The organism is Microbacterium protaetiae (assembly GCF_004135285.1).
GTDB classification, from domain to species: Bacteria; Actinomycetota; Actinomycetes; order Actinomycetales; family Microbacteriaceae; genus Microbacterium; species Microbacterium protaetiae.
In genome coordinates this window covers 3,312,629-3,370,299 of sequence record NZ_CP035494.1, presented here as the reverse complement: position 1 = coordinate 3,370,299, position 57,671 = coordinate 3,312,629, and the positions used below count along the sequence as shown (strand labels likewise).

The 57,671-nt window shown below is 68.0% G+C and carries 54 protein-coding genes (2 of these 54 running past the window's edge); 46 read left to right on the top strand and 8 right to left on the bottom strand.

What is annotated here, in order from left to right; translation table 11 throughout:
• Both pdxY and ET475_RS15685 read right to left on the bottom strand, forming a co-directional pair.
• A protein-coding gene (gene pdxY, locus ET475_RS15690; protein ID WP_129392412.1) for a pyridoxal kinase PdxY crosses the window boundary here: on the bottom strand, window positions 1–324 show its beginning. 528 nt of this gene lie to the left of the window's left edge; only the first 324 of its 852 coding nucleotides appear in the window; its start codon is at window positions 322–324; its stop codon lies beyond the left edge, outside the window.
• Between the two features lie 7 nt (window positions 325–331).
• Window positions 332–1,660, bottom strand: coding sequence for an aminotransferase class I/II-fold pyridoxal phosphate-dependent enzyme (locus tag ET475_RS15685; RefSeq protein ID WP_129392410.1), 1,329 nt, complete (start codon window positions 1,658–1,660; stop codon window positions 332–334).
• An 87-nt stretch (window positions 1,661–1,747) separates the two neighbouring features.
• Between ET475_RS15685 and pdxS the strand changes: the two genes are divergently transcribed.
• The 11 genes from pdxS (at window position 1,748) to ET475_RS15630 (ending at window position 12,422) form a co-directional block, all read left to right on the top strand.
• Window positions 1,748–2,638 carry a pyridoxal 5'-phosphate synthase lyase subunit PdxS gene (pdxS, locus tag ET475_RS15680; RefSeq protein ID WP_129392407.1) on the top strand — a complete coding sequence of 297 codons (891 nt, stop codon included), beginning with the start codon at window positions 1,748–1,750 and terminating at the stop codon, window positions 2,636–2,638.
• On the top strand, window positions 2,628–3,218 hold the full coding sequence (pdxT, locus tag ET475_RS15675) for a pyridoxal 5'-phosphate synthase glutaminase subunit PdxT (protein ID WP_129392404.1): 591 nt from the start codon (window positions 2,628–2,630) through the stop codon (window positions 3,216–3,218). Before pdxS ends, pdxT begins: the two co-directional genes overlap by 11 nt.
• Window positions 3,215–3,748 carry a DUF1697 domain-containing protein gene (locus ET475_RS15670; RefSeq protein WP_129392401.1) on the top strand — a complete coding sequence of 178 codons (534 nt, stop codon included), beginning with the start codon at window positions 3,215–3,217 and terminating at the stop codon, window positions 3,746–3,748. Before pdxT ends, ET475_RS15670 begins: the two co-directional genes overlap by 4 nt.
• A 20-nt stretch (window positions 3,749–3,768) precedes the next feature.
• On the top strand, window positions 3,769–4,530 hold the full coding sequence (locus tag ET475_RS15665) for a YebC/PmpR family DNA-binding transcriptional regulator (RefSeq protein WP_129392398.1): 762 nt from the start codon (window positions 3,769–3,771) through the stop codon (window positions 4,528–4,530).
• A 54-nt stretch (window positions 4,531–4,584) separates the two neighbouring features.
• A complete protein-coding gene (gene ruvC / locus ET475_RS15660; protein WP_242497668.1) occupies window positions 4,585–5,154 on the top strand; it encodes a crossover junction endodeoxyribonuclease RuvC in 570 nt (189 codons plus the stop codon).
• A gap of 49 nt (window positions 5,155–5,203) precedes the next feature.
• The gene (ruvA, locus tag ET475_RS15655; protein ID WP_129392396.1) at window positions 5,204–5,821 is read left to right on the top strand and encodes a Holliday junction branch migration protein RuvA; all 618 of its coding nucleotides are present in this window, start codon (window positions 5,204–5,206) and stop codon (window positions 5,819–5,821) included.
• The gene (gene ruvB, locus ET475_RS15650; protein WP_129392393.1) at window positions 5,814–6,842 is read left to right on the top strand and encodes a Holliday junction branch migration DNA helicase RuvB; all 1,029 of its coding nucleotides are present in this window, start codon (window positions 5,814–5,816) and stop codon (window positions 6,840–6,842) included. Before ruvA ends, ruvB begins: the two co-directional genes overlap by 8 nt.
• A gap of 76 nt (window positions 6,843–6,918) precedes the next feature.
• Entirely contained in the window at window positions 6,919–7,326 is a 408-nt protein-coding gene (locus ET475_RS15645) for a preprotein translocase subunit YajC (RefSeq protein ID WP_129392389.1), read from the top strand.
• Between the two features lie 31 nt (window positions 7,327–7,357).
• Window positions 7,358–9,112: a protein translocase subunit SecD gene (gene secD / locus ET475_RS15640; protein WP_129392386.1), complete on the top strand. Its 1,755-nt coding sequence runs from the start codon at window positions 7,358–7,360 to the stop codon at window positions 9,110–9,112.
• Complete coding sequence (gene secF / locus ET475_RS15635) at window positions 9,112–10,104, top strand: protein translocase subunit SecF (RefSeq protein WP_129392383.1); 993 nt, start codon at window positions 9,112–9,114, stop codon at window positions 10,102–10,104. Before secD ends, secF begins: the two co-directional genes overlap by 1 nt.
• A 62-nt stretch (window positions 10,105–10,166) precedes the next feature.
• Window positions 10,167–12,422: a RelA/SpoT family protein gene (locus ET475_RS15630; protein ID WP_129392380.1), complete on the top strand. Its 2,256-nt coding sequence runs from the start codon at window positions 10,167–10,169 to the stop codon at window positions 12,420–12,422.
• Here the strand turns inward: ET475_RS15630 and ET475_RS15625 are convergent.
• The 3 genes from ET475_RS15625 to ET475_RS15615 form a co-directional block, all read right to left on the bottom strand.
• On the bottom strand, window positions 12,401–12,958 hold the full coding sequence (locus ET475_RS15625) for a hypothetical protein (protein ID WP_129392377.1): 558 nt from the start codon (window positions 12,956–12,958) through the stop codon (window positions 12,401–12,403). The genes ET475_RS15630 and ET475_RS15625 overlap by 22 nt on opposite strands.
• 66 nt (window positions 12,959–13,024) lie before the next feature.
• Window positions 13,025–14,356, bottom strand: a complete 1,332-nt coding sequence (locus ET475_RS15620; protein ID WP_129392374.1) for a DUF349 domain-containing protein — start codon at window positions 14,354–14,356, stop codon at window positions 13,025–13,027.
• Between the two features lie 78 nt (window positions 14,357–14,434).
• Window positions 14,435–14,716, bottom strand: a complete 282-nt coding sequence (locus tag ET475_RS15615) for a dioxygenase (protein WP_129392371.1) — start codon at window positions 14,714–14,716, stop codon at window positions 14,435–14,437.
• A 166-nt stretch (window positions 14,717–14,882) separates the two neighbouring features.
• On the opposite strand from ET475_RS15615, the gene ET475_RS15610 reads away from it, so the two are divergent.
• Window positions 14,883–16,163 carry a replication-associated recombination protein A gene (locus ET475_RS15610; RefSeq protein WP_165311019.1) on the top strand — a complete coding sequence of 427 codons (1,281 nt, stop codon included), beginning with the start codon at window positions 14,883–14,885 and terminating at the stop codon, window positions 16,161–16,163.
• A 3-nt stretch (window positions 16,164–16,166) separates the two neighbouring features.
• On the opposite strand, the gene ET475_RS15605 is transcribed toward ET475_RS15610, so the two are convergent.
• Window positions 16,167–16,472: an NUDIX domain-containing protein gene (locus tag ET475_RS15605; RefSeq protein ID WP_129392365.1), complete on the bottom strand. Its 306-nt coding sequence runs from the start codon at window positions 16,470–16,472 to the stop codon at window positions 16,167–16,169.
• Entirely contained in the window at window positions 16,469–16,663 is a 195-nt protein-coding gene (locus tag ET475_RS15600; RefSeq protein ID WP_129392362.1) for a hypothetical protein, read from the bottom strand. The genes ET475_RS15605 and ET475_RS15600 overlap by 4 nt, the downstream gene beginning before the upstream one ends.
• A gap of 1,243 nt (window positions 16,664–17,906) precedes the next feature.
• Between ET475_RS15600 and rpsD the strand changes: the two genes are divergently transcribed.
• The 10 genes from rpsD to aroQ all read left to right on the top strand — a co-directional run bounded on the left by rpsD (window position 17,907) and on the right by aroQ (window position 29,107).
• Window positions 17,907–18,536: a 30S ribosomal protein S4 gene (rpsD, locus tag ET475_RS15595; protein ID WP_129392359.1), complete on the top strand. Its 630-nt coding sequence runs from the start codon at window positions 17,907–17,909 to the stop codon at window positions 18,534–18,536.
• A 135-nt stretch (window positions 18,537–18,671) separates the two neighbouring features.
• On the top strand, window positions 18,672–18,926 hold the full coding sequence (locus ET475_RS15590) for an ATPase (protein ID WP_129392356.1): 255 nt from the start codon (window positions 18,672–18,674) through the stop codon (window positions 18,924–18,926).
• Between the two features lie 66 nt (window positions 18,927–18,992).
• Window positions 18,993–21,653 (top strand): alanine--tRNA ligase, encoded by a 2,661-nt coding sequence (gene alaS, locus ET475_RS15585; protein ID WP_129392353.1) that lies wholly within the window; start codon window positions 18,993–18,995, stop codon window positions 21,651–21,653.
• Window positions 21,650–23,611 (top strand): endolytic transglycosylase MltG, encoded by a 1,962-nt coding sequence (mltG, locus tag ET475_RS15575; RefSeq protein ID WP_242497667.1) that lies wholly within the window; start codon window positions 21,650–21,652, stop codon window positions 23,609–23,611. The genes alaS and mltG overlap by 4 nt, the downstream gene beginning before the upstream one ends.
• The gene (locus ET475_RS15570; protein ID WP_340638585.1) at window positions 23,578–24,444 is read left to right on the top strand and encodes a shikimate dehydrogenase family protein; all 867 of its coding nucleotides are present in this window, start codon (window positions 23,578–23,580) and stop codon (window positions 24,442–24,444) included. The genes mltG and ET475_RS15570 overlap by 34 nt, the downstream gene beginning before the upstream one ends.
• Before the next feature lie 30 nt (window positions 24,445–24,474).
• Entirely contained in the window at window positions 24,475–25,707 is a 1,233-nt protein-coding gene (gene aroC, locus ET475_RS15565) for a chorismate synthase (RefSeq protein ID WP_129392350.1), read from the top strand.
• Entirely contained in the window at window positions 25,704–26,243 is a 540-nt protein-coding gene (locus ET475_RS15560; protein ID WP_129392347.1) for a shikimate kinase, read from the top strand. The genes aroC and ET475_RS15560 overlap by 4 nt, the downstream gene beginning before the upstream one ends.
• Window positions 26,240–27,322, top strand: coding sequence for a 3-dehydroquinate synthase (gene aroB, locus ET475_RS15555; protein ID WP_129392344.1), 1,083 nt, complete (start codon window positions 26,240–26,242; stop codon window positions 27,320–27,322). The genes ET475_RS15560 and aroB overlap by 4 nt, the downstream gene beginning before the upstream one ends.
• 651 nt (window positions 27,323–27,973) lie before the next feature.
• Complete coding sequence (locus ET475_RS15550; protein ID WP_129392340.1) at window positions 27,974–28,495, top strand: helix-turn-helix domain-containing protein; 522 nt, start codon at window positions 27,974–27,976, stop codon at window positions 28,493–28,495.
• Window positions 28,496–28,648: 153 nt separating this feature from the next.
• Window positions 28,649–29,107 carry a type II 3-dehydroquinate dehydratase gene (aroQ, locus tag ET475_RS15545; RefSeq protein ID WP_129392337.1) on the top strand — a complete coding sequence of 153 codons (459 nt, stop codon included), beginning with the start codon at window positions 28,649–28,651 and terminating at the stop codon, window positions 29,105–29,107.
• Window positions 29,108–29,151: 44 nt separating this feature from the next.
• On the opposite strand, the gene ET475_RS15540 is transcribed toward aroQ, so the two are convergent.
• Window positions 29,152–30,591: an MDR family MFS transporter gene (locus ET475_RS15540; RefSeq protein ID WP_129392334.1), complete on the bottom strand. Its 1,440-nt coding sequence runs from the start codon at window positions 30,589–30,591 to the stop codon at window positions 29,152–29,154.
• A 70-nt stretch (window positions 30,592–30,661) separates the two neighbouring features.
• On the opposite strand from ET475_RS15540, the gene ET475_RS15535 reads away from it, so the two are divergent.
• From ET475_RS15535 to ET475_RS15425, 24 genes are all read left to right on the top strand, one after another.
• Complete coding sequence (locus tag ET475_RS15535; protein ID WP_129392331.1) at window positions 30,662–31,258, top strand: TetR/AcrR family transcriptional regulator; 597 nt, start codon at window positions 30,662–30,664, stop codon at window positions 31,256–31,258.
• Between the two features lie 114 nt (window positions 31,259–31,372).
• On the top strand, window positions 31,373–31,933 hold the full coding sequence (gene efp / locus ET475_RS15530; protein WP_129392328.1) for an elongation factor P: 561 nt from the start codon (window positions 31,373–31,375) through the stop codon (window positions 31,931–31,933).
• A 19-nt stretch (window positions 31,934–31,952) separates the two neighbouring features.
• The gene (gene nusB / locus ET475_RS15525; protein WP_129392325.1) at window positions 31,953–32,363 is read left to right on the top strand and encodes a transcription antitermination factor NusB; all 411 of its coding nucleotides are present in this window, start codon (window positions 31,953–31,955) and stop codon (window positions 32,361–32,363) included.
• A 41-nt stretch (window positions 32,364–32,404) separates the two neighbouring features.
• Window positions 32,405–35,689, top strand: a complete 3,285-nt coding sequence (locus ET475_RS15520) for a DEAD/DEAH box helicase (protein WP_129392322.1) — start codon at window positions 32,405–32,407, stop codon at window positions 35,687–35,689.
• 75 nt (window positions 35,690–35,764) lie between these two features.
• Window positions 35,765–37,333, top strand: coding sequence for a Rieske 2Fe-2S domain-containing protein (locus tag ET475_RS15515; protein WP_129392319.1), 1,569 nt, complete (start codon window positions 35,765–35,767; stop codon window positions 37,331–37,333).
• A gap of 47 nt (window positions 37,334–37,380) precedes the next feature.
• Window positions 37,381–37,638, top strand: coding sequence for a hypothetical protein (locus tag ET475_RS17920; RefSeq protein WP_165310959.1), 258 nt, complete (start codon window positions 37,381–37,383; stop codon window positions 37,636–37,638).
• Window positions 37,635–38,015 (top strand): type II toxin-antitoxin system VapC family toxin, encoded by a 381-nt coding sequence (locus ET475_RS17915; protein WP_165310957.1) that lies wholly within the window; start codon window positions 37,635–37,637, stop codon window positions 38,013–38,015. The genes ET475_RS17920 and ET475_RS17915 overlap by 4 nt, the downstream gene beginning before the upstream one ends.
• Before the next feature lie 188 nt (window positions 38,016–38,203).
• Window positions 38,204–38,677 (top strand): peptidase inhibitor family I36 protein, encoded by a 474-nt coding sequence (locus ET475_RS15505; protein ID WP_129392313.1) that lies wholly within the window; start codon window positions 38,204–38,206, stop codon window positions 38,675–38,677.
• 36 nt (window positions 38,678–38,713) lie between these two features.
• The gene (locus ET475_RS15500; RefSeq protein WP_129392310.1) at window positions 38,714–39,589 is read left to right on the top strand and encodes a hypothetical protein; all 876 of its coding nucleotides are present in this window, start codon (window positions 38,714–38,716) and stop codon (window positions 39,587–39,589) included.
• A 52-nt stretch (window positions 39,590–39,641) separates the two neighbouring features.
• Window positions 39,642–40,631: a peptidoglycan-binding domain-containing protein gene (locus ET475_RS15495; RefSeq protein WP_129392307.1), complete on the top strand. Its 990-nt coding sequence runs from the start codon at window positions 39,642–39,644 to the stop codon at window positions 40,629–40,631.
• Between the two features lie 65 nt (window positions 40,632–40,696).
• Window positions 40,697–42,526: an ABC transporter ATP-binding protein/permease gene (locus ET475_RS15490; protein WP_165310955.1), complete on the top strand. Its 1,830-nt coding sequence runs from the start codon at window positions 40,697–40,699 to the stop codon at window positions 42,524–42,526.
• A 113-nt stretch (window positions 42,527–42,639) separates the two neighbouring features.
• Window positions 42,640–43,170 (top strand): bifunctional pyr operon transcriptional regulator/uracil phosphoribosyltransferase PyrR, encoded by a 531-nt coding sequence (gene pyrR, locus ET475_RS15485; protein ID WP_129392300.1) that lies wholly within the window; start codon window positions 42,640–42,642, stop codon window positions 43,168–43,170.
• The gene (locus tag ET475_RS15480) at window positions 43,167–44,153 is read left to right on the top strand and encodes an aspartate carbamoyltransferase catalytic subunit (protein ID WP_129392297.1); all 987 of its coding nucleotides are present in this window, start codon (window positions 43,167–43,169) and stop codon (window positions 44,151–44,153) included. Before pyrR ends, ET475_RS15480 begins: the two co-directional genes overlap by 4 nt.
• Entirely contained in the window at window positions 44,150–45,454 is a 1,305-nt protein-coding gene (locus ET475_RS15475) for a dihydroorotase (protein ID WP_129392294.1), read from the top strand. Before ET475_RS15480 ends, ET475_RS15475 begins: the two co-directional genes overlap by 4 nt.
• The gene (locus ET475_RS15470; RefSeq protein ID WP_129392291.1) at window positions 45,451–45,960 is read left to right on the top strand and encodes a PH-like domain-containing protein; all 510 of its coding nucleotides are present in this window, start codon (window positions 45,451–45,453) and stop codon (window positions 45,958–45,960) included. Before ET475_RS15475 ends, ET475_RS15470 begins: the two co-directional genes overlap by 4 nt.
• Window positions 45,957–47,111: a glutamine-hydrolyzing carbamoyl-phosphate synthase small subunit gene (gene carA / locus ET475_RS15465; protein WP_129392288.1), complete on the top strand. Its 1,155-nt coding sequence runs from the start codon at window positions 45,957–45,959 to the stop codon at window positions 47,109–47,111. The genes ET475_RS15470 and carA overlap by 4 nt, the downstream gene beginning before the upstream one ends.
• A complete protein-coding gene (gene carB / locus ET475_RS15460; protein WP_129392286.1) occupies window positions 47,111–50,404 on the top strand; it encodes a carbamoyl-phosphate synthase large subunit in 3,294 nt (1,097 codons plus the stop codon). Before carA ends, carB begins: the two co-directional genes overlap by 1 nt.
• The gene (gene pyrF, locus ET475_RS15455) at window positions 50,401–51,234 is read left to right on the top strand and encodes an orotidine-5'-phosphate decarboxylase (RefSeq protein ID WP_129392284.1); all 834 of its coding nucleotides are present in this window, start codon (window positions 50,401–50,403) and stop codon (window positions 51,232–51,234) included. The genes carB and pyrF overlap by 4 nt, the downstream gene beginning before the upstream one ends.
• Window positions 51,227–52,123: a guanylate kinase gene (gene gmk / locus ET475_RS15450; protein WP_129392282.1), complete on the top strand. Its 897-nt coding sequence runs from the start codon at window positions 51,227–51,229 to the stop codon at window positions 52,121–52,123. Before pyrF ends, gmk begins: the two co-directional genes overlap by 8 nt.
• Before the next feature lie 105 nt (window positions 52,124–52,228).
• Window positions 52,229–52,483 carry a DNA-directed RNA polymerase subunit omega gene (gene rpoZ / locus ET475_RS15445; protein WP_129392280.1) on the top strand — a complete coding sequence of 85 codons (255 nt, stop codon included), beginning with the start codon at window positions 52,229–52,231 and terminating at the stop codon, window positions 52,481–52,483.
• A 91-nt stretch (window positions 52,484–52,574) separates the two neighbouring features.
• Window positions 52,575–53,768, top strand: coding sequence for a methionine adenosyltransferase (gene metK / locus ET475_RS15440; protein ID WP_129394054.1), 1,194 nt, complete (start codon window positions 52,575–52,577; stop codon window positions 53,766–53,768).
• Window position 53,769: 1 nt separating this feature from the next.
• Window positions 53,770–55,752: a primosomal protein N' family DNA-binding protein gene (locus ET475_RS15435; protein WP_129392278.1), complete on the top strand. Its 1,983-nt coding sequence runs from the start codon at window positions 53,770–53,772 to the stop codon at window positions 55,750–55,752.
• A gap of 17 nt (window positions 55,753–55,769) precedes the next feature.
• Window positions 55,770–56,690 carry a methionyl-tRNA formyltransferase gene (gene fmt, locus ET475_RS15430; protein ID WP_129392276.1) on the top strand — a complete coding sequence of 307 codons (921 nt, stop codon included), beginning with the start codon at window positions 55,770–55,772 and terminating at the stop codon, window positions 56,688–56,690.
• On the top strand, window positions 56,687–57,671 hold the 5' portion of the coding sequence (locus tag ET475_RS15425) for an RsmB/NOP family class I SAM-dependent RNA methyltransferase (RefSeq protein WP_129392274.1). 383 nt of this gene lie beyond the right edge of the window; the window shows 985 of its 1,368 coding nt (coding positions 1–985); it begins with the start codon at window positions 56,687–56,689; its stop codon lies off the right edge, out of view. The genes fmt and ET475_RS15425 overlap by 4 nt, the downstream gene beginning before the upstream one ends.

Here is a 57,671-nt window from a genome sequence, read left to right as displayed (position 1 = left end):
CGCGTAGACGGCGTCGGGGTTGGCCGCCTTCACACGACCGACGGCGTCGAGGATCACATCGGCGATTCCCTCGCCGCCCTGGTAGCCGCTGAGAACGACGTCGATCTGGCCGAGCACTCCGCGTTCCTCGATACCGGTGATCACATCGCGCACGTCGTCGGGGCTGATCATGGGACCACGCCATGCGCCGTATCCGGTGTGGTTGGAGAAGTTCACGGTGTAGACCGGCAGCACCTCGACGCCGATCCGCTGCAGCGGGAAGACGGCGGCCGAGTTGCCGACGTGACCATAGGCGACGGCGGACTGGATGGAGAGGATCTTCACCGATCGATCATCCCACCTTCGCGCCGGCGGTCACGACCGCGGCGGCCAGGTCGTCCGCGAGCTGCGCGGCGGCGGTGTCGTCGAGATCGTGCACCGTCAACCGCAGATGGCGGGAGGCGGCATCCGAGAGCACGAAGTCATCGCCGAGCCGGGCGAGCCAGCCGCGCCGCATCAGCTGCTCACCGACTGCGCGGGCGGTCACCGGCAGCGTCACCCAGACGTTGAGTCCATCGCCGGATGCCGCATCCAGACCCGGCACGTCGTGCGCGAGCCGGCGGACGAACGCGGCGTTGCGCTCGGCGTAATGTTTCCCGGCCGCGGTGATCGCAGTACGCACGTCGGCGTCGGCGAGCAGGGCATGAGTCAGTCGCTGCAGCAGATGGCTCACCCAGGTGGTGCCCGGGCTCAGCCGCAGAGCGAGGCGTTCGGCCGTCGTAGGATCCGAGGCGACCACGGCCAGACACATGTCGGGGCCGAGGAACTTCGACACCGACCGCACGAGGGCGAATCGGCGATGATCCGGCGGCAGGATGCTGTGGAAGGGATGCTGCGACAGCATCGAGAAGTGGTCGTCCTCGATCACGAGCACATAGGGGTGACTCGACAACTCGTCACGCAGCGCGGCCGCGCGTTCGGCCGACAGGCTCGCACCGGTCGGGTTCTGCGCTCGCGGGGTGCAGACCACGGCACGGACGCCCGCCTGCAGGGCGGCCCGAAGGCCCTGCACCGTCATCCCCTGTTCATCGATCGGCACCGCAACAGTGCGATATCCGCCGAGGCGTGCGGTCTGAATGCCGGCGAGCCAGCACGGGTCCTCCAGCGCGACGGCGTCGTCGCGGGTCAGTGCCTGGGCGAGCAGTCTCTCGACGGCGTCGACGGCCCCGCTGGTGACCGTCAGCCGCAGCTCGCGATCAGGCAAGTCGGCCGCCATCCACCCGTGCGCCCAGTGCGCGAGCGCGTCGTCGATCACCGGCTCGCCATACAGCACCGGGCGGCCGACGACGGCCTGCAACGCCACGGAGGGGTCGGGGATGAGCGCCGGATCGGGATTTCCCGTACCGACATCGCGCAGCACGTTGTCGGTCGCGAATCCCTCCTGGGGTGCGGCGTAGTGGTCGACGATGCGGGTGCCGCCGCGGCCACGCGTCTGGGCGATGCCGGCCTGCACGAGCTGCCGGTAGGCGGCGACCACCGTGTTGCGATTCACGCTCAGCTGCTCGGCCAGCGCACGCACCGAGGGGAGGGTGTCGCCGGGACCCAGCATCCCGCGGTCGCGCAGATCGCGAACGCTCTCGGTGATCTCGATCGCGGTCGAGCCGCTGATGCGCTGGTCCATGGCACCTCCTTCGGACGACTGTACGCGAACGTGCTACGTTTTGGCATAGGCCAATGAGCGGCATTGGCATGAGCGAAGGGTGTCATCGTGTCGGACGCAACCACCGGAGGCGCACGAGTCAAGCGCGGCCTCGCCGAGATGCTCAAGGGCGGCGTCATCATGGACGTCGTCACCGCTGACCAGGCCAAGATCGCCGAAGACGCCGGTGCGGTCGCCGTCATGGCGCTCGAACGGGTGCCCGCCGACATCCGCGCACAAGGTGGAGTGGCACGGATGAGCGATCCCGACCTCATCGACCAGATCATCGAGGCTGTCTCGATTCCGGTGATGGCCAAAGCCCGCATCGGCCACTTCGTCGAGGCGCAGGTGCTCCAGGAACTCGGCGTCGACTACATCGACGAGTCCGAGGTGCTCTCGCCCGCCGACTACGTCAACCACATCGACAAGTGGAACTTCACCGTGCCGTTCGTGTGCGGCGCGACCAATCTGGGCGAGGCGCTGCGGCGCATCACCGAAGGGGCGGCCATGATCCGTTCCAAGGGCGAGGCGGGCACCGGCGACGTGTCGGAGGCCACGAAGCACATCCGCAAGATCAGCGGTGAGATCAACGAGCTGCGCTCGAAGACGAAGGACGAGCTGTACGTCGCGGCGAAGGAGCTGCAAGCCCCGTACGAGCTCGTGGCCGAGGTCGCGGCGACCGGCACGTTGCCCGTCGTGCTGTTCGTCGCCGGCGGCGTGGCCACCCCGGCAGATGCCGCGATGATGATGCAGCTGGGCGCCGACGGCGTGTTCGTCGGCTCGGGGATCTTCAAGTCGGGCGACCCAGCGGCGCGCGCGGCCGCGATCGTGAAGGCGACCACGTTCTTCGACGACCCGAAGGTGGTGGCCGAGGTCTCGCGGGGGCTGGGGGAGGCGATGGTCGGGATAAACGTGACCGACCTGGCAGCCCCGCACCGCCTCGCCGACCGTGGCTGGTAACCCCCGCGTCGGTGTGCTCGCCCTGCAGGGCGATGTGCGCGAGCACGTCCGCATCCTGACGGCGTTGGGGGCAGAGGCGGTGCTTGTGCGTCGCCCTGCCGAGCTCGCCACCGTCGCGGGGTTGGTGTTGCCCGGCGGTGAGTCGAGTGTCATCGACAAGCTCGCGCGCGCATTCGGCCTGCGCGTTCCCATCCGCGAGGCGATAGCGGGGGGCCTGCCGGTCTATGGCACATGCGCGGGCATGATCCTGCTCGCCGACCGGATCGTCGACGGGATCGACGGCCAACAGACCTTCGGCGGACTGGATGTCACGGTGCGGCGCAACGCGTTCGGCAGTCAGGTCGACTCGTTCGAGGCGGACCTGGACGTGCCGGCGCTCGGTGATCCGCCGGTGCGTGCCGTGTTCATTCGGGCGCCGGTGGTCGAGAAGCTCGGCCCGGGCGCCGAGGCCCTGGCGACGCTCGCCGACGGCCGCGTGGTCGCCGTCGCACAAGGCCGGCTGATGGCGACATCATTCCACCCTGAGATGAGCGGCGAGGATCGATTTCATCGCCGGCTTCTCGATATCGTGACGGCATGACGACGTGGGCGGCGCTGCTGCGCGGGGTGAACGTGAACGGCATCACCATCCACAGCGCCGATCTGGCTGAGCTGTTCCACACGCTGGGGTTCTCAGCGGTCAAGACGGTATTGGCCAGCGGAAACGTGAGATTCGACGCGGATGCCGCAGCCGAAGACCGCGCGACGCTGAAGACGCGCATCGAGCAGGCATTGCGGGAGCGCTTCGGCTATGACGCGTGGATCGTCCTGGTGACGGCAACGGAGCTGGCCGCGGCGGCCGACGGATTCCCCTTCGACGCCGCCGATGCCCAGCGTCAGCCGTATCTGGTGTTCTGCGCGAGCGATGATGTGCGCGACGAACTGGCACGGGCAGCGGCATCCCTTTACGCAGCCGACGACCCGGTCGCGATCGGCCCCGGCGTCGTGTACTGGAACCCCGAAAAGGGGCGCTCGGTGGACACGGCATTCGCGCGCGTGCTGGCACGTTCGGCATACAAGGCGAGCACCACGACGCGGAATCTGCGGACGGTGCGAAAGATGCTGGGCTGAGATTCCGTACACTGGAAGACATGTCCGGCCACTCCAAGTGGGCGACGACCAAGCACAAGAAAGCCGTCATCGACGCGCGTCGTGCCAAGTCGTTCGCCAAGCTCATCAAGAACATCGAAGTCGCCGCCAAGATGGGCGGCGCCGACCTGAACGGCAACCCGACGTTGTACGACGCCGTTCAGAAGGCGAAGAAGACCTCGGTGCCCAACGACAACATCGACCGCGCCATCAAGCGCGGTGCGGGTGTCTCGGGCGAGTCTGTCGACTACCAGACGATCATGTACGAGGGCTACGGCCCCAACGGCGTGGCCCTGCTGATCGAGTGCCTCACCGACAACAAGAACCGCGCGGCGGCCGAGGTGCGCACAGCCCTCACCCGCAACGGCGCGACCCTGGCCGACCCCGGCAGCGTCGCGTACAACTTCGCCCGCAAGGGCGTGATCGTCGTGTCGGGCGAGGGCACCACCGAAGACGACGTGATGATGGCCGCGCTGGAGGCCGGGGCTGAGGAGATCGAGCCGCACTCGGCGGGCTTCGAGGTGATCACCGAGGCGTCTGACCTTGTCTCGGTGCGCGCGGCGATCCAAGAGGCAGGGCTCGACTACGAGTCGGCCGATGTCGAATTCGTGCCGTCGCTGAAGGTCGAGGTCGACGCTGAGACGGCTCGCAAGATCTTCCGCATCATCGATGCGCTCGAAGACAGCGACGACGTGCAGAACGTCTTCAGCAACTTCGACCTGACGGCCGAGGTGCAGGCCGAACTCGAGAAAGACGACGACTGACGCCGCGGGCGCGCCGCCCGGTTCGCGGCGCTGTCTCGCCTTAGGGTGGACGGCGTGAGCGGTCGAAGCGTGCGCGTGCTCGGGATCGATCCCGGGCTCACCCGGTGTGGTGTGGGAGTCGTGGATGTCGCCCCCGACCGCTCGGCGCGGCTCGTGTACGTCGGCGTCGTGCGATCGGCTGCCGACGCCCGCATCGAGAGCAGACTGGCCACGATCGCCGCCGGCATCCGAGAGGTGCTGGCCGCGCACCGGCCCGATGTGCTGGCGGTGGAGCGCGTTTTTGCACAGCAGAACCGCAACACGGTGATGGGCACGGCCCAGGCCAGTGGAATCGCGTTGTTGCTGGCGGCCGAGCACGGCATCCCGGCCGCGTTGCACACCCCGACCGAGGTGAAAGCGGCGATCACCGGTTACGGCGGGGCCGACAAGCGTCAGGTGCAGGCAATGGTCGCCAGGATTCTGCAGATGGATGAGCTGCCGAAGCCCGCTGATGCCGCCGACGCACTGGCGCTCGCGCTGTGTCACGCATGGCGGGGGAGTGCGGGCACTCCGACGACATCGACCGGCCCGCTGACGCCCGCGCAGCGCGCGTGGGCCGACGCCGAGCGGGTCGCCCGGCGGTGAGATGCGTGTCGCTCGAACAAATGTCCGATGCCTGGCCTAGACTGGCGCCATGATCTCTTCACTCCACGGGACCGTGCTGCACGCAGCCGCAGACAGCGTCCAGGTGGTCGTCGGCGGGGTGGGCTTCACGGTAGCGGTCACGCCCGATGTCGCGCGGGCGGCGCGGGTGGGTGAGCAGCTGCAGTTGCACACGACCCTCATCGTCCGCGAGGACGCGTTGTCGCTGTACGGATTCGCCGAGCGGGCGGAGTGTGCTCTCTTCCAGATTCTGCTGGGTGTGACAGGTGTCGGCCCGAAATCGGCGCTGGGCGTACTGGCTGCGATGTCGGTCGACCAGATAGCGCAGGCCGTCGCCGACGACGACGACGCGCCGTTCCGGCGCGTGTCGGGGATCGGTCCGAAGACCGCGAAGCTGATCGTCGTTCAGCTGGCCGGCAAACTGGCGCCGCCGGCATCAGCGCCGGCGAGTACGGCATCGGCACCGACGGCGATCGCAGGTCAGGTCGTGACAGCCCTGGTCGGTCTGGGCTGGAGCGAGCGGGTCGCCGTTGACGCGGTGCAGACGATCGCGGCTGAAGCGAGCGAGTCAGACCGCGCACAGGTGCCGGCTCTGCTCCGGCTCGCCTTGGCATACCTGGGCCCGGCACGGGAGGCCGCCCGTGGATGAGCTCGACCCCGAGATCCAGGACGACTCGGAACTGGCCATCGAGGGTGCGCTGCGTCCCGGGTCACTTGCCGAGTTCATCGGCCAGCAGAAGGTGCGCGGGCAGCTGCAGTTGCTGCTGGATGCGGCGCGCATCCAGCAGCGTCCCCCCGACCACATCCTTCTGGCCGGCCCGCCCGGGCTGGGAAAGACGACGCTGGCGATGATCGTCGCGCATGAGAGCGGGCGCGCGCTGCGCATGTCCAGTGGCCCGGCGATCCAGCATGCGGGAGACCTGGCCGCGCTGCTGTCGAGTCTCACTCCCGGCGAGGTGCTGTTCATCGACGAGGTACATCGCATGGCGCGATCTGCCGAAGAGATGCTGTACCTGGCCATGGAAGACTTCCGAATCGACATCATGGTCGGCAAGGGGGCCGGTGCCACCAGCATCCCGCTCGATCTGGCTCCCTTCACCCTGGTCGGGGCGACCACCCGGTCGGGGCTCCTACCCAATCCGCTGCGCGACCGGTTCGGGTTCACCGCACACCTGGAGTACTACGAGTCCGAAGAGCTCGAACAAGTGGTCAAGCGGTCGGCTGCCATGCTCGACATCGCACTGCCGCAGCCGGCACGTGCCGAGATCGCCCTCCGCTCCCGCGGCACGCCGCGCATCGCCAACCGGCTGCTGCGGCGCGTGCGCGACTACGTCGTCGTGCACGGGGCCGGCACAGCGAACGAGGTGGATCCCGCCATCGTCGACGCCGCGCTCGACCTCTACGACGTCGATGCCATCGGCCTCGACCGTCTCGACCGCGCGGTGCTGGACGGGCTCATCCGGCGCTTCCGCGGCGGACCTGTCGGGCTGAACACCCTGGCCGTCACGGTCGGCGAAGAGGCCGAGACGATCGAATCGGTCGTCGAGCCGTACCTCGTGCGGATCGGATTCATGTCGCGCACCCCGAGGGGGCGAGTGGCGACGCCCGAGGCCTATCGGCACCTCGGCATCCCGCACTCCGACGGGGCTCTGAATCTCCATGACCTATAATCACTGAAGACTTCTCCCCGTCTTCTCTCTGGCAGCGCCGCCGCGCGCGCCGCAATCGAAAGGTGCCGATCTCTTCATGGCTGAGTTCTTCTCCCAGTACGGCTTGATCATCCTGCTGGTGCTGCTCCTGATCTTCATGTTCTGGAGCTCGCGTCGCCGCATGGCCAAGCAGAAGGCCGAGCAAGAGGCGAAGGCACGCCAGACCGTTCCCGGTGCCGAGGTTCTTCTGCAGGGTGGCCTCTACGGCACGATCGTCTCCTACGACCCCGACAACCTCGACCAGCCCGCCATCGTCGAGCTCGCTCCCGGTGTGAACATCAAGGTGCACAGCCAGGCCATCATGCGCGTGGTCACCGCGACCGATGAGCCGTCCACCGTCGACTCGATCGGCGAGACCCCTGCCACGCCTCAGGTCGAGACGGCCGAAGAGACCGCCCGGCGGCTGCAGGCAGAGGCAGACAAGAAGGACACGCCCGAGGCCTGATCGGGCCGCTCCGCGAGAAAGCTGACCCTCCGTGGCCGCATCCACCCCCGTCAAGCACGCTTGGCGCGCCCTTTTGGGCCTCGTCATCGTCGTCGCCGTTCTGGCCGGCATCAACGCCCTGGGCGTCTTCCTCAAAGAGGCCTCCTGGGTGCCAGAACTCGCCCTCGACCTTCAAGGCGGCACGCAGATAGTGCTGCAGGCGAAGTCGGCCGACGGTTCCGCGCCGACCAAAGACCAGATGGCCCAGGCTGCCACGATCATCCGCCAGCGGGTGGATGCCTCGGGGGTGGGGGAGTCCGACATCCAGACGCAGTCTGGCAACCAGATCGTCGTGCAGATCCCCGGTCCGGCCGACGACGAGACCCGCGCGCGCATCGAGGCGTCGGCGCAGCTGCAGCTGCGCGCGGTGCTGTATGCGGGCGATCCGGCGACGAGTTTCGTCGGCGAAGACGGCAACCAGACGCCCTACCCGACACCGGCAGCCACGCTGCAGGCCACTCCCACGGCCTCGCCGTCGAATGCCAGCGATATCAGCTGGATCACCCCGAAGCTGCAGGCCCAGTTCCTGGCATACGACTGCGACGCCAAGAACAACGATCCGGCCGACGCACCCAAGGACCAGCCGCTCATCACCTGCGAAGCAGATGGATCGGCCAAGTACATCCTGGGGCCCGTCGAGCAGAAGACCATCGACGGCAAAGACGTCTTTCTCGACGGTTCGCTGATCAATACCGCGAGCTATGGCATGAACTCGCAGAACGGTCAGTGGGAGGTCAACCTCAAGTTCGACAGCAAGGGCACCTCGATCTTCACCGCGGTCAGCACGCGCCTGTACGGCCTTGAGTCGCCGCTGAACCAGTTCGCGTTCGTGCTCGACGGTCAGGTCATCTCCGCCCCGCAGATGAACGCGGTCATCACCGACGGCAACCCGTCGATCTCGGGCTCGTTCACCGAGACGACCGCGAAGACCCTGGCCGACCAGCTCAAGTACGGCGCGCTGCCGCTGAGCTTCACCGTGGTTAGCTCCGACACGATCTCGGCCACTCTGGGTTCGCAGCAGCTGCAGATCGGTCTTATCGCGGGCCTCATCGGGTTGGCGTTGGTGGCGCTGTATTCACTTATCAGCTACCGCGCACTCGGCTTCGTGATCATCGCTTCGCTGGGCGTCATGGGGGTGATCACGTACTTCATGCTGTGCATCCTGGCCTGGCGCATGGGCTTCCGCCTCTCGCTGGCCGGCGTTGCCGGTCTGATCGTGACGATTGCCTTCACCGCCGACTCGTTCATCGTGTATTTCGAGCGAATACGCGACGAACTCCGCGACGGCAAATCAATCACCGGGGCCGTCGAAGACGGCTGGGCCAGTGCTAAACGCACCATCTACATTGCGAAGGCCGTCAACATCCTGGCCGCGGTGGTGCTCTACATCCTCGCGGATGCCACGGTGAAGGGCTTTGCCTTCACGCTGGGGCTGACCACAGCGATCGACATCCTGATCTTCATCCTGTTCACCCACCCGGTCATGCAGTTGGTGGCCAGGACGCGGTTCTTCGGCGAAGGGCACAAGCTCTCGGGAATGGATCCGGATGCGTTGGGCGCCGTCTACCGGGGTCGCGCGCAGTTCCGAGCGCCCGCCCTGGAAGGCAAGGGAGCAGCAGTGCGCCGCACCGCGCGCTCGCGTGGCGAGGCCGAGCGGCGTCAGACGATCGCCGAGCGCAAACTGGCAGAAGAGCGCGCGGCCAAGAGCGGTTCATCCGCCTCGACGAAGAAGGGGGCTGATCGCTGATGGGCGTCATGAGCCGTTTCGGCAACAACCTCTACTCGGGCAAGGTCTCCTTCCCGTTCGTACCCATGCGGCGACTGTGGTTCATCATCGCTGGCGCGCTGGTCGTACTCTCGGCACTGGTGCCGTTCATCCGTCCGGTCGAGTTCTCCATCGAGTTCACCGGCGGGTCGCAGTTCACCGTGTCGGATGTCGCGCATCCCGACCAGACTGTTGCCACCGACGCCGTTGTTTCCGTGGTGCCGCACGCCTCGACGAAGGTGACCACGGTGGGCAGCGACGGCGTGCGCGTGCAGACCGACCAGATGACACCAGACGAGACGCAGGCGGTGTCCAAGGCCCTTGCGCAGGCGTTCAATGTCGATGTCGACAAGCACGTCACCGCATCGTTCATCGGGCCCAGCTGGGGTGCCGATGTCACGCGGCAGTCTCTGTGGGGTCTGGCGATCTTCCTCGCCCTGACGTTCCTCATTCTGGCCCTGTACTTCCGCACCTGGAAGATGTCGGTTGCCGCCATCATCGGCCTGGTCGACGTTCTCGTGATCACCATCGGGATCTACGCGGCGGCGGGATTCGAGATCTCGCCCGCCGCGGTGATCGGATTCCTCACGATCCTGGCGTACTCGCTTTACGACGTGACAGTGGTGTTCGACAAGATCCGCGAGAACACGCATGAAGACGGCGAGCATGCCAACCGCACGTTCGGCGAGTCGGTGAACCTCGCCGTGAACCAGACGCTGGTGCGCTCGATCAACACCACCGTCGTCGCGGTTCTGCCGGTGGGTGCGATCCTGTTCATCGGGGCGTTCTGGCTCGGCGCCGAGACGCTCAGCGACATCTCGCTGTCGATCTTCGTGGGCATCATCGTCGCCGCATACTCGACGCTGTTCGTGGCAGCCCCTCTCTACTCCCTGTTCCGGGAGGGCGAGCCGGCACTGAAAGCGCACGACGCGAAGGTGCGCAAGGCGCGCGCACAGGCCGCCGTCACCGCCTGAGCCGAGGGTCGGCGCGCGCGCCGGGCGTAGGATTGTCGGGATCGACGCAGAGGGGGTGGACCATGGCCGAGACCGTCTCCTCCGCGCAGAGTTCTTCCCTGCGACGGCTGGTTCCCCGGATCTTCTCGCGGGCCGCCCGGCGTGACGACGTCGAGCAGCTCATCCGCACGGTGCGCACGCACCACCCCAAGGGTGATCTGTCTATTCTCGAGCGGGCATATGCCACCGCCGAGGCGGCGCATGCGGGCCAGACGCGGCAGAGCGGCGAGCCGTACATCACGCACCCTCTCGCGGTCGCCCAGATTCTCGCCGATCTCGGACTCGGGCCACGCGCGGTCGCTGCGGCGTTGTTGCACGACACCGTCGAAGACACCGACTACAGCCTCGCCGAACTGACGCGTGATTTCGGCGACGAGGTCGCGATGCTCGTCGATGGGGTCACGAAGCTCGACAAGGTGAAGTACGGCGAGAGCGCCCAAGCCGAGACGGTGCGCAAGATGATCGTCGCGATGTCACGCGACATCCGCGTTCTCATCATCAAGCTCGCCGACCGGCTGCACAACGCGCGCACCTGGGGGTTCGTGCCGCCCGAGAAGGCGAAGCGCAAGGCGACCGAGACGCTCGAGATCTATGCGCCGCTCGCGCATCGCCTGGGCATCCAGACGATCAAGGCCGAACTCGAAGACCTGTCGTTCGCCGTGCTGCAGCCCAAGCTCTATGCCGAGATCGACAGCCTGGTCAAGCAGCGCACGCCCCAACGTGAGCAGTACGTGCACAGTGTCATCAGCGATGTCGAGGCGGATCTGCGCGAGTTGCGTATTCGCGGTCAGGTCGTGGGCAGGCCCAAACAGCTGTATTCGGTCTATCAGAAGATGATCGTGCGCGGCCGCGAGTTCGACGACATCTACGACCTCATCGGTATTCGCGTTCTGGTGAACACGGTGCGCGACTGCTACGCCGTGCTGGGGGCCATCCATGCGCGCTGGACGCCGCTGCCCGGGCGTTTCAAGGACTACATCGCCACGCCGAAGTTCAACCTCTACCAGTCGCTGCACACCACCGTGATCGGCCCGGGCGGGCGCACCGTGGAGATTCAGATCCGCACCCATGAGATGCACCAGCAGGCTGAGTACGGCGTGGCGGCGCACTGGAAGTACAAAGAGCGGATGAACGGCGGCAAGGCCGATACCCGCGCGGTCGACGCCGACATGGCGTGGCTGGCGCGCATCTCGGACTGGCAGGCAGAGACCGCCGATCCGGGGGAGTTCCTCGACTCGCTGCGCTTTGAGATCGGCGCCAAAGAGGTCTACGTCTTCACCCCGAAGGGGCGGGTGATCGGCCTGCCGGCGGGGGCGACACCGGTCGATTTCGCCTACGCGGTGCACACCGAAGTGGGCCATCGCACGATGGGCGCCAAGGTCAACGGACGCCTGGTGCCTCTCGAGTCCGAACTGCACTCGGGTGATGTCGTCGAGGTCTTCACGTCGAAGAATCCGGATGCCGGACCCAGCCAGGATTGGCTGAGCTTTGTCAAGAGCACCCGAGCACGCAGCAAGATTCGCGGCTGGTTCACGAAGGAGCGACGCGAAGAAGCCATCGAGCAGGGCAAAGAGGCCATCGCCCGCGCCATGCGGCGGCAGAACCTGCCTCTGCAGCGTCTGATGAGTCAGGACTCGTTCGCCGAGGTGGCTCAGCAGCTGCGGTACGAAGACGTCTCGGCCCTGTACGCCGCCGTCGGCGAGGGACACGTGTCGACGCAGTCGGTGCTGGAGAAGGTGACGGCGCTGGTCACCGCGAACGAGACGGCGACGGGGCCGATCGAGTTGCCGCCGCACGGCGGCAAGCCCCGCTCCCAACGCGGCGGCAGCGATTCGGGCATTCTGGTGCGCGGTGCCGACGACATTCTCGTCAAGCTCGCGAAGTGCTGCACCCCGGTGCCCGGTGACAAGATCGTGGGTTTTGTCACCCGGGGCAGCGGCGTCTCTGTGCACCGTGCCGACTGCACGAACGTCAAGGCGCTCATGGCCAGCCCCGAGCGTCTCATCGACGTCGAGTGGGCCCCGACCTCCAAGAGCGTGTTCCTTGTGCAGATCCAGGTCGAGGCGCTGGATCGCTCGGGGCTCCTCAGTGATGTGACGCGCGTGCTCAGCGAACACCACGTGAACATCCTGTCGGCCACGGTGAGCACTGGCGACGACAGGCTGGCGATCAGCCGCTTCGTCTTCGAGATGGGCGATACCGTGCACCTCGATCGGGTGCTGAACGCGGTGCGGCGCATCGATGCCGTGTACGACGTCTATCGGGTGACGTCGAGCTGATCGCGAGCCCAGGCGGCCAGTCGTGCCCGCGCTTGGCGTTTGCCACGGACGGGACCTGCCTGCTCGAGCCAGCGCATGCTCTCGCCCACTGTCACCTCCCCGCCGCGCAGCAGCGTCTGCGCCGCGGCACAGTCGGCCTCCGACCCGGCGCGGGCCAGGTCGATGAGAGTGCGCACCGCGGTGGTGACCCAGACGCCGCCGATGCGTACGAGATCGCGCATGGGTACGGGGGTGTCGTGATAATCGAGGCGGCGATCGATGACGTGGTGCAGCCGATAATCCGTCGCACGCTGCACTCGGTAGCGCGCCGGTGGTGATGGGGCTGCGCCGTGGATCCAGGCAGCGGTCAGCGTCGTGGCCGCGAGGGTGTCGCCGAGGAGCGGGCGCAGTGAACCTCCGCGCAGCGCGGGCGTCTCCACGGCGTCGGCGGGAATGTATGCATCGCCCAGTGCGACGAGGTGTCCATCGAGACAGGCCGCTGCCAACTCGGCGACCGAGAGCCGCTCATCGGGAAAGTACAAGTACGGCGAAGGCATACCCGCAGTGTGCCTGAACCGTCCGCTTGCCGGAACGGAGGATGCCGCAGCTGTGGATAACTCGGATCAGCCACCGAGCGCCTTCAGCCAGGTCTTGCGCGCGTCGAGGGCCTCAGTGGCCGCGGCGACAGCGCGGGCATCTCCCGATGCCTGTGCGTCGGCGAGTTCCTGCTCGAGCTTGGCGATGGCGTCGGTGAGCTGGCGCGTCATGTCGTTCGCGCGCGCCTTGGTCTCGGGATTGTTCCGCTTCCAGTCGACGTCTTCGCGGCCGCGCACGTTCTGCTCGATCTTGCGGAGTTCGTCATCCAGCGCGCGTTCCTTGTCGCGGGGAAAGATGCGGCCGATCTCGTCCCACCGGCGTTGGACGGCCGTCAGCGCAGCCCGGGCCTTGGCCAGGTCGGGCTCGTCGACGATCGGCTTCGCCTCTTCCAGCAACGTGCGACGGGCTTCGATCTTCTCCCGGGATGCCTCGACCTCGGCCGACTCGCGCTCTGAACGAGCCCCGTACAGCACGTCACCGGCGGCCTTGAATCGTGCCCACAGCGCGTCGTCGGCTTTCTTTCCGGCACGCCCGGCCGACTTCCATGCGTCAAGCAGGTCACGGTAGGCGCCGATGCCGTCCTCCCCGCGGGAAGCGAGGGCCTCGGCGCGCTCGATGAGCGCCGTCTTGCGCGCACGGGCCGCCTTGTGCACCTCGTCGAGCTCCGAATAGAACTCGCGACGCGCACGATCCAGCACTGCACGCGCATCGCGGAAGCGCTTCCAGAGCTTCTGGGCCACCGACTTGGGCAGCCGCGGGCCGTTCTGCTGCTGCTCCTGCCATTGGGCGAAAAGCTCGTTCAACTCAGCGGTGGTCTGCTTCCACTGCACCGACTTCGGGTCGCGAGCGGCGAGTTCCTCGACGCGCTCGACCAGTGAGGTGCGCTGGGCGATCGCGGCGTCGACGGCTTCGCGTGCGGCGGCGGACTCGGCAGCAGCGGCCTGCTCGAGGGCTCCGGTCAGTGCATCGAGGCGTGCGACCAGGCCCTGCAGATCTCCCACCGCCGCAGCGCCGACGGTCTTCTCCCGAACCGTGGACGCGGTCGCGCGCAGGTCACTGGCCGAGGCTCCACCGCCGCGGTGACGCGCTTCGAGCAGTGCGACCTCACCGGCGAGATCGGCGTACTTGCGCTCGAAATACGCAAGCGCTTCGGCTGGGGTCCCGTCGGGATATTCGCCGACCACGCGCCAGTCGTCACCCTCGCGAACGGACACGACGCCCGCGTCATCCACACGACCCCAATCGCCGTTCGAAGGGCTTGCGGGCTCAACCGGAGCGGTCTGAACCTTGCGCAACGCCACGGTGGGGGGCGAGGGAACGGGCGGCGTCGGGGGAGTGTTCTCTGCGTCGGCAGTCACGGGAAGCACCTCATCACGGCTGTCGCCGTCGGCGGGGATTGGAACGGGTCTCCCAGCCTAGTACGTCACGGGCTCCACTCACGGAGTCGTCGTCGGTGTGGGCGTGAGCGTCGGGGCCGGCAGCACGGTGGAGGTCGTCGTCGGGCTGGGTGCGGGCGCAGGCTTGCCCGGGCCGGCCGTGTAGTAGGCGATCTGAGCGCCGAGCAGACCGAGCAGCAGCACCGCTCCGACGATGCCGCCCACGACGTTGTCACGCGTGCGGCGGCGCCCTCGAGCCTGGTTCAGCTCAAGACGGGCCTGGTAGACACGTGCGCGCTCGCGCTGCACGCGCGCGTCCTTATCGTTGGCACGGGGCGCCACGGGGCCTCCTCACACAGCAGTTCCCCGGACGGACCGGGCCGGGTCGATCCTACGCAACCCGGCCATGCGAGGACAAAGACAGCCCGGTGTCGGCGGCCACGGTTAGCCTGAAGGGGTGACCTCTCCCGCTGCACTGTTCACCGGCCATACGCCGCTGGCCGTGCGGATGCGCCCCACCTCACTCGACGAGGTCGCCGGGCAACGACACCTGTTGCGTCCCGGTTCGCCGCTGGTGGCTCTGGCCGATCGCGATGCCGCAACCGCAGCATCCGTTTCCGTCATTCTGTGGGGGCCGCCCGGAACCGGCAAGACAACCCTTGCTCAGGCAATAGCGCGGTCGTCGGGTCGACGATTCGTCGAATTGTCGGCGGTGACAGCCGGCGTGCGCGACGTGCGCGAGGTCATGCAAGATGCGCTGAATCAACGCGATCTATACGGCCAGGCCACGATCCTGTTCCTCGATGAGATCCACCGGTTCACCAAGGCCCAGCAAGACGCGCTGCTGCCCGGCGTCGAGAACGGATGGGTGGTGCTCATCGCGGCGACCACCGAGAACCCCTCGTTCTCGGTGATCTCACCGCTGCTGAGCCGCTCACTGCTGCTCACGCTGCAGCCGCTCAACGATGACGACCTGGGCATGCTCATCGACCGTGCCGTGTCCGACGCCCGCGGGCTGGGTGGCACTTACTCCCTCGACGACGCGGCACGCGCCGCGCTGATCCGGCTGGCATCGGGTGATGCACGGCGGGCTCTGACCTCGCTCGAGGCAGCGGCATCCCTCGCCGGTCCCGGCGGCGACGAGGGCGAGACACCGCCGCACATCTCGGCCGAACACGTCGCCCAGGCCGTCGACAAGGCGCTGCTGCGCTATGACCGGCAGGGCGACGAACACTACGACGTGATCAGCGCGTTCATCAAGTCGATTCGTGGGTCCGATGTCGATGCCGCCATGCACTACCTCGCACGCATGATCGAGGCGGGGGAAGACCCACGGTTCATCGCCCGGCGGCTGGTGATCTCGGCTGCTGAAGACGTGGGGCTGGCCGACCCGACGGCGTTGCAGATAGCGGTGGCGGCAGCTGACGCCGTCGCCTTCATCGGGATGCCGGAGGGCCGCATCCCTCTCGCCGAGGCCACCGCCTACTTGGCGACGACGGCGAAGTCGAATGCGGCGTATCTGGCGATCGACAAGGCGATCGCCGACGTGAAGGCGGGCGGTTTCGGGCGGGTGCCCGCGCATCTTCGCGACGCGCACTATGCCGGAGCCAAGCGGCTCAGTCACGGCAAGGGATACGTGTATCCGCACGACATCGATGCGGGTGTCGCGACGCAGCAGTATCTGCCCGACGAGCTGCGCGGGCGGCGTTACTACGAGCCGAAGGCCCTCGGCGCCGAGCGCGACGTGCAGGCACGGCTGGAGAAGATCCGCCGCATTCTGGGGGAGTAGGGGCTATTGGCCAGGCGTCATGGCCGCGATCGCCCAAAGTGCTATCGCGGCGTCGAGCGGGCTGACTTCGGGGGAAAGCGGAGCCGTGAGTTCGAGCCAGGCGACGTCGGTGAGCTCGTAGGTGGATGACGCTGCCAGTCGCTCCGACAGCATGCCGAACACCGCCGCACGCTCTCGTCGATCGGGCCCGCGCAGATCGAACGTGGCCGTGCCGAGGAACGCAAGGTCTTCCTGGGCGAGCACGACGGCGGTTTCCTCCTCCAGCTCGCGGATCGCCGCCTGCCGAGCCGACTCGCCCGGGTCGATCATGCCACCGGGCAGCTCCCACCGCCCCGCCACCGGTTGCGGCCCATCAGGATCTGCTCGCCCGAGTCAAGCACGACCAGAGCCAAGGGGCACGGCGGCTCCGCTGCGAGATTGAGTGCGCTCTCGGAGTTCGCTTCGAGGGCGACGAGGACATCGCCCTGGCGGTCGGTGATCGGCAGCGCGGGGGTGGACATTGATCGAGCGTAGCGAAGGGTCGTGCCGCTGCGCGGCCAGCCGCGAGCGCTGCAGCTTTTTGCATATGCGGGTCTGAACCGGTGGCGCATCTGCAGATCGGTGCACCGCACACGGAGCGTGGTCCAGATCGGTGGCGCGCGTGCAGAAGACTGCAGCGCGAGCGCCCGGCGGTGGGGGTGTCACAGAAGTGGTGGATGTGGCGGCGTGAAGCCGCATCTTCTGTGACGCGCGAGGCCGTGGTGTCTCAGAAGGTGCGGGATGCGGCATCCCGCACCCGCATCTTGTGTGACGCGCGGGGCCGTGGTGTCTTAGAGGGTGCGGGATGCGGCATCCCGCACCCGCATCTTGTGTGACACGCGTGAGGGGCCCGTGCCGGAGCCGGCACTTGACCGCCGCGCCGTGACCTGTGCTCGGAGGGCCTCGAGCCCACTGCGGACCCCGAGGCCACCGAGCCCAACGGCAGGCGTGTCACAGAAGAGACGGGTGTGGCGGTGTGAGGTCGCATCTTCTGTGACGCGCGGGGCCGTGGTGTCTTAGAGGGTGCGGGATGCGGCATCCCGCACCCGCATCTTGTGTGACATGCGTGAGGGGCCCGTGCCGGAGCCGGCACTTGACCGCCGCGCCGGGACCTGTGCTCGGAGGGCCTCGAGCCCACCGAAGACCTCGAGGCCTCCGAGCCCAACGGCCGGCGTGTCACAGATGTGGTGGGTGTGGCGGCGTGAGGTCGCATCTTCTGTGACGCGCGGGGCCGTGGGGTCTCAGAGGGTGCGGGATGCGGCATCCCGCAGCCGCATCTTGTGTGACACGCGTGAGGGGCCCGTGCCGGAGCCGGCACTTGACCGCCGCGCCGTGACCTGTGCTCGGACGGCCTTGAGCCCACCGAAGACCCCGAGGCCCCCGAGCCCAGCGGCCGGCGTGTCACAGATGTGGTGGGTGTGGCGGCGTGAGGTCGCATCTTCTGTGACGCGCGGGGCCGTGGGGTCTCAGAAGGTGCGGGATGCGGCATCCCGAACCCGCATCTTGTGTGACACGCGTGAGGGGCCCGTGGCGCACCGCGTCGGCACCGCGGCGATGCCGGGCCGTCTGATAAGCTAGAGCGGCTCGAAACCGAGTTTTCGGGCATCCCCCTCCTCTGACCAAGACCTTCCGGCATGCCCCGGCGTGCAGTCCCGAAGGGCGAGGAGCGGGAGATACGTCCGCGAGTCGTGAACGACACGGCCGCGTCATCGGAAGGATAACTTCGTGGTTACGAAGTCCCAGGATCGCCGTAAGGTGCGTCTGTCTCGCGCCCTCGGCGTCGCGCTCACCCCGAAAGCTGCGCGCTATCTCGAGAAGCGCCCCTATGGCCCCGGCGAGCACGGGCGCACCAAGCGCAAGGCCGACAGCGACTACGCCGTCCGTCTGCGCGAGAAGCAGCGCCTGCGTGAGCAGTACGGCATTCGCGAGAAGCAGCTGCGCATCGCGTTCAACGAGGCCCGTCGCAAGGACGGCCTGACCGGTGAGAACCTCGTCGAGCTGCTCGAGATGCGTCTGGACGCCCTCGTGCTGCGCGCCGGCTTCGCCCGCACCACGGCGCAGGCCCGCCAGTTCGTCGTGCACCGTCACATCATGGTCGACGGCCAGCTCGTCGACCGCCCGTCGTTCCGTGTGAAGCCGGGCCAGGTCATCCACGTCAAGGAGCGCAGCGAGGGCACCGAGCCGTTCCAGGTGGCAGCCGCCGGCGGCAACGCCGAGGTGCTGCCCCCGGTACCCGGCTACCTCGAGGTCGACCTCGAGAAGCTGCAGGCGCGCCTGGTGCGTCGCCCGAAGCGCGCCGAGGTCCCCGTCACGTGCGAGGTCCAGCTGGTCGTCGAGTACTACGCGGCCCGCTGATCGCGCCGCGCGAGAAGTGATCGCGGAGGGCGCCGGGGATCCCCGGCGCCCTCTGTCGTATCCGGCGGCCTTTCGTGTCGCGCCCTGCCGATTACGATAGGGGGATGCCGCGCCCCGCGGCCGAGGAGTGGAGACATGAAGAGTCTGGTGTGGTTCGTGCTCGGCATCGCCGGTGGATTCGTGGTCGCGCACTTCATGAACAAGGACCCGCGCGGGCACGAGGTGCTCGCCGCCGTCGATGCGCGCATCGCCGAATTCACCGACCGGATCGGTGACGCCTACCGCGATCAAGAAGCTCGCCTGGCATCGGCCGGCCCGCTGGCATCGGCCGGCCCGGCACCCGTCGCCGCGGCGGCACCCGCGGCTGGGGCATCCGAACCGTCCGCCTGAGTTCGGCCCACCGACCCCGCCGGCCGCGCTCGTCGCCGCCGGCTCATCCTCCTGAGAAAGAAGCGCATGAAGACCGCTGAGATCGCCCAGCGCTACCTCGACTACTTCGAGAAGAACGACCACGTCATCGTCCCGTCGGCATCGTTGGTCAGCAACGATCCCTCGATCCTGTTCACGATTGCCGGAATGGTGCCGTTCATCCCCTACCTGAACGGCCTGGTCCCGGCGCCCTACGCACGCGCCGCCGACGTGCAGAAGTGCATCCGCACGCTCGACATCGAAGAGGTCGGCCACACTGCCCGCCATGGCACCTTCTTCCAGATGCTGGGCAACTGGTCGTTCGGCGACTATTTCAAAGAGGGAGCGATCGGCTACGCGTGGGAGCTGCTGACCTCCGCCGAGGCCGACGGCGGCCTGGGCTTTGCCGAGCGCGATCTGTGGGTCACCGTCTATGAGGACGACGACGAGGCCGCGGCGCTCTGGAAGAAGATCGCCGGCCTGCCCGAAGAGCGCATCCAGCGCATGGGCAAGGAAGACAACTACTGGCACACCGGCCAGCCCGGGCCCGGTGGCCCCTGCTCGGAAATCTACTTCGATCGCGGTCCCGCCTACGGCCGCGACGGGGGGCCGGCAGTCGACGACAGCCGGTTCACCGAGATCTGGAACCTCGTGTTCATGCAGGAGCAGATCACCAACGTGCGGTCCAAGACCGACTTCGATGTCGTCGCACCGCTGCCGCGGAAGAACATCGACACGGGCATGGGCCTGGAGCGCGTCGCCTTCATCAAGCAGGGCGTTGAGAACATGTACGAGATCGATCAGGTTCGCCCGGTGCTGGACCGTGCCGTCGATCTCTCAGGTCGCCGTTACGGCGCCGAGCACGGTGACGACGTGCGTTTCCGCGTGGTCGCCGACCACGTGCGCTCGTCGCTCATGCTGCTCTCCGACGGCGTCACGCCGTCCAATGAGGGCCGCGGCTACATCCTGCGCCGTCTGATGCGTCGCACGGTGCGCGCGATGCGCCTGCTGGGCGTGGACGAGCCCACCTTCCCGGAGCTTTTCACCGCCTCGCGCGACGCGATGAAGACCGCCTACCCGGTGGTCGCCGACGACTGGACGCGCATCTCGCAGTACGCCTTCGCCGAGGAGCAGACCTTCTTGCGCACGCTGGCGGCAGGCTCGACGATCCTCGATCTGGCCCTGGACGAGACGAAGAAGGCCGGCAAACCCGCACTGAGCGGCTCCGAGGCCTTCCTGCTGCACGACACCTACGGCTTTCCCATCGATCTCACCTTCGAGGTCGCCCAAGAGGCAGGGCTTGACGTCGACCGCCCCGCCTTCGACACCCTCATGCAGGAGCAGAAGGCACGGGCCAAGGCCGACGCCCGATCGCGCAAGCGCGCGATCGCCGACCAGAGCGTGTATCGCGAGTTCCGCGCGCAGGGCGAGACCGTCTTCACCGGCTATACCGACTTGGAGACGTCGTCGCGGGTGCTCGGCATTCTCGTGGACGGACTGCCGGCGCAGCAGGCCGTGCAGGGGCAGATCGCCGAAGTGATCCTGGCTGAGACGGCCCTGTACGCCGAGAGCGGCGGCCAGGTCGCCGACAAGGGCATGATCGTCGGACCGGGCTACGAGCTCGACGTGCTCGACGTGCAGCGGCCGGTGCCGGGGCTGGTCAGCCACACCGTCGAGGTGACCCAGGGCGAGGTGGGCGTGGGGCAGCCGGCGACGACGGTCGTGGATGCCGCGAACCGGCGTTCTGCGGCACAGGCGCACTCTGCGACCCACCTGGTTCACGCGGCGCTGCGCGACACGCTGGGCCGAACGGCCACGCAGGCGGGCTCGTTGAACCGCGCCGGGTATCTGCGCTTCGACTTCTCGTGGGGGCAGGCGCTGTCTGATGCCACCAAGAGCGAGATCGAAGAGATCGCCAACAACGCCGTGCGCGACAACCTCGAGGTGTCCACGCGTGTGCTGCCGCTGGCCGAAGCCAAGCAACTGGGCGCCATGGCGCTGTTCGGCGAGAAGTATGGCGACACCGTCCGCATGGTCGACATCGGTGGGCCCTGGTCTCGCGAACTCTGCGGAGGCACGCACGTGGCCACCTCCGCCGAAGTGGGCGTGATAAGCCTCATCGGCGAATCGTCGGTCGGGGCATCCAACCGTCGTGTCGAGGCGCTCGTGGGGCAGGATGCCTTCCGCGAGCTGACCGCGGAGCGCGCACTCGTATCGCAGCTGACCAGCGCGCTGAAGACTCCGCGTGATCAGCTGGCCGCCCGGGTGGCCGAGCTGTCGGCGAACCTGAAGGCCGCCGAGAAGAAGATCGCCGCGTTCGAGGCGCGCGCACTTGCCGACCGCGTTCCCACACTCGCCGACGGTGCTGCCCGCATCGGCGCCTTCCGTGTGGTCGCCGAGTCGCTCGGGGTCGCGGCGTCGGGCGACGACGCGCGCTCGCTGGCCCTGCAGGTGCGCGACCGGCTGGGCTCCGAGGCCGCCGTGGTCGCACTGGGCGCCGAGGTGAAGGGGCGCCCCGTCGTGGTCGTCGCCACGAACGAGGCGGCACGCGCCGCCGGCGCCCGAGCCGGTGCTCTCGCCAAGGTCGCCGCGGGAATCCTCGGCGGCGGTGGCGGCGGGCGCGACGACGTCGCACAGGGCGGCGGAACGGATGTCGCGGCACTGCCCGACGCGCTGCGCGGGGTGCGAACGGCTCTGGAGACCGCGTGACCGACGCCCTCCGCGGGGTGCGATTGGCCGTCGACGTCGGAAAGGTCCGCGTCGGGGTCGCCCGCAGCGACCCCGACGGGCTGCTGGCCGTTCCGCTGGAGACCGTCGCGCGCACGGGCACGCCGATCGAGCGGATCGTGGCGCTTTCGGCCGAGTACGAGGCGATCGAGATCATCGTCGGGCTGCCGCTGAATCTGCGCGGCGACGACACGCCTTCCACAGCCGATGCGCGCGCGTTCGCGGGTCGGCTGGCTGCGGCATCCGATGTGCCCGTCCGGTTGGTCGACGAACGTCTCAGCACGGTCAGCGCACACCACGCGCTGCGGGAATCGGGCAGAACTCAGCGTTCATCTCGTAGCATGGTGGATCAGGTCGCCGCGGTGGTGTTTCTGCAACACGCACTCGACATCGAGAAGCGGACAGGGCAACCCGCCGGCGAACTCGTCCCCCAGCGCAGGAGCCCGCCTGACATGCCCGAAGTCCGTCCCCCCGACGGTGAATCCACCCCGACCACGCCATTGACGCGGCGGGAAGCCCGCGAACTCGCGGCCCGCGAAGCAGCGGCGGCCCGCGAAGCTGCGGCATCCGGCGAAGCAGCGGCAGCCGGTGACGCGCCGGCGCCGGTCACACAGGCGGTGCCCGCGCCCGGCATACCCGCAGTGCCCGTAGCGCAGACCCCGGCACCCTCGGCACAGACCCCCGCCCCGGCTGCGCAGCCGGCCGTGCCGGCGCACGAGGCGCCGCGACCAGCGGCATCCGGCCATCATCGTTCGCATCATCCGCGCGGTCATGCCGTTCCGGCGCTCGAAGACCTGTTCACCGGAGAGACCACGACCGAAGCGCTCGGTGCGGTGCCACAGAAGAAGACGAAGCGGCAGAAGCGCCGCGGCCGGTTCATCGGCCTCGCGATCGTGGTGGTGGTGCTCGGCGGCATCGGCGCGGGCGGACTGTATGTCTGGCACACTTACGAGCCGCAGATCCGCAGCATCATGGGCTGGGAGGAGCCGAAGGACTACGAGGCAGGCCTCGCGCACGGCGAGGCGCTCGTGACGATCCAGTCCGGCGACAGCGGCGCGGTCATCTCCCGGTCGCTGGCTGCGGCCGGGGTCACGAAGACGCCGTCGGTGTTCTACGACATGCTCATCTCGTCGGGAGCGAACCCCACGTTCTACCCCGGCGTGTACAAGCTGCAGCAGGAGATGACCGCCTCCGCCGCGCTGAAGACACTGCTGGACCCGTCGAGCAAGCAGGAGAACTCTGCGCTGCTGCCCGAGGGGCTCACCGAAGACGACATTCTCGGCCGCCTCTCCGACGCCCTGAAGATCCCGCGGGCCGACTTCGACGCGGCGGTGAAGAAGCCCAGCGACTACGGCGTGAAAGCCGACAGCCTGGAGGGCTGGCTGTTCCCGGCGATGTACACCTTCGCGCCCGACGCGACGGCGAAAGACATCATCAAGACGATGGTGGATCGCACCGTGCAGTCGCTCGACGACGCCGGAGTGCCCGAGGCCGACCGGCAGCGCATTCTCACCATCGCGTCGATCATCCAACGCGAGGCGCGCGAGGTCGACGACTTCTACAAGGTCTCGCGCGTGATCGAGAATCGACTCGATCCGTCCAACCAAGAGACATTCGGCAAGCTGCAGATGGACTCGACGGCGCAGTACGGCTACGGCGAGATGCACGACGGCACCGCCAGCTCGTCGCAGGCGGCGCTGGACGACGACAATCCATGGAACACATATGTGCACGCCGGGCTGCCCGCCGGGCCCATCGCAAATCCCGGAGACACCGCTATCGACGCGGCGATGCACCCCGCCGACGGCCCCTGGCTCTACTTCGTCACGGTGAACATGGACACCGGCGAGACCGTGTTCAGCACGACCTATGCCCAGCAGCAGGCGGCCATCAAGAAGATGCAGGCGTGGTGCACGGATCACCCGGACTCGGGATGCTGAGCGGCGGCCGCGAGCTGGAGGTCTGGGGCGATCCCATCGATCACAGTCTGTCTCCCCGGCTGCATGCGGCGGCCTACCGAGAACTCGGCCTGGACTGGTCGTATGGGCGCCGCCGGGTCAGCGAAGCATCCTTCTCCGGTGAGTTCGCCGCACTCGGAGGCACGTTGCGCGGCCTGTCGCTCACGATGCCGCTCAAGGCCCTCGCGTTCGAGGCGGCCGTCACCCGAAACCGGCACGGTGAGCTGTCGGGTGCGGTCAACACGTTGCTGCTGACCGAGGGGGGACCGCACGGCTTCAACACCGATGTGGCCGGGATCGCCGCCGACATCGCCGATCAGGGGGTGCCCCACGCAGAGCGGGCGCGCATCGTGGGGTCAGGTGCGACGGCGACCTCGGCGCTGCTCGCACTGGAGATCCTCGGCGTGGACGAGGTCGAGGTCGCAGCCCGTCGCCCCGAGGCTGCACAGGCGCTCGTCGAGCTCGGCCGGCGCCTGGGCGTGCGGGTGCACACCGTCGGCCTTGACGGGCACGACGGCCGGCCCGTTGCGTTGACGATCGCCACGCTGCCCGGCGGGGTCGACCTTTCCCCATCGGTGGCTGACGCCCTGGCCGCCGACGGCGGCCTGCTTTATGACGTCGTCTACGGGCACTGGCCCACGGCCCTCGCGCAGGCATGGCAGTGTCGAGGTGCACGCGCGGTGCCAGGCATCGGGATGCTGGTGCAGCAGGCGCTGAGGCAGGTGCGGGTGTTCCTCACCGGTTCGGATGAAGAGCCTCTTCCCGCCGAGGCCACCGTGCTGGCCTCGATGCACGCAGCCGTCACGGAGGCCTGAGCCTCGCGCGCGACGTGGGAGACTGGAGCAATGCTCCGCGTGCTTACGGCCGGCGAATCGCACGGCCCCGAACTCGTCGCCCTCATGGAGGGACTGCCCGCCGGCGTTCCCGTCTCGCGCGCCGCGATCCAGCAAGATCTTGCCCGGCGCAAGCTCGGTTATGGCCGCGGATCGAGGATGAAGTTCGAAGAAGACGAGCTGACAATCTCGGCGGGTGTGCGGTTCGGGTTGAGCCTGGGCAGCCCGATCGCGTTGCGCATCGGCAACACCGAGTGGCCGAAGTGGACCGAGGTGATGAGCGCCGAGCCCGTCGAGCTCACCGATCGCTCACGCGGGCGCGGCGCGCCGCTGACCCGTCCGCGCCCCGGTCACGCCGATCTCGTCGGCATGCAGAAGTACGGATTCGATGAGGCTCGGCCGATCCTCGAGCGGGCCAGCGCCCGCGAGACCGCGGCTCGCGTCGCCCTGGGTGCCATCGCCCGTGCGTTTTTGTCTGAGCTCGGCATTCGACTGGTCAGCCACACCCTTGCCATCGGCCCGGTGCACACGCCCGTCGATGCCCCGGTGCCTACGCCCGATGACGTCGCGGCACTGGATGCTGATCCGCTGCGCTGCTTCGACGCGGCTACCAGCGCCCGCATGGTGACAGAGGTGGATGCCGCACGCAAGGACGGCGACACGCTGGGCGGCATCGTCGAAGTGCTCGCCTACGGACTCCCGCCTGGGCTGGGCTCGCATGTGCAGTGGGACCGCCGCTTGGACGGCCGGCTCGCCCAGGCACTGATGAGCATCCAGGCCATCAAGGGCGTCGAAGTCGGTGACGGATTCGAGACCACCCGCCGTCGCGGCTCGGCAGCGCACGACGAGTTGTTCGCGACCGACGGCGGCATCGCCCGGGCCAGCGATCGCGCCGGCGGCACCGAGGGCGGCATGTCGACGGGCACGATTCTGCGAGTGCGCGCGGGCATGAAGCCGATCGCCACGGTTCCGCACTCGCTGCGCACGGTGGACGTCGCCACCGGCGAGGCTGCGGGAGCGCATCACCAGCGTTCCGATGTCTGCGCGGTGCCGGCGGCCGGCGTCGTGGCTGAGGCCATGGTCGCGATAGTGCTGGCCGAGTCGGTCTTGGAGAAGTTCGGCGGCGACAGCGTCGCCGAGGTGCGACGCAACCTCGACGGCTACCTTGCGGGCATTCCCGAGGCGCTGCACACCGCGTCATCCAGCGACCGGTCGCTGGGCGACGTGGCGCTGCAGGAGCTATGACCCGGCCCGCCGTCGTTCTCATCGGGCCGATGGGGGCGGGCAAGACCTCGATCGGTCGCAAGGCGGCCAAGGCCCTGCACGCGCCGTTCTTCGATACCGACATCGCCATCGCGCGGGCACACGGGCCGATCCCGAAGATCTTCGCCAGCCAAGGCGAACCGCACTTTCGCGAGCTTGAACGCGAGGCGGTGCGCGAAGCGCTGGCCACCGACGGGATCGTCGCGGTCGGGGGCGGTGCCGTGCTCCACCCGGACACTCAGGCCGATCTCACCCACCATCCGGTCGTGCTGCTGACCGTCGACCCGGCGACCGTCGCCGGTCGCATCCGCGGAACCACCCGGCCGCTGCTGCAGGGCGAAGACGCCCTGCAGTCGTGGCAGCGCGTCGCCGAGGAACGTGGCCGGCTGTATGCCGAGCTGGCTGACATCACGATAGACACGTCTGTCGGTCACATCCGCGACATCGTCGATCGCGTCGCCGGCTGGGTCGAAGAGCAATGGGCTGACGCAGAGAATGCACAGAAGGGAACGGAATGAGCGAGACGACCACGATCAGCGTCGAGGGAAGCCGGCCCTACGACATCACGGTAGGCCGCGGCATCCTTCTGGACACCGTGGAAGGGGCGCTGCCGCCCGCGGCGCGCAAGATCCTCGTGGTGCATCAGCCCGCGCTGGCCACCGCCGCCTCACAGCTGCGCGACGCGTTGTCGGGCCCCGACCGGCAGGTGCTGTTGGCAGAGATCCCCGACGCCGAGGCGGGCAAGCGCGTTGAGGTCGCGGCGTTCTGCTGGCAGATCATGGGACAGGCTGACTTCACGCGCACCGATGCCGTCATCGGATTCGGCGGGGGAGCGGTCACCGACCTCGCGGGGTTCGTCGCGGCGACGTGGCTGCGCGGGGTCGACATCGTGCAGCTGCCCACGTCGGTGCTGGCGATGGTCGACGCCGGGATCGGCGGCAAGACGGGGATCAACACGAACGAGGGTAAGAACCTCGTGGGTGCGTTCTGGCCGCCGCGCGCGGTGGTGTGTGACTTCGAGCTGCTGGATTCGCTGTCGGAAAACGAACGCGTGGCCGGGTTCGCCGAAGTCGTCAAGGCCGGGTTCATCTGGTACCCCGAGATCCTCGAGCTCGTGGAGAAGGATGCCGCAGCCGCCGTGGATCCGCGGTCGGAGGCGTTCAGCCGCTGCGTGGAACTGGCGATCCGGATGAAGGCAGACGTCGTGGGCAAAGACCTGCGCGAATCGGGCTTGCGCGAGGTGCTCAACTACGGGCACACCCTCGGTCACGCGATCGAGTATGCCGAGCGCTATCAGTGGCGTCATGGAGCGGCCGTGAGTGTGGGGATGATGTACGCCGCAGAGCTCTCCCGGCTGGCCGGGCGACTCTCCGACGACGTCGTCGACCGGCACCGCGACATCCTCACCTCGCTGGGGCTGCCCACGACCTACCGTGCGAACGCGTGGAAGACGCTGTTGTCGACGATGCGCCGCGACAAGAAGGCGCGCGGCGACATGCTGCGCTTCGTCGTGCTCGACGACATCGCACGCCCTACCGTCATGCAGGCGCCCGACGAGTCGCTGCTGTTCGCGGCGTTCCAGGAGATCGGGGAGTGACCGCGGTCGCGGTGCGGCGGATACGTGCGGCCGAAGCGGGAGCGGGAGCAGGTGCGTGACTCGCGGATCCAGCCGGTGAGCGAGATCCCGCCGCACACATAGGGTTCCTGTCCACTAGCGTTCCTGTCCACTAGCGTTCCTGTCCACTAGCGTTCCTGTCCACGCCGAAGCAGGAGCGCGTCCGGGAAGACGACTTCTGGCCTGGCGCGAGCAGCCACGTCTGCGAACGGCGAAGAGGCCGTCCCCACGGTGCGGTGTCGAGTGGGCACGTGCCTGAGTCTCTTCCCCCGGTTGTCGGCCGCCTCATCCGGCCGCCGCGTCCACCTTCCTGAACGCTCACCATCTGAACCGCCCAGTGGTTCAGATGGTGAACGTTCGCGGGGGAGGCGCGGGAGACCCGACCCGAGCAGGAGACACGCGCCGCGAAGATCCCGGCGGCGCGCGGAGCCCCGCAAAGCCCGTTGGTCATGCCGCCAGCGGCTGCTGGTCACGCGCAAGCGGTTGCTGGTCAGGCGCAAGCGGCTGCTGGTCACGCGCAAGCGACTGCTGGTCACGCGCAAGCGGCTGCTGGTCAGGCCGCAAGCGACTGCTGGTCACGCCGAGTGGCCTGGCCTACGAGGCGATGTCGGTGGTCGACGGCAACATGTCGTCATGGCACCGACATCCACGACGGAAGCTCTCGACATCTCCGGGTATGTGCGCCGCGTACGACGACTTGGCGATCTCAGCCAACGAGACCTGGCGAAGGCTCTCGGCGTGAGCCAGGCGGCGATCACGCGCGTCGAGAACGGAGGCGACATTCGGGTACGCGCGTTCTCGCGCATCCTCGAAGCCGCCGGGCTTCGACTGGTCATCGTCGATGAGGCAGGCGACGAGGTCACGCCGATGCCCGTCGACGTGTTCCGTGATCGCGCCGGCCGCCGGCATCCCGCACATCTCGATGTGCACGCGCGCCCCGAGACCCCAACGATGAAGATGCTTTTTCGCAGTGTCGATCCGATCCCCTCGAGCGGGTCTTGGTATCACAAGCGGCCGGAGCGCGATCGACTGCGCGGCGATTCGCGTCGGGGAGCACACGACGAGCAGCTGACGACGAGCGCTGCACGCGCACGCGCGGCACCGCGCAGGTGCGCCAGCGGTGCGCTCGCGCACCGGTTCGCGCCCCGGCGATAGGGCGAACGGATGACCGCACAACGCAGGTACGCCAGTGGCGCGCTCGCGCAACGGTTCGCACCCCGGCGATAGGGCGAACGGATGACCGTACAACGCAGGTGCGCCAGCGGTGCGCTCGCGCAACGGTTCGCACCCCGGCGATAGGGTGAACGGATGACCGCACCGCGCCGCCTGCTGCTCGTGAACGGCCCGAACCTCAACCTGTTGGGGGTGCGCGAGCCCGAGATATACGGCACCGCGACCCTGGGGGATGTCGAGCGGATCACGGCGGATGCCGCAGCCCAGCACGGCTTCGACGTACGCGCTGTGCAGAGCAACCACGAAGGCGTGCTGATCGACGCCATTCACGCGGCGCGCACCGAGTGCGCCGGCATCGTCATCAACCCCGGGGGCCTGACGCACACCTCGGTGATCCTGCGCGATGCGCTCTCGGGCGTGGCGCTGCCCGTTGCCGAAGTGCATATTTCTGACGTGAACGCGCGCGAAGAGTTCCGTCGCTTCTCGTATGTGGCCGATGTCGCCGCGGTGCACGTGATCGGTGAGGGCGTGGCCGGCTACGCGACAGCGGTCGACCTGCTCGTCGAGATCATCGCGGGGCGTGCCGAGGGCTGAGAGCCCCCAGCACGCCCCATCGAAGACAAGCGCGGCCGCGGCGATCAGGCTGCTTTCTGCGCCGGCTGCGGAGCCGGTGCGGCAACCACCGGGCGCGAGGGGAGCGCGAAGCAGACCCCGATGGCGACCACGGTGAAGCCGACGGCCCACCAGAAGGCGACGTCGAAGCCCTGGGCCAGGTCGGCCAGCGACGTGCTCGAACCCACGGCGGTCTGCAGGATCACGGCCAGCAGCGCCGTACCGAACGCGCCACCGACTTGCTGTGCCAGGCGGGTGAGCAGACTGGCGTGCGGGATCTCGGCGTGCTCAAGACCGACATAGGCGACCGTCATGACCGGAATCATCACGGCACCGGTGCCCAGACCCCGCACCAGCAGCACTGCCATGAGCCACCAGATGCTCGTCGTTGCGTCTGCCAGTGCGAACGGGATCGTCGCGATCCCCATGACGACGAACCCCGCGATGGCGACAGTCCGGGCTCCGATCTCATCGGTCAGCTTTCCGGCGAGGAATCGACTGAGGAGCGCACCGACGCCCTGCGGAATCATCAGCAATCCTGCGGTGAGGACATCCGACCCGTGCAGAATCTGGAAGAAGAGCGGAAGCAGCAGCATGCCGCCGTACAGTGATGCGCCCGACAGGAACAGCACGAGCGACGAAGAGGCAACGGGGCGGCGCTTGAGCAGACTCACGTCGATGAGTGCCGTCGAAGGGCGCCGTGCCGCCCACCAGGCGAACAGCGCGAGAAGACCGATGCCGACGAGCGCGGGCAGCCACACGTCGAGGCGTGCGAATCCGCCGTCTTCGCTGACCCGCGACATCCCATACAGCACCCCGACGATTCCGGGCGATGCCAACAGCAGCCCCACGAGGTCCAGACGCGCGCGCCCCGAGGGGGCATCCCGTGGGATGAACTTCCACGCCAGCAGCAGGCCGACCAGGCAGAACGGCACGTTGACCCAGAACATCCAGCGCCAGTCGAGCGAGTTGAGGATGATGCCGCCGATGGTGGGCCCGAGGATGGGTCCCAGAGCGGCCGGCAGGCTCACCATCGCCATGAGGCGGCCGAGCGAGGCGCCACGGGGCACCTGCTGAATCGCCAGCGTCGCCATCAGCGGCATCATGAGACCGCCACCGATGCCCTGCAACACGCGGAAGGCGATGAGGCTGCCCGCGCTCCACGACAGCGAGCACGCGATCGATGCGACCAAGAAGATCGTCAGAGCGATCATCCAGACCCGCTTGCCGCCCAAGCGGGCCTGTGCCCAGCCCACGAGCGGAATCGTCACGCCCAGCGCAAGCAGATACGCAGTACTGACCCACTGGATGACGCTCACCGACACGTCGAGATCGGTAGCGAGGGTCTTCAGCGCGATGCTGACGATCGTGCTGTCGAAGATGACGGCGAGGCCACCGACCAGAAGACAGATCGTGGTGACGATCGCAGCGCGGGGGATCGCCGGAGCGGGCGAGGATGAGGACATCGGGACTCCTTCTAAGATACACGGCTGTATCTACGGGAGTGAGTGTACGCCGATCCGATAAGATACACAAATGACCCTTGAAGAGGATGCTCCGGCTCGGAGGAGACGTGGCGAAGAATTAGAGCGCGCGATTCTCCAGGCCGCTTGGGATCAGCTTCTCGAGGGTGGCTATCCGGGCTTCACGATCGATGCCGTGGCCGACCGCGCGCAGACCAGCCGCTCGGTGATCTATCGGCGCTGGCCCGATCGGGGTGAGCTGATGGATGCCACCCTCGCGTTCGGGCTCAATCAGGGCCGTGTCGAGACGCCCGATACCGGCAGTCTGCGTGGCGATCTGCTGGCGATGCTGCGCAGCTCCAACCTCGCACGCAGCGCCATCGCCCCGCTGCTGAGCGTCTTCATGGGGGCGTACTACGCGGAGTCCGGGCGCACCTTCGCCGATGTGCGCCGACGCGCCTTCGGCGAACGGGCCGGGACCTCGATGGAGACCATCTTGAATCGCGCCGTCGCACGCGGCGAGGTCGATCCGCAGCGACTGACTCGGCGGGTGCGGTCGGTGGCATCCGATCTGTTCCGTCACGACCTGCTGATGACGGCAGCGCCCCTGCCGGATGAGGAAATCGTGGCCATCGTCGACGAAGTCTTCTTGCCGCTGGTGCGCACCTGAACGCGTGATGGGCTGGTCTTCCCGTAGAATCGACTGTCGGCCACGCACGGCGACCCAACACGTGTGCGCGCCGACCGAACGCGCGAACCCCGAACGAAACGGAACACGAGTCCTATGGCATCCACCGCAGACATCCGCAACGGCGTCGTCCTCAACCTCGACGGCCAGCTCTGGAGCGTCGTGGAGTTCCAGCACGTCAAGCCCGGCAAGGGCGGCGCGTTCGTGCGCACCAAGCTCAAGAACGTCGTCACCGGCAAGACGAACGACAAGACCTTCAACGCCGGGTCGAAGGTCGAGATCGAGAACGTCGACCGTCGCGATTTCACCTACCTGTACAGCGACGGCGACGGGTTCGTGTTCATGGACACCGCCGACTACGACCAGATCACGGTGCCGGCCGTCGTCGTCGGCGACGCGAAGAACTTCATGCTCGAGAACCAGGCAGTCACCATCGCGCTGCACGACGGCAACCCGCTGCACGTCGAACTGCCGGCCTCGGTCGTGCTCGAGATCACCTACACCGAACCGGGCCTGCAGGGCGACCGCTCCTCGGCGGGCACGAAGGGTGCCACTGTCGAGACCGGCTACGAGATCCAGGTGCCGCTGTTCCTCGAGACCGGCACGAAGGTCAAGGTCGACACCCGCACGGGCGACTACCTCGGCCGCGTGAATTGACCTCGGGTCTTCGCACACAATGAGCGCACGCACCAAGGCGCGCCGCCGCGCGATGGACATTCTGTTCCAATCCGACATCCGCGGCGAGCAGATCCCGACGATCCTCGCCGCCGAAGCCAAGCGCGCGGCCACCGAACCCGCCCGCGAGGCGTCGTGGCTGTATGCGCGCGAGATCGTCGACGGCGTGATCGACAACCAGGGCGAGATCGACGAGCAGATCACCACCTTCGCGAAGGACTGGTCCCTGGAACGGATGCCGGCAGTCGATCGCGCACTGCTGCGCATCGGTGCCTGGGAGATCCTGTACAACGACGAGGTCCCCACCGCCGTTGCCATCGACGAGGCCGTCGAGCTGGCCAAGGAATTCTCGACCGATGAGTCGGGCTCGTTCATCCACGGCGTGCTGGCCCGGATCGGCCGCTCGAACTGACCCGAGCGGCGGTGTCCGCGGCCGCTGCGAGGATGGATGCCATGCCCGCACCGTTCCTGCACCCCGACGACATCCGTCGAAGCGCGGAGGGGTACGGCTACGAACGGGGTGTGGAGTATTTCCGCTCGGGCGCCGTGCGTCGCCTCGCGTGGGATGACGAGGTCTCGGCCCTCACCGGGGTTGTGAACGGCAGCCGCTCGATGTCATATCGTGCGACGATCTGGCTGGATCCGATGCGACGGGGCAGTCCGATCGTGGGGTCGTCGTGTTCGTGCCCCATGCAAGCGGGCTGCAAGCATGTGGTCGCCACGATGCTCGCATCCAACGAGCAGGTGCAGCCTGCCGTTCCCCCGCCACCCCCGCCGGGCGTGCCGCAACCGACGATGCCGCCGGGCCGCGCAGGCTCGAGCGCGCCCGAGGTGAGCTGGCGCAGCATCCTGATGCCGGAACCACGGGTGCACGGCACCGGCGAGCTCGCGCTCGGCGTCGAGCTGCGCCAGCGGGGGGAACGGGGCATGGCGTATTGGGCCCCGGTGCGCTGGGAGACCGCGACGCCGCGCGGCCTGCAGACCGGGGCAGGCGAGGTGTCGTTGGGCCTGCGGCCACTGGAGCGCAGTCGCAGCACAGGCCGCTGGATCAAGGGGCAGGCGTCATGGGAGGCCCTGCGCCGCATCGGCGCGGGCATCGACCACCGGCAGCACGAATGGATGCTGGAGCTGTACAGCATCATCCGCATGCACTCGCCGCTGAACGAGTACGGCACCGCCGGCGAGTGGCTCACTCTCGATGGCGCGTCATCGGGACTTCTCTGGCACCATGTGGCGGCCGCAGCCGCCAGCGGCGTGGAGATCGTGACGATGTCGAAGGCGCAGTCGGTGCGGCTCGCCGAGTCGGGAGCTGTCAGCGTCCGCGTGCAGAAGGAAGGCGAGGCGCTGCGCCTGTCTGCGCAGACCGAGATCGAGTCGACTCCCGTCGAACCGCACGGCGTGCGGCCGGTGGGTGACACAGGCTTCTACACATACGACATCCAACGGTCGATGATCCACCTCACTCTGGTACCGGCCCCGCTGAGCGCACCGATCAAGGCGCTGCTGCAGCATCCCGCCGGCGTTCTCATCCCGGCTGCCGAGAGCGCCCAGTTCCTGAGCGAGGGGTATCCCCGGCTCGCTCGGCAGGTGCCCGTCGTGGCCCAGGGGCTGCAGCTGCCCGAGCCCGAGCCGATTCGCCTGGAGCTCACGGTACGGTTCCGCCCGCGCGACACGATCGAGTACACGCTGGAGTGGCGGTATCCGGGCGGCGCACGCTACGGGTATGAGCGGGATGCCGCACCCGACCGCGACGCCGAGACAGAAGCCGAGATCTGCGAGGCCGTGGCCGGGGCATGGCCAGACGCCGCGGCATCGGGCACTCTTTTGGATGTCGAGGCGGCGGAGTTCGTCGCGAACGCGCTGCCCGCGCTGCGTGAACTCGATGCGGTGTCGATTGTGACGAAGGGAAAGCAGCGCACCTACCAGGAGCTGTCCGGCGACCCCGAGATCACCGTTTCCACCGTGGAGAGCACCGACGCCGACTGGTTCGATTTGGGTGTCATCGTCACGATCGACGGCCGGCGCATCCCATTCCAGCCGCTGTTCACCGCCCTGGCCAAGCGCCAGGGCAAGCTGCTGCTGGCCGACGGCGGCTACTTCTCGCTCAAGCATCCCGCGCTCGACCGGCTGCGCGAGCTCATCGAAGAGTCGTACGAACTCAACGAGTGGGAGACCGCGCCGCGCATCAACCGCTACCAGACGGCGCTCTGGGCCGATTTCGAAGATCTCGCCGACGTGTCGGAGCCGGCGGTGTCGTGGCGGGCGATCGCCGACGGGCTGCGCGAGATCGAGCACGTTGATCCGACCCCGGTGCCGGCCGGGCTGCGCGCACAGCTGCGGCCGTATCAGAAGGCGGGGTTCGACTGGCTCACGTTCCTGTGGCAACACGGCCTCGGCGGCATCCTTGCCGACGACATGGGCCTGGGCAAGACGCTGCAGACCCTCGCGCTGATGGCGCACACTCGTGAGGCGGGCGAGCATCGCCCCGTGCTCGTGGTCGCGCCCACCTCGGTGCTGGCGACGTGGCGGGCCGAGGCATCCCGATTCGCACCCGCGCTGCGGGTCGCGGTCGTCGACGCGACGCATGCGCGGCGCGGCGCGCTGCCCGACGACGTCGACCTGGTGATCACCTCGTACACCCTGTTGCGACTCGACGAAGACGAATTCGCCGGGGTGGATTGGTCGCTGGTCGTGCTCGACGAGGCGCAGTTCGTGAAGAACCCCGCGACCAAGCTGTACAAGGCGGTCAAGGCGCTGCGCGCGAATGCCGTGTTCGCCCTGACCGGCACGCCGATGGAGAACACGCTCACCGAGCTCTGGGCGCTGCTGTCGCTGACGGCGCCCGGCCTGTTTCCCTCGGCCCGACGCTTTCGTGAGGAGTACGTCGGGCCCATCGAAAAGGGAAAGGTCCCCGAGAATCAAGAGGGCGGGCCGTTCCGCGCCGCGCGCCTCAAGCGGCTGCGGCACCGCGTCCGCCCGCTGATGCTGCGTCGCACGAAGGAGCTCGTGGCCGCCGATCTGCCGCCCAAGCAAGAACAGCAGCTGTGGGTCGAGCTCGCGCCGGCCCACCGGGCGCTGTACGACACCGTGCTGCAGCGCGAGCGGCAGAAGGTTCTGGGCCTGCTCGACGATCTCGACCGCAACCGGTTCATCGTGTTCCGCTCGCTGACGCTGCTGCGCATGCTGAGTCTGGCGCCGGTGCTGGTCGACCCCGCGCATGCGCGCATCCCGTCGGCCAAGCTCGACGACCTCGTCGAGCAGATCACCGAGCTTGCCTCCGAAGGGCACCGCTGCCTGGTCTTCAGCCAGTTCACGTCGTTCCTGCAGCTGGCGGCCGGCAGGCTGGATGCCGCAGGGATTGCCACCGAGTACCTCGACGGGTCCACCCGGCGGCGCGAAGACGTCATCGACGCATTCCGCGACGGCGAAGCCCCTGTGTTCCTCATCAGCCTGAAGGCGGGCGGATTCGGGCTCACTCTCACCGAGGCCGACTACGTCTTCCTGCTCGACCCGTGGTGGAATCCGGCCGCCGAGGCACAGGCAGTGGACCGCACGCACCGCATCGGACAGACCCGCAGCGTCTTCGTCTACCGCATGATCGCCACCGGAACGATCGAAGAGAAGGTGCTGGCGCTGCAGCAGCGCAAGGCACGGCTGTTCCGTTCGGTGATGGACGACGACGACATGTTCGCGAAGGCGCTGTCGGCCGACGACATCCGCGCGCTGTTCGACGACTGATACTCCCGGCGTTGCCCCGGTCGGGCACAGCGGGCTCCGCGTAGAATCGGGAAGCCATCGATCAGGAGGAGTTCCATGCGGATCACCGGGCTCGGCCACGCCGGGATGTTCATCGAGACCGCCGGCGGCAGCATCATCTGCGACCCGGTCATCGGTCCGAGCTTCTACGGAGCGTGGTTCCCGTTCCCCGACAACCGCGGCCTCGACTGGGAGCGCTTCGGCAAGGCCGACTTCCTGTACATCTCGCACCGGCACCGCGACCATTTCGACCCGCGGCTCATGGAACGGTACATCCGCAAAGACATCCGCGTACTGCTGCCCGACTACCCGACCGACGACCTCGAAGACGACATCCGCAAACTCGGCTACACCAACATCGTCTACACACAGGCGGGCGTCCCGATGCAATTCGGTGAGTTGACGCTCATGGTCACTCCGCTGCGCGCTCCCAGCGACGGGCCGATCGGCGATTCGTCACTGTCGGTCGACGATGGCACCGCCAGCATCCTGAATCAGAACGACTCGCATCCGCTGGATCTGGAGAAGCTGCTGAGCTTCTCCAAGCCCGACGCCTATTTCACGCAGACCTCCGGCGCCATCTGGTGGCCGATGGTCTACGACCTGCCGCAGGACGCGAAGCAGAACTTCGCGCGATTGAAGCGCGACGCACAGAACAAGCGTGCGATGTACTACATCGAGAAGGTCGACGCCGAGCACGTGTTTCCGATGGCGGGTCCGCCGATGTTCCTGCGCGACGACCTGTTCCGGTTCAACGGGTGGGGCAAGGACGACGATGCGATCTTCACCGATCAGGCGCAGTTCCTCGATCACATGGCCCAGATGCGCCCGGAACAGAAAGGGTACCTGTTCGTTCCCGGCACCCAGGTCGATCTGAATCACGGTGAGATCGAGATCTCACAGACGCTCTACACCGACGAGGAGATCGATCGGGTCTTCGGCGACAAGTGGAACTACCTCGAGCAGCAGCGGGCCTCGCGCCAGCAGGAGTTGCGCGACGAAGAGGCATCCCGTGCCGCGGTGCTGCCGCCCGATGGGATGCTCGCCGAGCTGAAGGCGTGGTGGGAGCCCATGCTGCGCAAGTCGCGCACCATCCGTCTTGGCGTCGGCGGGCCGGTGCGCATGAGCATCGGCGAGCTGGATCTGGTCGTCGACTTCCCGAAGGCGAAGGTGCGCGAGTACGCGGGGGAGGACTGCGAGTTCTGGTACACGATTCCCGCCGACCTCGTCTCGACGAACATCCGCGACCACGAGATCGACTGGTCGAACTCGATCTTCCTGTCGCTGCAGTTCAGCGCCGGGCGCAAGGGCAAGTTCAACGAGTTCATCTACACGTTCTTCAAGTGTTTGTCGGCCGACCGCATCGAGTACGTGGAGAACTGGTATTCGGAGCAGGCCGACACCAGTGAAGACGTGCAGCTGGACGACTGGATGGTGCAGCGACGCTGCCCCCACCTGCGTGCCGACCTGTCGAAGACCGGCAAGATCGAAGACGGCGTGCTCACCTGCAGCATGCACGACTGGAAGTGGGACCTGGCCACCGGCCGGTGCCTGACCACCCAGGGCCATCCCATCCGCGCCGAAGCGTGCCCGGTGACGCAGGAAGCGCTGCGCCCCGCCGGCTGAGCGCGGGTGGTCTGTACCACCCGAATCTCTAGTGGTACACTGTCGGCATGGCAACGACATTGCCGCGTATCCAGGTCACCCAGACACCCGAGCTCGCGGCCGGACTCGAGCTGGCGGCGAAGGAGTGGCCGGGAGCGTCGCGTTCGGAGCTCGTTGCACGACTCGCGGCAGCAGGAACAGAATCCCTGACAGCGAAGCGCGCTGCCCGGCGCGCCGATCGCCGGAAGGTGCTGGAAGAGACGCGCGGAAAGTACGACTATCCGCCGAACTATCTGGAGGAGCTCCGCAAGGACTGGCCCGAGTGATCGTCCTCGATGCCAGCATCCTGATCGCGTACTGGACGACGGACGATGCCCATGCCGACGACGCCTTCTCGATTCTCGACACGGAAGAAGATCTGCTCCTGCATCCCGTGACGCTGGCCGAGACGCTGGTGTGGCCGGTCCGGGAACGGCGAGAGCGAGCTGCCGTCGATGATGTGGCACGGCTGGGGATCGAGCGGTATGCGCCATTGTTCGATGAGCCGTTGCGTGTGGCGAGTCTGCGGGCCGCGACCACGTTGAGGCTCCCCGACGTGTATGTGCTGGCCACCGCCATCGAGCACGGAGCGACTCTCGCGACATTCGACCGCCGCCTGGCGGGGGCGGCCCGGGATCACCATGTCGCCGTTGTCGGAGCCTGAGTCCGCGGATACGCGGGCGAGCGTGAGTAACCCATTCCTATCCATGAGCGGCCGTGAACGTCCAACGTTACCAATTCGTTACGATCCGGTCTCAGCCTTTCGAGAGCCTACTGATAACCTCATTTCAGCTTCAATGGGGTTTCAAGAGAATTGAAGACGGCGCAACGGTGAGCTGAAGGGGAATTGCCATGAGGGAATACAAGGGTAGAGGACCTCGACGGAAAAAGCCTGGGCGAGTTGCAATGGGTTTGTGGTCCATCGCCGGAGTCATGGGCGGGGGGCTCTTGTTCGCCGCACCGGCACAAGCCGCCGCGCCCACCGACTGTCCGCCGACGTACGCGTGTCTCTGGGGAGACACCGCGTTCAAGACGGGCGGGGCGACCGCATCGGTGATCAAACTGAAGCAGTATATTCCGGCGCTTAGGCCGTTCAGCTACTACGGTACTTCGAGGACCGGCCATGATAGTGCGTCGTCCGTCTTCAACAACGGTTCAACGGACACTGCCTACTTCTTCAAGAATGAGAACCACGGTGGTGCGTGGTTCAAGAAGAGCACCAATGATGGCGACAGTGACTTCACCAATGGGTCCCCGCCTGGGAGCTTCAACGACTCGCTCGACTCCGTGTACTTCGCGACGCTTTTTGTCCCGATCGGTGGTTGAGAAGTCGGTGCTTGATGACCACCGCGGGATCGTGTCGTGAAGTGGAAAAGCGCGCTACTCGTGGGGGCGCTTCTCTTGAGCGCGTCTGCCGGCTTGCCGGCCTGCTCGTCGTTTGCTCCAGCACCCGATGGGATCGAACTCCCTGAGAAGAACATCGACCAGTGGGTTCTTCCGCTTGATCAGTTCCAGACGAGGGATCTCACACTCGACACCTACGCCGAGAACCTGCTAGTCGAGCCGTGTATGGAGGACGCCGGATACGAGTGGAAAGTGCCCTACCGCGACGCGAAGGCGAAGAGCCCGATGCTCACGGCACTGGGACTGTGGAACTTCAATCGGAGTGTCGCCAGTACCTACGGCTATCACTACTCGATGAACCCGCCCATGGAGAACGCGGCCGATTGGGAAGGGTTCCAGAAGATGACGCAATCGATCTCTGATGCGGAGTTCGATACCCTGCGAGCGTGTCAGTCGGAGGCGCGGAAAGCAGTGCCGTCCTCTGATGATCCGGTGAATTACATCATGACCGTGGCCAGCTCTGCGGAGGAGGCGGCAGCATCAGACCCGAGCGTGACAAGTTCGGAGTCTCAATGGCGGACTTGCATGCTGCCACTGGGAATCGCAGACCTGCCTGACAATCCGTTGAAGATGCCGAGCCAGAGCATGAACGTCCTTTATGGGCTCGATGACGGATCGTGGAGTATATCTGATGACGAGGTCAAGACGGCCACCTTCGATTTCGATTGTCGGGAGAGCAGCGGCTGGCGGAAAGCATATTACGATGCGGAGTGGAATGCTCAAGTCGCTCAATTAGATAAGTACGGCGACGATATTGTCCGGATGGGAAAGCGCGTGGCGGCCATCGACAAGAAGATCGATGAAGTGATCGCGGAGCATGCTCCGGCAGCTTGACCATCGCCGCCCACGAGGGAGGCGCGCATGGTGGGCGATCGCGGCATTGGTCGTGCTCACCCTCGTGTTCGGCGCCGGCTGGTGGCTCGCACTCGCCTTCGAATCGCCGGCGCAGAGGGCCGCAGTTGCGACTGCTCCGCCCCCAGGCCCCGTCCTCGCAGACGTGTCGGAGGGCGTGCTCGCGAAAACAATCAGCGCTCGTGGGACGATTCAGGACAGCACGGTCGTGACGCGCGTTCTGCCGGCGCCGGATGCGACGACGGTGGTGACCGGCCGCCCGGTGGCGCGCGGGCAGGTCGTGTCGTCCGGAGAGTCGTTCATCACGTTGAACGGTCGTCCCGTCTTTGCTCTCGTGGGGAAGTTCCCGTTCTACAGGGATCTCGAACATGGGAGCTCCGGCCCCGATGTCGAACAGCTCCAGCGCGCGTTGCGCATCTCCGTGACGGGTGTTTATGACGGGGCGACTGCGGCGGCCGTGTCATCGATGTACGCGCGCGCCCACGCGAGCGCGCCCGATGTGGTCCCGGCCTCTGCGCTGATCGTGATCCCGAAGGCGATGCGGTTGACATCGGCTCCGACGATCGGCGATGTGCTGTCAGCGGATGCGTCCGCCTCGTTCTCCTCCGGCAATCTCGTCGCACGGGTGGGCGTGTCTTCCAGCATCGCCGAAGGGATCGAGACCGGGATGAAGGTCCAGCTGACGACGACCGGCCAGACGGTCGACGGCACCGTGACCGCGGTCGACCGCGACGGCGACGATGCCAAAGTCGCGATGGTGCCAGTGAAGCCGTTCGCGACAGCTCAGGACGGCAGGGCGATAGTAGCGGTGATCGTCTTGAGGGAGGTCGCGCCGAAAGGGCTGACGGTACCGAGCACGGCGGTGATCGGTGCAGGCGCGACGAGTGCCCGCGTCCTCAAGCAACAGACCGACGGGAGCTTCTTGGCAGTCGCAGTGACGGAGGTCGGCGAGTTGGATGGCACGAGCGCCATAGTCGCTACCGATGGCGACCTCGTCGTCGGCGACCGCGTGCGCGTGGGGTGAGCGCGATGCGGATTCGCGTTGACGACCTGTGCCGGGCCTTCGGTGTGACCCGTGCGCTGGACGACGTGAGCCTGCAGATCGGCGAGGGGGAGTTCGTCGCGATCGAGGGGCCATCGGGTGGCGGCAAGTCCACTTTGCTCAACATTCTCGGGCTCCTCGATTCTCCGGACTCGGGCGTCTACCTTCTGGACGGCGTGGACACCGCGTCGCTGAGTCGGCGTGAATCGGCGCGGCTGCGTAGCACGACTCTGGGATTCGTCTTCCAGGCGTTTCATCTCCTTGACCGTCGCGCAGTGATCGACAGTGTGGAACTGGGGCTGCTCTACCGGGGTGTGCGGCGCTCGGAGCGCCGGGCCCGCGCTGTCGAGGCGCTGGAAGCAGTGGGCCTGGGTGACCAGATCTGGCAATCGGCAAATACGCTCAGTGGCGGTCAGCGGCAGCGGGTGGCGATCGCCCGGGTTCTCGCGTCGGGTGCACCGCTGGTTCTCGCTGATGAACCCACGGGCAACCTCGACAGCGAGAACGGAGATGCGGTATTCCAGCAGCTGCGCGCCCTCGCAGACGCGGGCGCCACGGTGGTCATGGTGACGCATTCCCATGAGCTCGCCGAGCGGGCGGATCGAGTCGTCACGATCAAGGACGGACGGATCGCCGGAGGTTCGCAGCGGCAGGCAGCGTCGCCGGCTCTCGCGATGAGCGCGAGTGTCTCGGCGCACCATGAGCGTCCGTCGACGTTGCGCCCGTTCGACGTGCTCCGGGATGCTTTCGAGTCATTGCTCTCTCGCACGGGGCGAATGGCGGGTCTGGTCGGTTCGGTTGCACTCGCGGTGGGGCTGGTCGTGGCGACCCTGGGCATCATGGGTTCCGCTCGCGCCCAGGTGTCCAGCCAGTTCGACGCGCACGAAAGCCGGGACGTCACGGTGGGCTGGAGCGCGGATGACTTCCCCGCCGGAGCACCTGATCCGGACGCCATCCGCGTAGCGCTGTCTGGCCTTCGTGGGGTCGGTGCGGTCGCGACACTCGACGACTACGACGCGCTGCCGGTGGCGGCCACGGCCATGCGCCCGGCGCTGAACGTCCCGGTAAGCGGCGTGTCGTCCGATTATCCGGGTGCCGCGCGCCTGGAGGTCGAGTGGTCCAGAAGACCGCTGGTGCAGCTATCGGGGAACGAAGCGCTGGTGGGGAAGTCGCTGGCCGCACAACTGGGGTTGCCCGCAGTGACGATGCGCCCCACCATCGAGATCTCTGGGCTGGTCTTCAGCGTCGTGGGGGTCATCACCTCGGCGCCTCGTTCCCCAGCGCAGACAGGAGCGGTGCTTGTTGGACCCGATGGCGTGAAGACTCTCCGTCTGGCCGATCCCCAGCATCGAAGCGCCCTGATCCTCTCGCACACGGGCGCAGCCCAGCAGATCGCGCACCAGGCGCCGTTGGCGGTGAATCCGTTCCGCCCGTCGTCCGTGACGGTCCGAGCGCCTGTGGACCCGACAACGGTCCGCAGCGAAGTCGAAGCGAGTGTGCAGACGACGCTCTTCATCCTCACGGGGGTCTCGCTTCTGGTTGCCATCGCCAGCCTCACCAACGCGATGAGTCTGTCCATCGGGGAGAGGAAGCAGGAGATCGGACTTCGTCGTGCGCTGGGCGCCAGGTCAGTCCATATCGCTTCCCTCGTGAGCTGTGAAGCGGCGATCGTGGGATTTATCGGCGGACTCGTCGGGCTGCTGGCTGGCCTCGGCGCCGTGCTGACGATGACCATCGTCCAAGGCTGGTCGCCGATCTTCGATCTCCGGCTCGCGCCCGGGGCGATCGCCTGCGGTGTGCTCGTCGGGGTACTGGGCAGTATCGTCGCGACCCGTCGCGCCGCCCGCATCCGGCCGAGCGACGCGCTCAGACTGTGAGCCGGCCCGATGCCCCCTGCGTTGCCGTCCCCCGCGCCAGAACGGCGACCCGGTAGACTCGAACGAGCAAGCAACCTTTAACACCGTCCCGTGAGGCGGAGAAGGGAGCGGCGATGAGCACGCGCACCGTGCTGCACGACGCTGACATACAACGTGCACTGCGACGGATCTCGCACGAGATCCTCGAATCCAACAAGGGCGCAGACGATCTGGTCATCCTCGGAATCCCGACCCGCGGCGTGAATCTGGCGCACCGTGTCGCGCAGCTGGTCGCAGAGGTGAGCGGCGCCGAGATTCCCGTCGGCTCGCTCGATGTCACGATGTACCGCGACGATCTGCACCGGCATCCCACTCGCACGCCGCAACCCACCCAGATTCCGCCCGGCGGTATCGACGGCAAGACGGTGGTGCTCGTCGACGATGTGCTCTTCTCGGGCCGCAGCATCCGCGCCGCCCTCGACGCTCTGCAAGACATCGGGCGCCCCGCAGCGGTGCGGCTGGCGATCCTCGTCGACCGGGGGCATCGCGAACTGCCGATCCGGCCCGACTTCGTCGGCAAGAACCTGCCGAGCGCCAGCGACGAGCGCGTCAACGTGCGCCTCACCGAAGTTGACGGCGCCGATGAGGTGACGATCGAATCATGAGGCATCTGCTCGACACCAAGACGCTCTCGCGAGAGGACGCCCTGCGGATTCTCGACGTCGCCGAAGACATGGCCGACACCCAGCAACGCGAGGTCAAGAAGCTGCCCACGCTGCGCGGCAAGACCGTCGTGAACCTCTTCTTCGAAGACTCCACACGCACCCGCATCTCGTTCGAGGCCGCCGCCAAGCGGCTGTCGGCCGATGTCATCAACTTCTCGGCCAAAGGCTCTTCGGTCTCCAAGGGCGAGTCGCTGCAAGACACCGCCCAGACGCTGCAAGCCATGGCCGCCGACGCCGTGGTCATCCGTCACGGCGCCTCCGGCGCGCCCCGGACGCTGGCCACCAGCGGCTGGATCAGCGCGGGCGTGCTCAACGCCGGCGACGGCACGCACGAACACCCCACGCAGGCGCTGCTGGACGCCTTCACGATGCGCAAGCGCCGCTACGGTGCCGACAGCCGAGGACGCGACCTCGAAGGCTTTCGCGTGACGATCGTCGGCGACATCCTGCACTCGCGCGTCGCGCGCTCAAACGTGTGGCTGCTGCACACCCTCGGCGCCGAGGTCACCCTCGTGGCCCCGCCCACGCTGGTGCCGCAGGATGTCACGGCCTGGCCGGCGCAGGTCGGCTACGACCTCGACGAAGCCATCGCCGACGGGCCCGACGCGCTGATGATGCTGCGCATCCAACTGGAGCGCATGAACGCCGCGTATTTCCCCACCGAACGGGAGTATTCACGTTGCTGGGGGCTGGATCCCGAGCGCTTCGCGGCGCTTCCACAGGGTACGATGGTGATGCATCCCGGTCCGATGAACCGGGGCTTGGAGATCTGCGCAGAAGCCGCGGACTCGCCCCGGTCGACCGTTCTCGATCAGGTGACCAACGGGGTGTCTGTGCGCATGGCGGCGCTCTACCTGCTGCTGGCGGGGGAGCGGCCCGCGCCGGCGGATGAGACCGACACGAACAAGGAGGACGCACGATGACCGAGAGCCTCCTGTTCCACGGAGCATCCCTCGAAGGCGGCGAGTCCGCCGACATTCTCATCCAAGACGGCCGCATCACCGAGATCGGCACGGGGCTGCACCACGCGGGTGCCCGCGTCGTCGACGCCGACGGGCTCATCGCCCTGCCCGGCCTGGTCGATCTGCACACACACCTGCGCGAGCCCGGGTACGAGGCATCCGAGACGGTGCTCACCGGCTCACGCGCGGCCGCCGCCGGTGGTTACACCGCCGTGTTCGCGATGCCGAACACCTCACCGGTTGCAGACACCGCCGGCGTCGTCGAGCAGGAGCTCGCGCTGGGCGAGGCCGCGGGCCTGGTCACCGTGCAGCCGATCGGCGCGGTCACCGTCGGGCAAAAGGGCCAGCGACTGGCCGAGATCGGCGCGATGGCGGCATCCCGGGCCCGCGTGCGGGTGTTCAGCGATGACGGCTTCTGCGTGTGGGACCCGCTGATCATGCGCCGGGCGCTCGAGTACGTGAAGGCGTTCGATGGCGTGGTGGCCCAGCACGCACAGGACCCGCGGCTGACCGAAGGCGCCCAGATGAACGAGGGCACCGTCTCGGCCGAACTGGGACTTGCTGGATGGCCGGCGGTGGCCGAAGAATCGATCATCGCCCGCGACGTGCTGCTGGCCGAGCACGTCGGCTCGCGGCTGCACGTGTGCCATCTGTCCACGGCGGGCTCGGTCGACCTCATCCGGTGGGCGAAGAAGCGCGGCGTCAACGTCACGGCCGAGGTCACACCGCACCACCTGCTGCTGACCGAAGAGCTCGTGCGCGGCTATGACGCGCGGTTCAAGGTGAACCCGCCGCTGCGACGCGACGAAGACGTGCAGGCCGTGCGCGAGGGCCTGGCCGACGGGACGATCGACATCGTCGCGACCGACCACGCGCCGCATCCCGCCGAGTCGAAGTCGTGCGAGTGGCAGGCCGCCGCCAACGGCATGGTCGGCCTGGAATCGGCACTGCGCGTCGTGCACGCGGCCATGGTCGAGACCGGGATGCTGCGCTGGGCCGATGTCGCGCGCGTCATGTCGCACACCCCGGCCGCGATCGGGCGACTGGCCGGTCATGGCCGCCCCGTCGCTGCGGGCGAACCCGCCGAGCTGACGTTCTACGATCCCGCCGCCGGCGGCACGTTCGATCGCGCCGATCTGCGCGGGCGCAGCGTGAACTCGCCATACCTCGGCCGCGAGCTGCCCGGCAGCGTGCGCTATACGGTGCATGCCGGGCGCGTCACGGTCGCCGACGGCGTACTGACTGAGGAGGTATCGGCATGACCCGCGAAGGCGCTCTGCTGTTGATGGTCGCGATAGCCCTCGTGCTGCTCGCCCTCATGGCGTGGGGCTGGTATCGACGAACCCGCCGCGACGCCGCGCCGCTGACCTCGGTGCACGATCTACCCGCTGAGGCGACGGTGTCAGGGCGTTATGACGGCCTCTACGTGGCCACCACCCGCCAGGACGAGCCCCTGGAGCGCATCGCTGCTCCCGGTCTCGGCTACCGCTCGCGGGCCGACATCATCGTGGCCGACACCGGCATCGCCCTCGATATCCCCGGGCAGCAGCGCCTGGTGATCCCGGCCGAGCGCATCGCCGATGTCGCCCAGGCCACCGTGGCCATCGACCGTGTCGTCGAGAAGGACGGCCTGGTGCGCGTCACCTGGCGCACCGACCTCGGCACGCGTGTCGACACCTATCTTCGGGCTCGGGATGCCTCAGCCACAGCGCTGGCCGACAGCATCCGCCCGCTCATCCACGACTCCCGGACAGGATCCGCCGCATGACCCTCACCACCGACCCCGCCGTGCTCATTCTGGAGGACGGCACCCGCCACCGTGGCCGCGCCTACGGCGCCCGCGGCACCACCCTGGGCGAAGTGGTCTTCTCCACCGGGATGACCGGGTACCAGGAGACCCTCACCGATCCCTCGTACGCGGGGCAGATAGTGCTGCAGACGGCGCCGCACATCGGCAACACCGGCATGAACGACGAAGACCCCGAGTCCCGCCGCATCTGGGTGGCCGGCTATATCGTGCGCGACCCCTCGCGGGTCGTGTCGAACTGGCGGGCGACCACCTCGCTGGATGCCGCACTGGAGCAGGACGGCATCGTCGGCATCAGCGGCATCGACACGCGCGCGGTCACCCGGCACATCCGGTCGGCCGGCAGCATGCGCGGCGGCATCTTCTCGGGTGAGGCCGCCGATCTCGACCCCGATGAGCAGCTGCGTGTCGTGCGCGAGGCCCCCGAGATGGCTGGGCAGAACCTGTCGGCGGCCGTTTCGATCACCGCCAGCGCGGTCACCAGCGCACAGGGCGAGAAGATCGGCAACCTCGCCGTGCTCGACCTCGGCATCAAACAGGCCACCGTCGACAACCTGGCCCGTCGCGGCTTCGAGGTGCACCTGCTGCCGCAGGATGCCACGTTCGAAGCGATCTCGGCCATCGACCCGGTGGCGGTGTTCTACTCCAACGGGCCCGGCGACCCCGCGGCATCCGACCGCCACGTCGAGGTGCTGCGCAACGTGCTCGACGATGGACTTCCGTTCTTCGGCATCTGCTTCGGCAACCAGCTGTTGGGGCGCGCCCTCGGCTTCGGCACCTACAAGCTGCCGTTCGGCCACCGCGGCATCAACCAGCCGGTGTTGGACAAACAGACCGGTCGAGTGGAGATCACCGCCCACAACCACGGCTTCGCCGTCGACGTGCCCCGCACCGGGGCCGTCGAGAGCCCGCACGGGTACGGGCGCGTGGAGGTGAGCCACGTCGACCTCAACGACGATGTCGTCGAGGGCCTGCGGGCCCTCGACATCCCCGCCTTCAGCGTGCAGTACCACCCCGAGGCCGCCGGGGGACCGCACGATGCCAACTACCTCTTCGACCGCTTCCGCGACATGGTCATCGCGCACCTCGACTCTCAGAAGGCAGGAAACTGATGCCCAAGCGCGACGACATCCACTCCGTCCTGGTCATCGGCTCGGGCCCGATCGTCATCGGTCAGGCCTGCGAATTCGACTACTCGGGCACCCAGGCGTGCCGCGTGCTGCGTGCGGAGGGTGTGCGCGTGATCCTGGTCAACTCGAACCCGGCGACGATCATGACCGACCCTGATTTCGCCGACGCGACCTACATCGAGCCGATCACCCCCGAGGTGATCGAGACGATCATCGCCAAGGAGCGCCCCGACGCCATCCTCCCCACCCTGGGCGGGCAGACGGCGTTGAACGCGGCGATGGCCCTGCACGAACGCGGCATCCTCGACACCTACGACGTCGAACTCATCGGCGCCAAGCCCGACGCCATCGAGAAGGGCGAGAACCGCCAGATCTTCAAGGAGCTCGTCATCGCAGCGGGGGCGGATGTCGCTGCCAGCGTGATCTGCCACACGATGGACGAGTTGCTCGCCGGTGCCGATAAGCTCGGCTACCCGTTGGTGGTGCGCCCAAGCTTCACGATGGGCGGGCTGGGGTCGGGCTTCGCCTATGACGAAGAAGACCTGCGGCGCATCGGCGGCGCAGGCCTGCACGACTCGCCGACGGGAGAGGTGCTCCTGGAGGAATCGATCCTCGGATGGAAAGAGTATGAGCTCGAGCTCATGCGCGACGGTGCCGACAACACCGTCGTGGTCTGTTCCATCGAGAACGTCGACCCGGTCGGCGTGCACACCGGCGATTCGATCACCGTCGCGCCGGCACTGACCCTCACCGACCGCGAATTCCAGAAGCTGCGCGACATCGGCATCGACATCATCCGCGCGGTGGGTGTGGACACCGGCGGATGCAACATCCAGTTCGCCGTCGACCCGGCCAGCGGGCGCATCATCGTCATCGAGATGAATCCGCGCGTGTCGCGGTCGTCGGCGCTGGCGTCGAAGGCCACCGGGTTCCCGATCGCCAAGATCGCCGCCAAGCTGGCCATCGGGTACCGGCTCGACGAGATCCCCAACGACATCACCCGGGTCACCCCGGCCAGCTTCGAGCCCACGCTGGACTACGTGGTCGTGAAGGTGCCGCGGTTCAATTTCGAGAAGTTCCCGGCCGCCGACACGACACTGACCACCACCATGAAGTCGGTGGGCGAAGCCATGGCCATCGGGCGCAACTACACGACGGCTCTGCAGAAGGCGCTGCGATCGCTCGAAAAGCGCGGGTCGAGCTTTCACTGGGGCGACGAGGCGCGCTCTGTCGACGAGCTCATCGAACAGTCCAAGACACCGACCGACGGTCGCATCGTGCTCATCCAGCAGGCGTTGCGCCGGGGTGCCACGGTCGAGCAGCTCTTCGACGCGACGGCCATGGACCCGTGGTTCCTCGACCAGATAGTGCTCATCAACGAGGTCGCCCAGGCCGTGCACGACGCCGCAGAGCTGGATGCCGACACCCTGCGCCTGGCCAAGGAGCACGGGTTCAGCGACGCTCAGCTGGCACAGCTGCGGGGGCTGAGCGAGGCCGAGGTCCGCGGCATCCGCCACGGTCTGGACGTGCGCCCGGTGTACAAGACCGTCGACACGTGCGCGGGGGAGTTTCCCGCCCTGACGCCGTACCACTACTCCAGCTATGACGCCGAGACAGAGGTCGCGCCCTCCGACCGCACGAAGGTGGTCATCATCGGGTCGGGTCCGAACCGCATCGGGCAGGGCGTCGAGTTCGACTACTCGTGCGTGCACGCCTCATTCGCTCTGTCCGACGCCGGGTTCGAGACCATCATGGTCAACTGCAACCCCGAGACCGTCTCGACCGACTACGACACCAGCGACCGGCTGTACTTCGAGCCGTTGACCCTCGAAGACGTGCTCGAGGTGCTGCACGCCGAGTCACGGTCCGGCACGATCCTCGGCGTCATCTGCCAGCTGGGCGGCCAGACGCCGCTGGGTCTTGCCAAGGGCATCCAGGACGCCGGATACACGATCCTGGGCACGCAGCCCGAGGCTATCGACCTGGCCGAAGAACGCGGTCTGTTCAGCGGCATCCTCGACGCCGCCGGCCTCGTCGCCCCTCGGCACGGCACCGCCATCGACGTCGACGGGGCGGTATCGGTCGCCGAAGAGATCGGGTACCCCGTGCTGGTGCGACCGAGCTTCGTGCTCGGTGGGCGCGGCATGGAGATCGTCTACGACACCCCCAGCCTGCGCGACTACTTCGTGCGCATCGGCGAGGCTGCCATCATCGGCGAGGGCAAACCCCTGCTGGTCGACCGCTTCCTCGATGATGCCGTCGAGATCGACGTCGATGCCCTCTACGACGGTGCGGAACTTTTCCTGGGCGGCATCATGGAGCACCTCGAAGAGGCCGGCATCCACTCCGGCGACTCGAGTTGTGCACTGCCCCCGATGAGCCTGGGGCGCTCCGAGATCGAACGCGTCCGCGAGGCCACCCTCGGAATCGCCGCCGGGGTGGGCGTGCGCGGACTTCTGAACGTGCAGTTCGCCGTCAGCGCCGGGGTGCTCTACGTCATCGAGGCCAACCCGCGTGCGAGCCGCACCGTGCCGTTCGTGTCCAAGGCCCTGGGCACGCCGTTGGCCAAGGCGGCAGCCCGCATCATGGCCGGCTCGTCGATCGCCGAACTGCGCGCCGAGGGTCTGCTGCCGGCATCCGGCGACGGCTCGTCGGTACCCATGTCGGCGCCGGTCGCAGTCAAAGAGGCGGTGCTGCCCTTCAAACGGTTCCGCACCGCCGATGGCAAGACCGTCGACTCGGTGCTGGGCCCCGAGATGCGCTCCACCGGTGAGGTGATGGGCATCGACCGCGACTTCCCGACGGCGTTCGCCAAGAGCCAGGCCGCCGCATACGGGGGCATCCCGCGCTCGGGCACGGTGTTCATCTCGGTGGCAGACTCCGACAAGCGCGCTGTGATCCTGCCTGCGCACCGGTTGCAGCAGCTCGGGTACACGCTGACGGCGACCGAGGGCACCGGCGAGATCCTCGCGCGCAACGGCATCGAGGTCACGGTGGTGAACAAGTACAGCCAGACCCAGGAGTCGGGGGAGCGCAACGTCGTCGACCTGATCAACAACGGCGAAATCGACATCGTCGTGAACACGCCCAGCGGTATGTCGGCGCGTGCCGACGGATACGAGATCCGTGCGGCAGCCGTCGCGGGCGACAAGGCGCTGTTCACCACCATCGCCACCCTGGGGGCTGCCGTCAGCGCGCTGGATGCCACCGGTGACGGGTTCGACGTGCGCAGCCTGCAGGAGTACGCCGCCGATCGTGCGGCGGTGAGTGCGTGACCGGCTTCGGCGAACGCGTGCGCGCAGCCATCGCGCAGTACGGTCATCTGTGCGTGGGCATCGACCCGCACGCGGCCCTGCTGAGCTCGTGGGGGATGGATGCCACGGCTGCGGGGGCCCGCGAGTTCGGCCTGCGGGTGGTCGAGGCCGCCGCCGGCCACGTAGGCATCGTCAAGCCGCAGGTATCGTTTTTCGAACGGTACGGAGCCGCGGGATTCGCGGCACTCGAAGACGTGCTGCGCGCTGGACGCGACGCGGGCCTGGTGGTGATCGCCGACGCGAAGCGCGGCGACATCGGATCGACGATGGATGCCTACGCGCAGGCCTGGCTCACCCCCGGATCGCCACTGGAGGCAGACGCTCTGACCGCCAGCCCCTTCCTGGGCGTGGAGGCGCTTTCGGGCGCCTTCGCCCTGGCGGAGAGATCCGACAAGGGTGTGCTGGTGCTCGCCGCGACGAGCAACGCCGATGCGTTCGGCCAGCAGCGCGCCCTGCTTCAGAGCGGGGACACCGTCTCGGCGCACGTCATCGCCGAGGTTTCGGAGCGCAACGCCCAGCGCACCACTGCCGGGCAGTGGGCAGACCTCGGGTTCGTGGTCGGTGCGACCGTGGAGTGGCAGGCGGCCGGTCTTCGGGTGCCCGCCCCGCCGACCCCGATCCTCGCACCGGGCTTCGGGCATCAGGGCGCCGAACCCACCCAGCTCACCGAGCGATTCGGGGCCGCGGCCCCGACGGTCATCGCCAGCGAGAGCCGCAGTATCCTGGCCGCCGGGCCCGACCGGTTGGCCGCACACATATCCAGGCGCGCAGAGGAGTACGTCCGTGGCTGACGCCAAGCATCCCCCCGAGGTCGACAGGATCGCAGCATCGCAGAAGGCGATCGCCGCGCGACGCGCGCGGGCGAGCCTCAAACGCGATCTGACGACGCGCGTGGTCACCCCACAAGACGCGATGCGGCGCGCGGTGGCCGACGCCGCCTCGGCGGCCGGAACGCTGCGGATCACCGATTTTCTCACCGCACTTCCGGCGATCGGCGAGGGCAAGCGCGACCGGATCCTCGCACGGCTCGAGATATCGCCGGTCAAGCGGCTGGGCGGCCTGGGCGTGCGGCAGCGGCGGGCGCTGGGATCGTGGCTGGACGGCAGGTTCCCCGAGCCGGCGCCGCGCGCGGCCCGCAGCCGGCTGCTCGTGCTGGCCGGCCCGACCGCCGTGGGCAAGGGAACCGTGGCGGCCTGCGTCAAGCAGAACCACCCCGACATCCTGCTCTCGGTGTCGGCGACCACCCGGCCGCCCCGGCCCGGAGAAGTCGACGGCGAGCACTACTACTTCGTCGATGACGCGGCCTTCGACCGCATGATCGCCGGCGGGGAGCTGCTCGAACACGCCACCGTGCACAACAAGTACCGTTACGGCACGCCGCGCATGCCTATCGAGCGTGCGCTGGCTGCGGGCCGCTCGGTGCTGCTGGAGATCGACCTGCAGGGAGCCCGACAGGTGCGCGCGGCCGACCCGTCGGCCACCCTCGTGTTCCTGCTGCCGCCGAGTTGGGACGAACTCGTGCAACGGCTGATCGGGCGTGGCACCGAAGACGCCGAAGAGCGTTCGCGGCGTCTGCGCACAGCCAAGGTCGAGCTGGCCGCACAGGGCGAATTCGACTATCGCGTCGTCAACGACGACGTCACCCGCGCCGCCGCCGAGGTCGCCGCCCTCGCACGCTGAGCCGGCGGTGACGCGCACCCGGTAGAATGGGTCATCGCGCGTCGTCCGCGCCACGATTTCCGCACCCACCGGTGCGGCATCCGCCCTCAACCAGGAGGTTTTCCCATGGCCGGAAGCAACCAGGGCATCATCGAGCCCCCGATCGACAGCCTTCTCGAGAAGGTCGATTCGAAGTACCAGCTCGTCATCTACGCATCCAAGCGTGCCCGTCAGATCAACGACTACTACTCCGATCTGCACGAAGGCAACCTCTTCGACAACGTCGGACCGCTCGTGGACTCCACCGTTGAAGACAAGCCGTTGACCATCGCCTTGCACGAGATCAACGAGGACAAGCTCCGCCTGCGTCCGGTCGAGTAGTCATCCACCGTCATTCAGAGCCCCCGGCGCCCGCCGTGTCGGATGCCGGGGGCATACTGGTGCCCGTCCGCCTTCGCACCCTGGGAGCATGATGACGCAGCTTCGCCTGTTCACGTCCGAGTCCGTCACCGAGGGGCATCCCGACAAGATCTGTGATCAGATCTCCGACAGCATCCTCGATCAACTGCTCGCCAAAGACCCGAGCAGCCGAGTGGCGGTCGAGACGATGGTCACCACCGGCCTCGTGCATGTGGCCGGTGAAGTGCGCACCGAGGCCTGGGTCGATGTGCCCGGCACGGTGCGCGACGTCGTGAACAGAATCGGCTACACCTCCAGCGAGACGGGCTTCGACGGCGATTCGTGCGGGGTGAGCGTGTCGATCGGCGAGCAGTCCAGCGACATCGCGCACGGCGTCGATCGCGCCCTCGAACACCGCGACAACGGGTCGACCGACCCGATCGACGAACTCGGCGCCGGCGACCAGGGCATCATGTTCGGCTACGCCACGACCGAGACGCCGCAGCTCATGCCGATCACGGCATGGACGGCCCACCGTCTTGCCGAACGGCTCGCGCAGGCGCGCCGCTCGGGCGCGCTGCCGTTCCTGCGCCCCGACGGCAAGACGCAGGTCACCGTCGGGTTCGAGGGGGCGGTGCCGCGCACGATCGAGACCGTGGTGCTCTCCACACAGCACCACCCCGATATCTCCATGCCGGCGCTGCGCGCCGCCGTGCGCGCAGAGGTGATCGATCCCATTCTGGCCACCACCGGGCTGGATGCCTCGAACACAGCGTTCTACATCAACCCCGCCGGCCCCTTCGTGACGGGCGGGCCGAAGGGCGATGCCGGGCTGACCGGCCGAAAGATCATCATCGACACGTACGGCGGGGCGGCACGCCACGGCGGGGGAGCCTTCAGCGGCAAAGACCCGTCGAAGGTCGACCGCTCGGGCGCCTACGCAATGCGATGGGTCGCCAAGAACGCGGTGGCCGCCGGTTTCGCCGAGCGCCTCGAGCTGCAGGTGGCGTACGCGATCGGCAAGGCCAGTCCGGTCGGCCTGTATGTCGAGACGTTCGGCACCGGAACGATCTCGGACGAGAAGATCACCGCCGCCATCCGTGAGGTGTTCGACCTGCGCCCGCGCGCCATCATCGAGCAGCTTGACCTGCTGCGCCCGATCTACGCGCGCACCGCAGCCTATGGGCACTTCGGGCGCGAGCTGCCCGATTTCACCTGGGAGCAGACCTCCCGGGTCGACGAGCTGCGCCGCGCCGCCGGGGTCTGACATGGCCGCGCGCCGCGTGGCACGCGTGCTCGTGGACTCGCCGTTGCCGCAGTTGGATCGCCTTTTCGACTACGTCATCCCCGACGAGTTGACCGTCCAGGCCACGCCGGGTGTGCGGGTGAAGGTTCCGCTGCGCAGTGCCGGGCGCGTGGTCGAAGGCTATCTCGTCGAGTACGGGGTCGACGACCCCGCTGACCGACCGCTCTCCGACCTCGAAGCGGTCGTCTCGCCGACCGAAGTACTGCCGGCACGCCTCTACCGGCTCGCCCGTGCGGTCGCCGACCGAGCAGCCGGGGGAGCGGGCGACATTCTGCGGCTCGTCGTGCCCAAGCGCATGGTGCGGGCCGAGAAGGCCTGGCAGGCCGCCCCGGCGCCCACCCGCCCCGCGGTGGCTCCGGATGCCGCGGCGCAGGCTGCCGCGAAACTCGCCGCCTATCCGGGCCTGGAGCAGGCGATTCGGGGCGGTGCCCGCATCGCACTGGATGCCCCGCCCTGGCCTGAGGCGCTGCCCGACGGAACCGACGTGGGAGCGTGGGCGGTGCTGCTGGCTGCCGCTGCGACCAGCTGTCTCGAGCAGGGGCGCAGTGCGGTGTTGGTCGTGCCCGACTACCGCGATCAGGAGCAGGTGCTGGCGGCGCTGGCGTCTTTCGTGCCTGCCGAGGCCGTGGTGCGCGTCGACGCGCGACAGTCCGGCCCCGGCCGCTATGCCGGGTACCTGCGCATTCTGGCCCCGGTGCCGTGCGTCGTGGTCGGCAGCCGCTCGGCCGTGTACGCGCCCGTGCACGAGATGGGTCTGGTGGCGTGCTGGGACGACGGTGACCCCTTGCTGTCCGAACCGCTGAGCCCCGGGGTACATGCGCGCGATGCGGCACTCGTGCGTCAGGAGCTTGACGGTGGGGCGCTGCTGTTCGCCGGACACACCCGTACCACCGACGTGCAGCGTCTCGTGGATGCCGGCTGGCTGCGCGAGGTTCCGGCCGGCCGCCGCTCGTCACCGCGCGTCATCCTCTCCGCCACACGCGAGGGCGAGGCACGCGGTTCACGGGTGCCCTCCACCGCCTTCGCCGCCGCGCGCGAAGCTCTTGCCACCGGGCCCGTGCTGGTGCAGGTCGCGCGACCGGGCTTCGCTCCCTCGCTGGTGTGTGCGCAGTGCCGCACGCCGGCGCGCTGCCGGCACTGCGGCGGCCCGCTGCGCGCCCACCGGCGCGGCGCGGTTCCCGAGTGCACCTGGTGCGGACGCGCCGCCCACGGGTGGACGTGCGCCGCCTGCTCGTCCGATCGGGTGCGAATGGCCTCGTCGGGCAGTGAGCGCACGGCCGATGAGCTCGGACGCGCGTTTCCCGGGGTGCGCATCATCGTCTCCGACGGCGAGCACCCCCGCACCCGCGTCGATGACAAGCCGGGACTGGTCGTGGCCACCCGCGGGGCCGAACCGATCGCCGCCGGGGGATACCGTGCGGTGCTTCTCCTCGACGGCGACCGGATGCTGCAGGCCGGCGAACTGCGCATCGGCGAGTCGTGCCTGCGCTGGTGGTCGAATGCCGCAGCCCTGGCCGCGCGCGGGGCGCCGGTGCATCTGGTCGGCGTCACCGGAGCTGTCGCGCGTGCGCTGGCGACGTGGTCGCAGCCGGCATATGCACGCGGAGAGCTCGCCGAGCGCGCCCCGCTGAAGATGCCGCCGACAGTGCGTGTGGCTGTGGTCGAGGGCACCGCGGTCGAACTCGACGCCGCGTTGGCGGCAGTGCGCGGGGCCGTTCCCGAGCTGGCCGGCGAAGCGGTTCTCGGCCCGGTGGCGGTGGAGGGCACCCCGACGATGCGGGCGCTGGTGCGCTTCTCGTACGCGCAGGGACGCGCCGTCACGGCAGCGCTGCGCGGAGCCGTCGTGACCGCCGCGTTGCGCACACGACGCCCGGCGAAGGGGCGTGCGCCGGGACCGCGCAATACACTCAAGGTGCGCGTCGATGTGCTCGATCCCGAGCTGTGACAGGAAGCGAGGAGATTATGCGCGTCGTGTTCGCCGGCACCCCTACCGCTGCGGTGCCGACTCTGCACCGCCTGGCCGAAGGGCCGCACGAGATCGTCGCCGTTCTCACTCGCCCCGATGCCCCGCTCGGGCGCAAACGGGTGCTCACGCCCTCACCGGTCGCAGAGGCCGCCAGGCAGCTCGGTCTGCCGCTGATCAAGACGGCGCGCTTGGATGACGCCGCCACGACAGCGGTGCAGGCAGCGCAGCCCGACCTCGGCGTGATCGTCGCCTACGGCGGGCTGGTGCACGAACCACTGCTGTCGGCTCCGACGCACGGCTGGATCAACCTGCACTTCTCGCTGCTTCCACGCTGGCGGGGCGCCGCACCCGTGCAGCGGGCACTCATCGCCGGCGACGAGACACTCGGGGCTTGTGTGTTCGCTCTCGTGCCCGAGCTCGACGCCGGCGACGTCTACGCCCGACTGCGCTACGAGCCGCCGGCGATGGCGACAGCCGGCGATGTGCTCGACGCCCTCGCGCACCGCGGGGCATACCTCGTCGACGAGGTCGTCGATGCCATCGCGCATGACCGGGCAGAGCCTGTGCCGCAGGAGGGCGAAGCCTCCACGGCCGCCAAGCTGACGGTCGACGACGGCCGGCTCGACTGGAAGGAACCCGCTGATCGGGTGCTGGCCCGCTGGCGGGGCGTGACTCCAGAGCCGGGTGCTTTCACCACCGTGGGCGGCGCCCGGGTGAAGATCCTCGCAGCGCGGCCGGGCAGCCACGGCGATGGCCTGGCGCCGGGACGCATCGCCGCCGAGGGCACCGACATCCTCGTCGGAACCGCCAGCGAGCCGATCGCCGTGGATCGCGTGCAGCCGGCCGGCAAGCCGGCGATGGCCGCGGCCGACTGGTGGCGGGGCCTGCGAGTCGATGACCCGGTGGCCGGTTCATGAGCGCCGATGCCCGCGGCGTCGCGTTCGAGGTGCTGCGCGCGGTCGCCGCCGATGACGCCTATGCCAACCTGCTGTTGCCGCGGGTGATCACCCGCGCCGCGCTTTCGTCGACCGACGCGCGGTTGGCCACCGAACTGACCTACGGCACGCTGCGCCGCCAGGCGACCTACGACGCCGTGATCGCTGCGGCGGCAGACCGCCCGGCCGACAGGATCGACCCCGCGGTGTTGGATGCGCTCCGTCTGGGCGTGCATCAGATCATGTCCACCCGCATCGCATCGCATGCCGCCGTCAACGAGACCGTCGACCTTGTGCGCCGCACCGCGGGGCGCCCCGCGTCGGGATTCGCGAACGCCGTGCTGCGTCGCATCTCGCGCGACACACCCGGCGAGTGGATGGCACGCATCGAGCAGTCCGCCCGCTCAGACGACGAGCGTCTTGCCCTGCGCACCGCCCACCCGGTGTGGATCATCCGGGCTCTGCGCCGGGCCCTCGCGGCCGAGGGCCGGGTCGCCGAGCTCGACGCGCTGCTGCACGCCGACAACGAGGCCCCACGCGTGACGATGGCGGCCCTTCCCGGTCTGGCCGGCATTCCGAGCGGGCACGCTCGCACAGCGTATTCCCCGCTCGGCTTCCGCGCCGGCAGCGGTGACCCCGAGCCGCTCGTGAGCGGCTCGGGCGGCCGCTTGCGCGTGCAAGACGAGGGCTCGCAGCTGGCTGCCCTCGCCCTCACCCGTGCCGAACCGGTCCGACACGGTGAGCGCTGGCTCGATCTGTGCGCCGGCCCCGGGGGCAAGACGGCGATCCTGGCGGCCGAGGCGCTCTCGCACGGCGCCGTGCTCGAGGCGAACGAACTCGTGCCGGCGCGCGCGGGTCTGGTGCGCGCTGCGTTGGCCGGCGTGCCCGGCGACGTGACGGTGACCGAGCAAGATGGGCGCCGACTCGCGGCATCCACCCCCGACTCCTACGACCGCATCCTCG

Bases quoted from the DNA above. Each gene is read 5' to 3' on its own strand.
- rpoZ (WP_129392280.1), top strand. From the start codon at position 52,229: ATGGCCGGAAGCAACCAGGGCATCATCGAGCCCCCGATCGACAGCCTT.
- carB (WP_129392286.1), top strand. From the start codon at position 47,111: ATGCCCAAGCGCGACGACATCCACTCCGTCCTGGTCATCGGCTCGGGC.
- aroB (WP_129392344.1), top strand. From the start codon at position 26,240: ATGAGCGAGACGACCACGATCAGCGTCGAGGGAAGCCGGCCCTACGAC.
- ET475_RS15590 (WP_129392356.1), top strand. From the start codon at position 18,672: ATGAAGAGTCTGGTGTGGTTCGTGCTCGGCATCGCCGGTGGATTCGTG.
- ET475_RS15600 (WP_129392362.1), bottom strand. From the start codon at position 16,663: ATGTCCACCCCCGCGCTGCCGATCACCGACCGCCAGGGCGATGTCCTC.
- ET475_RS17920 (WP_165310959.1), top strand. From the start codon at position 37,381: ATGGCAACGACATTGCCGCGTATCCAGGTCACCCAGACACCCGAGCTC.
- ET475_RS15515 (WP_129392319.1), top strand. From the start codon at position 35,765: ATGCGGATCACCGGGCTCGGCCACGCCGGGATGTTCATCGAGACCGCC.
- nusB (WP_129392325.1), top strand. From the start codon at position 31,953: ATGAGCGCACGCACCAAGGCGCGCCGCCGCGCGATGGACATTCTGTTC.
- ET475_RS15470 (WP_129392291.1), top strand. From the start codon at position 45,451: ATGACCCGCGAAGGCGCTCTGCTGTTGATGGTCGCGATAGCCCTCGTG.
- ET475_RS15665 (WP_129392398.1), top strand. From the start codon at position 3,769: ATGTCCGGCCACTCCAAGTGGGCGACGACCAAGCACAAGAAAGCCGTC.
- metK (WP_129394054.1), top strand. From the start codon at position 52,575: ATGACGCAGCTTCGCCTGTTCACGTCCGAGTCCGTCACCGAGGGGCAT.
- ET475_RS15685 (WP_129392410.1), bottom strand. From the start codon at position 1,660: ATGGACCAGCGCATCAGCGGCTCGACCGCGATCGAGATCACCGAGAGC.
- ET475_RS15610 (WP_165311019.1), top strand. From the start codon at position 14,883: ATGCGCCCCACCTCACTCGACGAGGTCGCCGGGCAACGACACCTGTTG.
- aroQ (WP_129392337.1), top strand. From the start codon at position 28,649: ATGACCGCACCGCGCCGCCTGCTGCTCGTGAACGGCCCGAACCTCAAC.
- ET475_RS15625 (WP_129392377.1), bottom strand. From the start codon at position 12,958: ATGCCTTCGCCGTACTTGTACTTTCCCGATGAGCGGCTCTCGGTCGCC.
- efp (WP_129392328.1), top strand. From the start codon at position 31,373: ATGGCATCCACCGCAGACATCCGCAACGGCGTCGTCCTCAACCTCGAC.
- aroC (WP_129392350.1), top strand. From the start codon at position 24,475: ATGCTCCGCGTGCTTACGGCCGGCGAATCGCACGGCCCCGAACTCGTC.
- ET475_RS15435 (WP_129392278.1), top strand. From the start codon at position 53,770: ATGGCCGCGCGCCGCGTGGCACGCGTGCTCGTGGACTCGCCGTTGCCG.
- alaS (WP_129392353.1), top strand. From the start codon at position 18,993: ATGAAGACCGCTGAGATCGCCCAGCGCTACCTCGACTACTTCGAGAAG.
- ET475_RS15560 (WP_129392347.1), top strand. From the start codon at position 25,704: ATGACCCGGCCCGCCGTCGTTCTCATCGGGCCGATGGGGGCGGGCAAG.
- ET475_RS15630 (WP_129392380.1), top strand. From the start codon at position 10,167: ATGGCCGAGACCGTCTCCTCCGCGCAGAGTTCTTCCCTGCGACGGCTG.
- ET475_RS15480 (WP_129392297.1), top strand. From the start codon at position 43,167: ATGAGGCATCTGCTCGACACCAAGACGCTCTCGCGAGAGGACGCCCTG.
- ET475_RS15475 (WP_129392294.1), top strand. From the start codon at position 44,150: ATGACCGAGAGCCTCCTGTTCCACGGAGCATCCCTCGAAGGCGGCGAG.
- ET475_RS15540 (WP_129392334.1), bottom strand. From the start codon at position 30,591: ATGTCCTCATCCTCGCCCGCTCCGGCGATCCCCCGCGCTGCGATCGTC.
- ET475_RS15605 (WP_129392365.1), bottom strand. From the start codon at position 16,472: ATGATCGACCCGGGCGAGTCGGCTCGGCAGGCGGCGATCCGCGAGCTG.
- pyrR (WP_129392300.1), top strand. From the start codon at position 42,640: ATGAGCACGCGCACCGTGCTGCACGACGCTGACATACAACGTGCACTG.
- ET475_RS15670 (WP_129392401.1), top strand. From the start codon at position 3,215: ATGACGACGTGGGCGGCGCTGCTGCGCGGGGTGAACGTGAACGGCATC.
- ET475_RS15535 (WP_129392331.1), top strand. From the start codon at position 30,662: ATGACCCTTGAAGAGGATGCTCCGGCTCGGAGGAGACGTGGCGAAGAA.
- fmt (WP_129392276.1), top strand. From the start codon at position 55,770: ATGCGCGTCGTGTTCGCCGGCACCCCTACCGCTGCGGTGCCGACTCTG.
- secF (WP_129392383.1), top strand. From the start codon at position 9,112: ATGGGCGTCATGAGCCGTTTCGGCAACAACCTCTACTCGGGCAAGGTC.
- ET475_RS15520 (WP_129392322.1), top strand. From the start codon at position 32,405: ATGCCCGCACCGTTCCTGCACCCCGACGACATCCGTCGAAGCGCGGAG.
- ET475_RS15645 (WP_129392389.1), top strand. From the start codon at position 6,919: ATGGCTGAGTTCTTCTCCCAGTACGGCTTGATCATCCTGCTGGTGCTG.
- carA (WP_129392288.1), top strand. From the start codon at position 45,957: ATGACCCTCACCACCGACCCCGCCGTGCTCATTCTGGAGGACGGCACC.
- ET475_RS15505 (WP_129392313.1), top strand. From the start codon at position 38,204: ATGAGGGAATACAAGGGTAGAGGACCTCGACGGAAAAAGCCTGGGCGA.
- ruvA (WP_129392396.1), top strand. From the start codon at position 5,204: ATGATCTCTTCACTCCACGGGACCGTGCTGCACGCAGCCGCAGACAGC.
- ET475_RS15550 (WP_129392340.1), top strand. From the start codon at position 27,974: ATGGCACCGACATCCACGACGGAAGCTCTCGACATCTCCGGGTATGTG.